This window comes from Myroides sp. LJL119 (assembly GCF_054871605.1).
On the sequence record NZ_JBTXLO010000002.1, the window covers coordinates 230,687 to 288,357 of the forward strand.

The 57,671-nt window shown below is 32.7% G+C and carries 47 protein-coding genes, 1 tRNA gene and 1 pseudogene (2 of these 49 running past the window's edge); 24 read left to right on the forward strand and 25 right to left on the reverse strand.

Going from position 1 to position 57,671, the window contains the following annotated elements:
• Window positions 1–794: the 3' portion of a sensor histidine kinase gene (locus tag ACYSNV_RS03980; protein ID WP_461761271.1), read on the forward strand. Its footprint begins 277 nt before the window's first position; only the last 794 of its 1,071 coding nucleotides appear in the window; its start codon lies off the left edge, out of view; it ends in the stop codon at window positions 792–794.
• On the forward strand, window positions 791–1,492 hold the full coding sequence (locus ACYSNV_RS03985; protein WP_461761272.1) for a LytR/AlgR family response regulator transcription factor: 702 nt from the start codon (window positions 791–793) through the stop codon (window positions 1,490–1,492). Before ACYSNV_RS03980 ends, ACYSNV_RS03985 begins: the two co-directional genes overlap by 4 nt.
• A gap of 209 nt (window positions 1,493–1,701) precedes the next feature.
• Here the strand turns inward: ACYSNV_RS03985 and trxB are convergent, their stop codons facing one another.
• Window positions 1,702–2,646 (reverse strand): thioredoxin-disulfide reductase, encoded by a 945-nt coding sequence (gene trxB / locus ACYSNV_RS03990; protein WP_461761273.1) that lies wholly within the window; start codon window positions 2,644–2,646, stop codon window positions 1,702–1,704.
• A gap of 150 nt (window positions 2,647–2,796) precedes the next feature.
• Window positions 2,797–3,213, reverse strand: a complete 417-nt coding sequence (locus tag ACYSNV_RS03995) for an EamA family transporter (protein ID WP_461761274.1) — start codon at window positions 3,211–3,213, stop codon at window positions 2,797–2,799.
• 450 nt (window positions 3,214–3,663) lie between these two features.
• Between ACYSNV_RS03995 and ACYSNV_RS04000 the strand changes: the two genes are divergently transcribed.
• From ACYSNV_RS04000 to ACYSNV_RS04015, 4 genes and pseudogenes are all read left to right on the forward strand, one after another.
• A tRNA-Pro gene (locus tag ACYSNV_RS04000) sits at window positions 3,664–3,738 on the forward strand.
• A 296-nt stretch (window positions 3,739–4,034) separates the two neighbouring features.
• A complete protein-coding gene (locus tag ACYSNV_RS04005) occupies window positions 4,035–5,285 on the forward strand; it encodes a site-specific integrase (RefSeq protein ID WP_461761275.1) in 1,251 nt (416 codons plus the stop codon).
• 112 nt (window positions 5,286–5,397) lie between these two features.
• Window positions 5,398–5,663: pseudogene (locus ACYSNV_RS04010) on the forward strand (helix-turn-helix domain-containing protein).
• Between the two features lie 134 nt (window positions 5,664–5,797).
• Complete coding sequence (locus ACYSNV_RS04015) at window positions 5,798–8,956, forward strand: SIR2 family protein (RefSeq protein ID WP_461761276.1); 3,159 nt, start codon at window positions 5,798–5,800, stop codon at window positions 8,954–8,956.
• Between the two features lie 605 nt (window positions 8,957–9,561).
• On the opposite strand, the gene ACYSNV_RS04020 is transcribed toward ACYSNV_RS04015, so the two are convergent.
• Complete coding sequence (locus tag ACYSNV_RS04020) at window positions 9,562–14,592, reverse strand: sacsin N-terminal ATP-binding-like domain-containing protein (protein ID WP_461761277.1); 5,031 nt, start codon at window positions 14,590–14,592, stop codon at window positions 9,562–9,564.
• 572 nt (window positions 14,593–15,164) lie between these two features.
• On the opposite strand from ACYSNV_RS04020, the gene ACYSNV_RS04025 reads away from it, so the two are divergent.
• Window positions 15,165–15,356 (forward strand): hypothetical protein, encoded by a 192-nt coding sequence (locus tag ACYSNV_RS04025; RefSeq protein WP_461761278.1) that lies wholly within the window; start codon window positions 15,165–15,167, stop codon window positions 15,354–15,356.
• A 72-nt stretch (window positions 15,357–15,428) separates the two neighbouring features.
• Window positions 15,429–15,518, forward strand: a complete 90-nt coding sequence (locus tag ACYSNV_RS04030; RefSeq protein WP_461761279.1) for a hypothetical protein — start codon at window positions 15,429–15,431, stop codon at window positions 15,516–15,518.
• Window positions 15,519–15,537: 19 nt separating this feature from the next.
• Here the strand turns inward: ACYSNV_RS04030 and ACYSNV_RS04035 are convergent, their stop codons facing one another.
• The 4 genes from ACYSNV_RS04035 to ACYSNV_RS04050 form a co-directional block, all read right to left on the reverse strand.
• Window positions 15,538–15,708, reverse strand: a complete 171-nt coding sequence (locus ACYSNV_RS04035) for a hypothetical protein (RefSeq protein WP_461761280.1) — start codon at window positions 15,706–15,708, stop codon at window positions 15,538–15,540.
• A gap of 67 nt (window positions 15,709–15,775) precedes the next feature.
• The gene (locus tag ACYSNV_RS04040; protein WP_461761281.1) at window positions 15,776–16,135 is read right to left on the reverse strand and encodes a PDDEXK nuclease domain-containing protein; all 360 of its coding nucleotides are present in this window, start codon (window positions 16,133–16,135) and stop codon (window positions 15,776–15,778) included.
• A 206-nt stretch (window positions 16,136–16,341) separates the two neighbouring features.
• Complete coding sequence (locus ACYSNV_RS04045; RefSeq protein ID WP_461761282.1) at window positions 16,342–16,473, reverse strand: hypothetical protein; 132 nt, start codon at window positions 16,471–16,473, stop codon at window positions 16,342–16,344.
• Between the two features lie 137 nt (window positions 16,474–16,610).
• A complete protein-coding gene (locus ACYSNV_RS04050; protein ID WP_461761463.1) occupies window positions 16,611–16,844 on the reverse strand; it encodes a DUF6088 family protein in 234 nt (77 codons plus the stop codon).
• A 323-nt stretch (window positions 16,845–17,167) separates the two neighbouring features.
• On the opposite strand from ACYSNV_RS04050, the gene ACYSNV_RS04055 reads away from it, so the two are divergent.
• Window positions 17,168–17,992 carry a hypothetical protein gene (locus ACYSNV_RS04055; protein ID WP_461761283.1) on the forward strand — a complete coding sequence of 275 codons (825 nt, stop codon included), beginning with the start codon at window positions 17,168–17,170 and terminating at the stop codon, window positions 17,990–17,992.
• Window positions 17,993–18,010: 18 nt separating this feature from the next.
• Here ACYSNV_RS04055 and ACYSNV_RS04060 read toward each other — a convergent pair whose 3' ends face one another.
• The 8 genes from ACYSNV_RS04060 to ACYSNV_RS04095 form a co-directional block, all read right to left on the reverse strand.
• The gene (locus tag ACYSNV_RS04060; protein ID WP_461761284.1) at window positions 18,011–19,039 is read right to left on the reverse strand and encodes a cytochrome-c peroxidase; all 1,029 of its coding nucleotides are present in this window, start codon (window positions 19,037–19,039) and stop codon (window positions 18,011–18,013) included.
• Between the two features lie 89 nt (window positions 19,040–19,128).
• A complete protein-coding gene (locus ACYSNV_RS04065) occupies window positions 19,129–19,998 on the reverse strand; it encodes an MbnP family protein (protein WP_461761285.1) in 870 nt (289 codons plus the stop codon).
• A 21-nt stretch (window positions 19,999–20,019) separates the two neighbouring features.
• The gene (locus ACYSNV_RS04070) at window positions 20,020–22,011 is read right to left on the reverse strand and encodes a TonB-dependent receptor plug domain-containing protein (protein ID WP_461761286.1); all 1,992 of its coding nucleotides are present in this window, start codon (window positions 22,009–22,011) and stop codon (window positions 20,020–20,022) included.
• A 7-nt stretch (window positions 22,012–22,018) separates the two neighbouring features.
• Window positions 22,019–22,936, reverse strand: a complete 918-nt coding sequence (locus tag ACYSNV_RS04075; RefSeq protein WP_461761287.1) for a hypothetical protein — start codon at window positions 22,934–22,936, stop codon at window positions 22,019–22,021.
• Window positions 22,937–23,193: 257 nt separating this feature from the next.
• Entirely contained in the window at window positions 23,194–23,556 is a 363-nt protein-coding gene (locus tag ACYSNV_RS04080; protein ID WP_461761288.1) for a hypothetical protein, read from the reverse strand.
• Window positions 23,557–23,621: 65 nt separating this feature from the next.
• Window positions 23,622–24,488 carry an AraC family transcriptional regulator gene (locus tag ACYSNV_RS04085; RefSeq protein ID WP_461761289.1) on the reverse strand — a complete coding sequence of 289 codons (867 nt, stop codon included), beginning with the start codon at window positions 24,486–24,488 and terminating at the stop codon, window positions 23,622–23,624.
• Window positions 24,489–24,559: 71 nt separating this feature from the next.
• On the reverse strand, window positions 24,560–24,958 hold the full coding sequence (locus ACYSNV_RS04090; RefSeq protein WP_461761290.1) for a hypothetical protein: 399 nt from the start codon (window positions 24,956–24,958) through the stop codon (window positions 24,560–24,562).
• 149 nt (window positions 24,959–25,107) lie between these two features.
• Entirely contained in the window at window positions 25,108–26,088 is a 981-nt protein-coding gene (locus ACYSNV_RS04095; RefSeq protein ID WP_461761291.1) for an AraC family transcriptional regulator, read from the reverse strand.
• A 301-nt stretch (window positions 26,089–26,389) separates the two neighbouring features.
• Here ACYSNV_RS04095 and ACYSNV_RS04100 point away from each other — a divergent pair, with 301 nt between their 5' ends.
• Together ACYSNV_RS04100 and ACYSNV_RS04105 are read left to right on the forward strand one after the other, a co-directional pair.
• Window positions 26,390–27,163 carry a lipopolysaccharide kinase InaA family protein gene (locus tag ACYSNV_RS04100; protein ID WP_461761292.1) on the forward strand — a complete coding sequence of 258 codons (774 nt, stop codon included), beginning with the start codon at window positions 26,390–26,392 and terminating at the stop codon, window positions 27,161–27,163.
• Between the two features lie 820 nt (window positions 27,164–27,983).
• Window positions 27,984–28,946: an ABC transporter ATP-binding protein gene (locus ACYSNV_RS04105; RefSeq protein ID WP_461761293.1), complete on the forward strand. Its 963-nt coding sequence runs from the start codon at window positions 27,984–27,986 to the stop codon at window positions 28,944–28,946.
• Between the two features lie 275 nt (window positions 28,947–29,221).
• On the opposite strand, the gene ACYSNV_RS04110 is transcribed toward ACYSNV_RS04105, so the two are convergent.
• Entirely contained in the window at window positions 29,222–31,639 is a 2,418-nt protein-coding gene (locus ACYSNV_RS04110; RefSeq protein ID WP_461761294.1) for a S9 family peptidase, read from the reverse strand.
• Window positions 31,640–31,783: 144 nt separating this feature from the next.
• Here ACYSNV_RS04110 and ACYSNV_RS04115 point away from each other — a divergent pair, with 144 nt between their 5' ends.
• From ACYSNV_RS04115 to ACYSNV_RS04130, 4 genes are all read left to right on the forward strand, one after another.
• Complete coding sequence (locus ACYSNV_RS04115) at window positions 31,784–32,788, forward strand: 3-oxoacyl-ACP synthase III family protein (protein WP_461761295.1); 1,005 nt, start codon at window positions 31,784–31,786, stop codon at window positions 32,786–32,788.
• A gap of 37 nt (window positions 32,789–32,825) precedes the next feature.
• Window positions 32,826–33,494: a sterol desaturase family protein gene (locus tag ACYSNV_RS04120; RefSeq protein WP_461761296.1), complete on the forward strand. Its 669-nt coding sequence runs from the start codon at window positions 32,826–32,828 to the stop codon at window positions 33,492–33,494.
• A gap of 697 nt (window positions 33,495–34,191) precedes the next feature.
• Window positions 34,192–34,788 carry a superoxide dismutase gene (locus ACYSNV_RS04125; RefSeq protein ID WP_461761297.1) on the forward strand — a complete coding sequence of 199 codons (597 nt, stop codon included), beginning with the start codon at window positions 34,192–34,194 and terminating at the stop codon, window positions 34,786–34,788.
• A gap of 1 nt (window position 34,789) precedes the next feature.
• The gene (locus ACYSNV_RS04130) at window positions 34,790–35,236 is read left to right on the forward strand and encodes a tetratricopeptide repeat protein (protein WP_461761298.1); all 447 of its coding nucleotides are present in this window, start codon (window positions 34,790–34,792) and stop codon (window positions 35,234–35,236) included.
• Window positions 35,237–35,298: 62 nt separating this feature from the next.
• On the opposite strand, the gene ACYSNV_RS04135 is transcribed toward ACYSNV_RS04130, so the two are convergent.
• The 6 genes from ACYSNV_RS04135 to ACYSNV_RS04160 form a co-directional block, all read right to left on the reverse strand.
• Window positions 35,299–36,309 (reverse strand): endonuclease I family protein, encoded by a 1,011-nt coding sequence (locus ACYSNV_RS04135; RefSeq protein ID WP_461761299.1) that lies wholly within the window; start codon window positions 36,307–36,309, stop codon window positions 35,299–35,301.
• A 162-nt stretch (window positions 36,310–36,471) separates the two neighbouring features.
• Window positions 36,472–37,392: an endonuclease I family protein gene (locus ACYSNV_RS04140; protein WP_461761300.1), complete on the reverse strand. Its 921-nt coding sequence runs from the start codon at window positions 37,390–37,392 to the stop codon at window positions 36,472–36,474.
• 42 nt (window positions 37,393–37,434) lie between these two features.
• Window positions 37,435–38,652 (reverse strand): RsmB/NOP family class I SAM-dependent RNA methyltransferase, encoded by a 1,218-nt coding sequence (locus ACYSNV_RS04145; protein WP_461761301.1) that lies wholly within the window; start codon window positions 38,650–38,652, stop codon window positions 37,435–37,437.
• A gap of 99 nt (window positions 38,653–38,751) precedes the next feature.
• The gene (locus tag ACYSNV_RS04150) at window positions 38,752–39,186 is read right to left on the reverse strand and encodes a hypothetical protein (RefSeq protein ID WP_461761302.1); all 435 of its coding nucleotides are present in this window, start codon (window positions 39,184–39,186) and stop codon (window positions 38,752–38,754) included.
• A complete protein-coding gene (locus ACYSNV_RS04155) occupies window positions 39,186–39,602 on the reverse strand; it encodes a hypothetical protein (protein WP_461761303.1) in 417 nt (138 codons plus the stop codon). Before ACYSNV_RS04155 ends, ACYSNV_RS04150 begins: the two co-directional genes overlap by 1 nt.
• A 45-nt stretch (window positions 39,603–39,647) precedes the next feature.
• On the reverse strand, window positions 39,648–40,190 hold the full coding sequence (locus ACYSNV_RS04160; RefSeq protein ID WP_461761304.1) for an RNA polymerase sigma factor: 543 nt from the start codon (window positions 40,188–40,190) through the stop codon (window positions 39,648–39,650).
• Between the two features lie 111 nt (window positions 40,191–40,301).
• On the opposite strand from ACYSNV_RS04160, the gene ACYSNV_RS04165 reads away from it, so the two are divergent.
• Together ACYSNV_RS04165 and ACYSNV_RS04170 are read left to right on the forward strand one after the other, a co-directional pair.
• Window positions 40,302–40,958 carry an HAD family hydrolase gene (locus ACYSNV_RS04165; RefSeq protein ID WP_461761305.1) on the forward strand — a complete coding sequence of 219 codons (657 nt, stop codon included), beginning with the start codon at window positions 40,302–40,304 and terminating at the stop codon, window positions 40,956–40,958.
• A 193-nt stretch (window positions 40,959–41,151) separates the two neighbouring features.
• Window positions 41,152–41,667 (forward strand): DUF2892 domain-containing protein, encoded by a 516-nt coding sequence (locus ACYSNV_RS04170; RefSeq protein WP_461761306.1) that lies wholly within the window; start codon window positions 41,152–41,154, stop codon window positions 41,665–41,667.
• A 456-nt stretch (window positions 41,668–42,123) separates the two neighbouring features.
• Here ACYSNV_RS04170 and ACYSNV_RS04175 read toward each other — a convergent pair whose 3' ends face one another.
• Entirely contained in the window at window positions 42,124–43,716 is a 1,593-nt protein-coding gene (locus tag ACYSNV_RS04175; RefSeq protein WP_461761307.1) for a peptide chain release factor 3, read from the reverse strand.
• A 325-nt stretch (window positions 43,717–44,041) separates the two neighbouring features.
• Between ACYSNV_RS04175 and ACYSNV_RS04180 the strand changes: the two genes are divergently transcribed.
• From ACYSNV_RS04180 to ACYSNV_RS04205, 6 genes are all read left to right on the forward strand, one after another.
• Window positions 44,042–44,911: a hypothetical protein gene (locus ACYSNV_RS04180; RefSeq protein WP_461761308.1), complete on the forward strand. Its 870-nt coding sequence runs from the start codon at window positions 44,042–44,044 to the stop codon at window positions 44,909–44,911.
• Window positions 44,898–46,277 (forward strand): peptidylprolyl isomerase, encoded by a 1,380-nt coding sequence (locus ACYSNV_RS04185; protein WP_461761309.1) that lies wholly within the window; start codon window positions 44,898–44,900, stop codon window positions 46,275–46,277. The genes ACYSNV_RS04180 and ACYSNV_RS04185 overlap by 14 nt, the downstream gene beginning before the upstream one ends.
• 607 nt (window positions 46,278–46,884) lie before the next feature.
• Window positions 46,885–49,650, forward strand: coding sequence for a bifunctional aconitate hydratase 2/2-methylisocitrate dehydratase (locus tag ACYSNV_RS04190; RefSeq protein ID WP_461761310.1), 2,766 nt, complete (start codon window positions 46,885–46,887; stop codon window positions 49,648–49,650).
• Between the two features lie 324 nt (window positions 49,651–49,974).
• Window positions 49,975–52,242, forward strand: coding sequence for an aconitate hydratase (locus tag ACYSNV_RS04195; protein ID WP_461761311.1), 2,268 nt, complete (start codon window positions 49,975–49,977; stop codon window positions 52,240–52,242).
• Between the two features lie 421 nt (window positions 52,243–52,663).
• Complete coding sequence (locus ACYSNV_RS04200; protein ID WP_461761312.1) at window positions 52,664–52,891, forward strand: Fic/DOC family N-terminal domain-containing protein; 228 nt, start codon at window positions 52,664–52,666, stop codon at window positions 52,889–52,891.
• A 142-nt stretch (window positions 52,892–53,033) separates the two neighbouring features.
• Entirely contained in the window at window positions 53,034–53,618 is a 585-nt protein-coding gene (locus ACYSNV_RS04205) for a TlpA family protein disulfide reductase (protein WP_461761313.1), read from the forward strand.
• 378 nt (window positions 53,619–53,996) lie between these two features.
• Here the strand turns inward: ACYSNV_RS04205 and ACYSNV_RS04210 are convergent, their stop codons facing one another.
• Window positions 53,997–55,445 carry a glyceraldehyde-3-phosphate dehydrogenase gene (locus ACYSNV_RS04210; RefSeq protein WP_461761314.1) on the reverse strand — a complete coding sequence of 483 codons (1,449 nt, stop codon included), beginning with the start codon at window positions 55,443–55,445 and terminating at the stop codon, window positions 53,997–53,999.
• 112 nt (window positions 55,446–55,557) lie between these two features.
• Window positions 55,558–56,961 (reverse strand): trypsin-like peptidase domain-containing protein, encoded by a 1,404-nt coding sequence (locus ACYSNV_RS04215; RefSeq protein ID WP_461761315.1) that lies wholly within the window; start codon window positions 56,959–56,961, stop codon window positions 55,558–55,560.
• A gap of 137 nt (window positions 56,962–57,098) precedes the next feature.
• Between ACYSNV_RS04215 and dapF the strand changes: the two genes are divergently transcribed.
• On the forward strand, window positions 57,099–57,671 hold the 5' portion of the coding sequence (gene dapF, locus ACYSNV_RS04220; RefSeq protein ID WP_461761316.1) for a diaminopimelate epimerase. 213 nt of this gene lie beyond the right edge of the window; only the first 573 of its 786 coding nucleotides appear in the window; it begins with the start codon at window positions 57,099–57,101; its stop codon lies beyond the right edge, outside the window.

Genomic DNA, 57,671 nt, shown 5'->3' on the forward strand with positions numbered 1-57,671 from the left:
TTTTATTGGGGATAAATGCAATAGAATGGTTTTTTGATAATTATTTTAATGAACATCGCCTTGTTGCCATAAGCTCATTAAGAAAATCAAAAGTCAATTATTCGATAATTCTTATTTGCGCTTCTTTTATTTCATTGTCAACAACCATAAAGCTTCTCCAGTATTGGATAAGAGATAAAGAGCGTATAGTGGAGTTAAAAAGCTTAACTTACTCCATGGAGCTAAATGCATTAAGAAATCAGGTGAGTCCTCATTTTTTGTTCAATATGCTTAATAATGTCAAGGCTCTTATTCGAACACAACCCGAATTGGCTACCACGGTGCTTATTAAACTTTCGGAGTTTTTAAGGTACCAGCTCTATGAAAGCAATCGCGATAGGGTTTTGCTGTCTCGTGAAATTGAGTTTATTTTAAATTTCTTAAATTTAGAAAAAATCCGAAAAGATAATTTATTAATTGACTTTAACTGTAAAATAAGTGATAATCGTATAAAATCACTTTTCATACCCTCTGGTTTATTTACCGTTTTTGTAGAGAATGCGATCAAATATAGTTTTGATATTCATGAACAGATCAGTTATATAAAAATTGATATAAGCATAAGCAATGATAAGTTAATCTTTAAGTGTGTTAATTCAAAAAGTAAGGACTTTTTATTATATAAAAATAAAAGTGGTGGACTTGGCTTATGCAATATAAAAAGGCGTTTAGAGTTATTATATTCTGGCAAACAGGACTTGGAGATAATAAGTAAAGAAAATCAGTTTATTGTAAATTTGACAATCCCATTATGAATTGTATTGTTGTAGATGACGAGCCTTTGGCCAGAAAAGAGATGGAGGCTTTAATTAATGAGGTCTGTGATCTTGAAATTCTAGGAAGTTTTTCCAATGCCTTTACAGCAAAAGAATTTTTGGAACAAAACCAAGTGGATTTGGTTTTCTTAGACATTGAAATGCCTTTTTTTACAGGATTGGAATTCGCTGCTGTTATTCCAAGAACTACCCTTGTGATTTTTACAACAGCCTATGTACATTATGCCTATGAGAGCTATGATGTAGATGCAGTGGATTATTTATTAAAACCAGTTAATAAATCTCGTTTAATTAAAGCCATTAATAAAGCTACTTCCATTGCACAGTTACAACAACAACCAACTAGGGATAGTTTTTCACAAGACGATCAAGACTTTATTTGGATTAAATCCCAACGTCGAAATTTTAAAGTGAATTTAAATCAAATTCTTTTCATTGAAGGGTTAAAGGATTATGTTGTTATACATACTTTGGAATCAAAATTAATTACGGCTTTAAATTTAAAAACCATCCATAAAAAATTAAATAAAGCGTTATTTTTACGAGTTAGTAAATCTTATATTGTAAATACCAACCATATTGATTCTTTTAATAACCACAGTTTGTTTATAAACAAAGTGGAGATTCCCTTGGGTGAGGTTTATAAAAAAGATTTCTTTCTTGCTTATTATAAGTAGTTATACTCCCAAGCACAGCTTTTTATATGGGTAGCCCATAGATTAGACTCTATGGATTTTATAGAATGAAAATCATAAAAAAGGCAAATTATTAATTCAAAACAATTTAGGTAAATTTCTAAGGTGTAGAAAAACTTAAGTAACACAAAAAAATCCCAGTTAAAACAACTGGGATTTTTATATTTAAAATTGTTATTTGTAAAACAACCTTATGATTTACTGGCTAAATAGCGCTCTGCATCTAAAGCAGCTGTACAACCACTACCAGCGGCTGTAATGGCTTGACGGTATTCAGAGTCTTGTACGTCTCCACAGGCAAATACTCCAGGAAGACTTGTTTTACTTGTTTTTCCACTAGTAATTAAATATCCTGTTTCATCCATCTGTAATTGTCCTTGGAAGATATCTGTGTTTGGTTTATGACCAATGGCTACAAAGAATCCTGTTGCTGGAATAACTTTTTCACTTTGTGTGGTTTTATCAAATACTTTTACACCAGTTACAACTTGACCATCTCCTAGTACATCAACTGTTTCTGTGTTCATTAGGATTTCAATATTTGGAGTGTTTCTAACTCTGTCTTCCATAATTTTAGAAGATCTAAATTTCTCGCTACGAACAAGCATAGTAACTTTTTTACAAAGTTGAGATAAGTAATGTGCTTCTTCACAAGCTGAATCACCAGCACCAACAATAACAACTTCTTGTTGTCTGTAAAAGAATCCATCACAAACCGCACAGGCTGAAACTCCACCGCCTAAATTTAAATAATGTTGCTCGGACTCTAATCCTAAATATTTAGCAGTAGCTCCTGTTGAGATAATTACAGTATCTGCATGAATCTCAAGGCTATCGTTAACCCATATTTTTTTCACATCTGCTTGTAACTCAGCCTTACTAACCCAACCATCGCGTATATCGGCGCCAAAGCGTTTGGCCTGTTCTTGAAATTGCATCATCATCTCCGGACCAGTGATTCCTTGAGGATATCCAGGGAAGTTCTCCACATCATTGGTAGTGGTTAATTGCCCACCGGGTTGCATTCCTTGGTATAAAACTGGATTCATATTTGCTCTAGCAGCATAAATAGCAGCTGTATATCCTGCAGGTCCTGAACCAATAATCAGACACTTTACTCTTTCTATATCAGACATAATTGTTTCTTTAATTGTTAACTGACACAAAAATAGTTTTTTTTAATCCTAAACAAAATAAGATGCTAAAGAAAAATTCAATAGTGAAATAATTAAAAAATATAAGTCTTAAAAAAAGGCGTGTATCTCACTTGACTATTCACATGAATTTTACTTAATAATCAACACCAGGGTACCACATAGAATTAAGCCTGCGCCAATTGCTGTTTTTAAAGACAGTGATTCCCCTAGAAAGGTAACAGCTAAGATAATGGTTAAAGCCACACTTAATTTATCAATAGCTGCAACTTGTGATACATTTCCTAATTGTATCGCTTTGAAATAAAAAATCCAAGAAAGGCCCGTTGCAATTCCTGATATAACTAAAAAGATTATATTTTGCTTGGACAGGGTGCTAATTCCCTTTGCTTCTCCTTTTGCCAGTACAATACACCAAATCATAATAAGCACAATAATTGTACGGATAGCCGTTGCCAAATTAGAATTAATATTAGATACACCTAGCTTGGCAAAAATTGCCGTTAGTGAGGCAAACAAAGCAGATAATAGGGCGTAGATAATCCACATAAAAAGTAATTTTAGTTTAATATTATTTTAAGCTAATTTAAAATCTCACTTGTTATTCAAGTTTGATTTTCCTTAAGCGAAAGTAAAATTATTTTACGGGTATTTAATCCTATAAAGGGAATAAAATATTTAGTAGAGTTTATGTTATAACTGATTTTATAAAAAGGTTTATTAGCCAGATTAGAATCAAATAGATTGTTTTTTTTGGCTTATTAAACAGCGAAATACAAATAAAACTAGTGTATCAAAGAAAAATTAAACAGCTGAGGTAGTGATAGGCTAAAATCTGTTGGATTTAATTGAGAAATGTTATTTATTGATTTACAGGTTTTTAAATGCTATTGATAAAAATAAAATAAAAATATATTCAAAAAACATCTATTTTTTATTGTTTTATTAAAAAGCTGTTGTATATTTGCACTCTCAAAACAACAAAATAGACCGATTAAACGGGGTGTAGCGTAGCCCGGTCATCGCGCCTGGTTTGGGACCAGGAGGTCGCAGGTTCGAATCCTGCCACCCCGACTTTTTCGACATAAAAATGTCTATAAATCCGTAAGTGTCAATTACTTACGGATTTTTTTATGTTTAAATATATCATAATAATCCATTGTAAATCAATCTAAATGTGAGCTATTAGGTGAGCTATTTTTAAAAGGTAAATTAGCTCACCGAATCGAGTTTAACTAATTGTTTTTCAATAAATTAAATTCATTATTTTAGTTTAATTCAGTGCTTTTTGGTCTTGTTTTAGTACTATTCAGGTGAGTTGTTTTTAAAACCATATCAAAACAGTTCGGTTAACATTAAAATAGATTGATATGAAAACAAAAAACACATTTGGAATACACTTCATTATACGTGTTTCTAATTCAAACAAAACAGTTCCATCCCTTATATACGCAAGGATAACGGTAAATGGACAACGAACAGAAATTTCTTTAAAACTAAAAATATCCCCTACTTCTTGGGATAACATTAAAGGAAAAAGTGAGGACACGGTTCGAATCAATGCACATATTGAGCGAGTACGTTCTCTCATTATAGATGCCTATCATCAATTAGTCCAACAAAAAAGAGTTGTCTCAATTGGAGCTGTTAAAAACATTTTTCTTGGACATGATGATACTGAATCATCACTTTTAAAGCTTATAGACTATCACAGAGAGATTGCTACAAGCAAATTAGCTTATGGTACACTAAGGAATTACTTCTCTACGGAAAAGTACCTTAAAAGCTATTTGCGTAAAGTACACAATCGAACTGACATCTATTTAAGCGAGATTAACTACAAATTTATCTTCGATTTTGAAAACTTCCTAAGAAACTGCAAACCTATTTACAAGCATCAACCATTAAATAACAATGGTATTATGAAACACATTGAAAGGTTTAAAAAGTTAATCAACTTAGCTATCACCATGGAATGGATGGAAAAAGATTCCTTTACCAAATATAAACTTCAATTTGAGAAGACAGAAAGAGGACACCTAACTAAATCTCAACTTGAAATCCTTGTAAACAAGAATTTTGCTATTGAAAGATTACAAGCTGTTCTTGATATGTTTTTGTTTAGTTGTTATACTGGCTTAGCTTATATAGACATCTTTTACTCAGTACCTCAAAATATAGCTAAAGGAAGTGATGGAAAAGATTGGATTATATCAAGTAGAGAGAAAACTAAAATACCTGTTAGAGTTCCACTATTACCTGAAGCTCTAGAGCTAATTGAAAAATACAAAGACCATCCAGTGGCTTTTGCCAAAGGCAAACTGTTTCCAGTTATTAGTAACCAACGAATGAATGGTTACTTAAAAGAGATTGCTATTATCTGTGAAATAGATAAGAACTTATCTTTCCACTTAGCCAGACATACCTTTGCTACAACCATTACACTAAAGAATGGCGTACCTATTGAGTCAGTGAGTAAGATGCTTGGGCATACGGCTATTAAAACAACTCAAATCTATGCGAAGGTATTAGAACATAAACTGGGCGAAGATATGAACAACTTAATAGAAAGAAGACTTCTTCAAGAAAATCACAAGTACAACTTTGAAGAGTCAAACTAAACCTCCCAAAGACAACAGAACTAAACCAGTGCATACAGATTGTTATTTAGGGTTAGAACTAAGCTTGTAGTAGCTTAATACAAATCAAAACTAACCCTAAATACTATTAATTATGAAAGTAGAATTTATTACAAAAGAAGGCCTTGAGATTTTAAACAAGAGATTATTACGGAGATAAGAAGGTATAGTCCTTTTAATAGAAAGAAAGATCAAGAAATAAAACAATGGATCAAAAGCTATGAGGTAAGAAAGTTTCTGGGTATTTCTCCTGGTACCTTACAAAATATGAGAATAAATAGTACTATACCATTTAAAAAGATTGGTGGTTTAATGTTTTATAGGTACGAAGATATTTTAAAGATGATGGAGAGTGAATGAAATAAAACACCCCAACTTAGCGATAGTTGGGGGGTATTCTATTTTGAAAAAGAAGGACTTACTTTTCACCTCTTTTCTAAATAGATAAATAAATTGTATTTTTATATTTTAACCTTACAATTACTAAAAATCTAATGATAGAAAATTTTGAACTTGACTATGACGCTTTTTTAAGATCTATTAAAAGAAATGGGGATGTACCACATTCATTTCTATTGGGCGCTGGTGCTTCAATAAGCTCAGGTATTCAATCTGCTTATGATTGTATATGGGAATGGAAAAAAGATATCTATATTTCTAAAAATATTAATGCAGGGGAATTTTATAAAGATCACAAAAATGGAGCTGTAAGAAAAAGTATACAAACATGGTTGGATGCCCAAGGAATATTTCCTAAACTAGATTCTATAGAAGAATATTCTTTTTATGCAGAAAAAGCATATCCAATAGCTGGTGATAGAAGAAAATATTTCTTTGATTTAATAGAAAACAAAGAACCTTATATCGGTTACAAGTTATTATGTCTATTATCTGAGTTTGGCATTGTTAAATCAGTCTGGACTACTAATTTTGATGGATTAATAGTTAGGGCTAGTTATCAAAATAATCTTACACCAATAGAAATAACCCTTGATAATTCAGATAGAATTTTCAGAAACCAAAGTACTAGAGAATTATTATGTATTGCTCTACATGGAGACTACAAATACTCAACTTTAAAGAATACAAATACTGAATTAGATAGTCAAAATGATTTATTTAAAGAACAGTTAGCTAACTATCATATAGATAAAAATCTTATCGTTAGTGGATACAGCGGTCGAGATATTTCATTAATGACAGCCTTAGAAACTGCTTTTAGTCAGCCTGGTAGTGGCAGGTTATATTGGTGTGGATACGGAAGTGTTATAAATGATGATGTAAAAAAATTAATTACTTCAATTAGACAAAATGGTAGAGAAGCGTATTATATTTCAACTGATGGTTTTGACAAGACATTAATTCATCTAGTTAAAACTATCTCTGATGGAAATAAGAATCTATCAACTAAGTTACAGAAAACTTTAGAAAACACGTCTGCTACAGATAACATCAAAACAATATTTAGTTTAGGTTTTACAAAAACAGATAAATTTATTAAAAGTAATTTACATCCTATTGTTTTCCCGAAAGAAGTTTTTCAATTTGAGATTGATTACAAAAATGAAACACCATGGAAATTCTTACGAGAATTAACAGAAAATACTAATATTGTTGCAGTTCCTTTTAAAAAGAAAGTATTTGCATTAGGAACACTAAGCGAGATAAACTCTACTTTTCGAACTTTTATTAAATCAGATATAAAGAGAGTTCCAATATCTCGTTTTGATATTGAGAATGTTAGTGCATTCAAATCATTAATGTTAAAAGCAGTAACCAGATTTTTTTGTGATACGAAAAGTGTTAATTCTAATTTTAAAGACAAAATTTGGATGAGTAGTCCATCTTCTAATTATGGGGATATCAGAGTACATAAGGCTATCTATATTTCCTTCTTTTTTGATAAGAATTCAAAATTTGGTTATTTATCTTTTACACCTACATTATACCTAGATTCAGATTTTGAAATATCTAAAATTCAAAAGCAGAATATTGGTAAAAGGATGTTGGAGAAATTATACAATAATAAATACGATGAAGAGTTAGAATACTGGAACAATGTCCTTTTTAATAATCAAAATATTAAATTTGAATATCCTGTTAACTCAGGAACAGGTTTCGTTTTCCAAATTTCATCAAATACAGCATTTGGTGAAATTAATGTTCTTGACAATAATCACAAATCTTTTATACCTAAAAATTACAATAAACAACAAACACAATTTAAAGGAGTACAATTTTTAGAACCTCAGTTAATATTCAAAAATATAGGCTCAGATTTAGATTTCAAAGATTATCATCCTATGCGAGGGTTAGTTAATAATCGTCCTTATGATGTAAATTTAAATGGTAAGATTCTATCAAATGAAATAAATCTATCTGTAATCTGTAGTAGTAACTACGCCTCTAATTTAAGTGATTTTTTATCAGATTTACAACTAAAGCATAGTACTCAAAACACTAATCCTGATTATTTAATTGACTATCCTGGCTTCTATAACATATTTAACATTCCTTTAAATATTCCTTCTAAAAATGACAAAAACAATTGGCTTGATATAAATTTTATTCCTGACCTCAATAAAGAAACACACCAAAATGCCTTGAACTTAGCAAGATTAATTACTAATAAAATAGAAAAAATTAGTGCGACACAAGGATCTAGCACAATAGTTATCTTTATTCCATTAGAATGGAAACAATTTGAAAATTATATCAATGATGAAGAAAGTTTTGATCTACATGACTATATCAAAGCTTTTTCAGCTTCAAAAGGTATATCAACTCAATTAATCAGAGAAAATACCTTGTTTGATAAATTAAAATGTCAAATATATTGGTGGTTATCGTTATCCTTTTATGTAAAATCATTACGTACTCCATGGATTTTAAATAATCAAGAAAGAAAAACAGCATATGCTGGTATAGGGTATAGTATATCAAAAATACATAACAAGTCAGAAATTGTTATAGGATGTAGTCATATATATGACTCTAATGGTCAAGGATTGAAATATAGATTAGCTAAAATAGATGATTATTATTTAGACAAACAAAATAATCCATACCTATCATATAAAGATGCATTTCAATTTGGTGTTTCTATTAGAGAGCTCTTTTATCAATCTATGGACACATTGCCTGAAAGAGTTGTCATACATAAAAGAACAAAATTTACAGAAGATGAAATCAATGGAATTAAAGATAGTTTAAGTATAGCAGGAATAAATAAAATTGATTTAGTAGAAATTAATTTTGAAACTGATACACGCTTTTTAGCAATGAATGTATTCAACAATAATATTCAGATAGATAAATTTCCAATATCAAGAGGAACATGTATTGTAACTAATAAGTTCTCTGCACTTCTATGGACACATGGAATAGTACCTTCAGTAAGGAATACAAATTATAGATTTTATTTAGGAGGAAGAAGTATTCCAGCCCCCATCAAAATAACAAAACACTATGGTGAATCAAATATCGATCTTCTTGCTACAGAAATATTAGGTCTAACTAAAATGAATTGGAACTCGTTAGATTTATATTCCAAACTTCCTTCAACGATTGATTCTTCTAATCAGATTGCAAGAATCGGAAAACTTTTAGCTCGATTTGAAGGTAATACTTATGATTATAGACTATTTATATAAAACAAACATCCCTTTTAAAATAAATAACTATCTAAGTCAAATAGAAAAAAGCCTGCAGTCCAGAATTACCTGTCCACTTTCACCGGAATACATATTTTGCCTAGCAAGCCCATTTATACTATCTTTTCTTTGTAAAATTATAGTTACTAAACGCAACTTAAATTTATAATCATATTTCTGTTTTCTACTCATAAAAAATGCCCCAAAAAGTGTCTAACTTTTTGGGGCATGTCTAAATTAATCAATCTGCAGGTTTTTGTCTTGTTTTGAAACCTTTATAAGGTAATAATGCTATTTATGTTGTGGAGAAAGAGGGTTTACCTCTTTTATCTTGTATACTTTATAAATAGGGAGCTTCACTCTTTTGATTTGTTGAGAACATCTAATTACGAAAGCTTTAAACTATGAACTATGATTGGAATCGTTTTTGATTCTGAAATAAATATACTACTTAATGATTACTTTAATAACAAATTTTTAAAAAATAAATCATTGAAATTCATGTTAATATAAATAAAAGATAAATGTTATCTAACAAGAAATATTAGAGCATGCAAAAATAATTTACAGGCTTTTTGTTAAATGTATTATTTAAACATTAAATATTACTTGATATCTGACGTTGTAATAACATTTTCAAAGCTTGAATCAAATATTGTTTTTGGATTTTGATGTTTTCCCAGTTCATTCATTGTATATTCGGCTACATTGATTGAAAGATAGTCGCTGAGTAATCTATCCGTTATATATTTATTAGCTTTAATTACTTTAGGGATATTACCACTTATGCCTTCTACGAGATGATATGTCCATATACCATTCTTTAAATTGTCACTTGAATATGAACTTTGCCCTGATTGACACGATAAAAATGTAGCATAATGTGGGAAATCATTAGAAAGTAATACTAGCTCTTCATCGTTGATATTAGAAACTTGGTTTCTCTCATTTTCATCTTGAAAACTTTGAGCGCAGGCATCTATAAAAATAAGTGCATTTTTGCATTTAGATTTTTGTAGTGGATCTAATAAAATTGTTCTTAATGAAACTGCCGTTCCAGGTATGTTACTTTTATGCATATCGTAAGTTGATAAATAATTAGTTATACCATTATGAAAGCCATGTCCTACATAATAAAAAATTAATCGATCAGTTTCGGTTAAGTAATGAAAGAGTTGTTTTAACTCATACTCTATTGAATTTTTCAGAGCCTCTTCATTTATAAACGTGTAGATTTCATCTTCTTTTACGTCTAAATTGTTTATTAGTATATCCTTAAACTTTTGGCAGTCAGAATTTGCATACTTAACAGGTGATATATTGTTTTTTGGAAAATAGTCTTCAATCCCAATTATAATTGCAATTGTTTTATTAAAGCTTGGAACATGTAATGTTATTCCAGATTCGGCTGATGTTTCTTCTACAAATGATTTAGATTGCTTTCTTATGTATTTTTTGTTGTCAAGTAAAATATCAGTTTCTGATTTAGTAGTCTTGATCATAAAAATAGATTTATCTGCTATCTGTACCCAGTCATATTCTATATGTGGAATAGGTTGAAGTAATGAAATCGCTTTTTTAGTGATTTCATCAATTCTGAAATCATTACTTAGACCTACCATCTCATTGTTATTCGGATTTATCTCCTTAATTCCAAAAATCAATGATCCCCCATTAGTATTTGCAAATGATGAAATAATTTGAGCTATCTTTTGCGGAACAAATGGAACTGCATTAAATTCTAATTCTTCATTCTTGGGAGTAGTTAGTAGTGCATCAAGTTCTGAGTGAGAAACATGAATATTCTTCACTGGAATTTTATTAATACCCGTTTTCTTTAGTAACTGACCCAATGTTACTTGTTTAGGTTCGTGTAAGCCGTCTTCACACCATAATTCAGCATCGACATATTCAAGAACATCAAACTCCGATGTATAGTATAACAAGATGAAATTATCATCGGATGGTCTTGCTACAACTGTTATTTCATTTCCATTTTTTTTAATGCCTCCGATTACACTTTCTGCAATTATATAATATTCATTACAATCATATTCTGAAAGGGTTTGAAGATATTTAATAACATTCTTTACAGCTCTATTTATAATACTTTTGGCATAATTTAATGAGTCAAAATCGGACTTTGATAAATGATAGAAATCGGAAGGTATAATAGATTTATCAATTGTTCCTTTTACTTGATGAAAGTCATCGTGATTGTTTTCAATATTAGGTGTAGTATCTGTACTACTAACTTTTTCAGGGATATCAATATTTTCTTGAGTAAAATGTTGCTGTATTTCACCCTTGCTTGATCTTAGCAAAAAGTCCAATTTCTTTTCGTGACCCAACAGATAAAAATATCGGCATAGGGTTTCAGGTAATTTCAGTAAAACACTATTGCTATTCCACGGATTTGTGACAAAAAGGTTTAAGTTATTAAAATGAACATTTACATTCTTTATAAAATCAACATCGGCATGTTTAATTTTGAGCTCATCAGCTTGAAAAACATTAAGTTCATTAATTTTTCGCTCAAGATTTTCTAGTGAATCTCTGGTATCATAATCGGTTGACTGATTTTTAATCCACTCTATGAAGTAAGGAACAATTGAATTCAACTTATCAATCAGATCCGAACAAATTTCTTTTTGAGAATATATCAATTTAAAATCACTTTCTTTCAGCATTTTTATTTTAAAACAATTTAAAAATGACTCGAGTGCTGGCGATTGACTGTTTTCCGCGTTAACAGATAAAAAAGGTAATTGATCTTGAAAAATTGATTCATTACCATCTATGAAAAAATTAAGTGAATGACATTCAAAAAAGAAGCCTTTCGTGCCAAGTAGATAACCATCTGTAGCCCATTTATCAACTTTTAAAATATCTTCCGAACTCCAATTAATACATTGATCAAGTAGGGCTTTGTATATTAATTGGATACGTGTGATGTTCTCCTTCTTTACTTTGCCCTCCCTGTTTAGATCAGAAGCTATCTTCTTTAATATTTCTAAATGATCTTCTAAAGATAATTTTGTTTTGAAATTAAAAAAGGCTTTCCAATCTTGAGTTAAATCATCATTAAAAAATACTGGTAAATAGTGTCCCGCTACAGTTGAAATGTCTTCAGTGTTTAAATATACTTCGCTTGTATTTTTACATGTATCCATCAAAGTAGGAAGGCAATCATTATTTTGAATATACCACTCTAAATAATTTTGAACTGGATCACCATCGTTTCTTCCCGGAAATCCAGATCTACCCCAATAAGCAATTGCTGGAGTATTAAAATCTTCAACACTTATATTTTTAATAACATCTGACCAGAATATTTTTAAAAATTTGATATTATTGGATTTGGCAAGAAAAAGTAAAGTTATTAATCCTGAATATTCATTGGCTTGAAATGTTGATAGAAAAGGTGTAAAATATTTATCTTCTTTTTCGAAATAATCATTTAAAAATTGATATTGTCGAGTTAACTCTAACTTACTCGTTTTAGGATATGGTATAGCTGTTATACCATCTTTTACACCCATCATTTTAAAAAAGCGTTTCCACTCATCTTTTTCAGCATTATCAGACAAATAGCTTTCACTAATAAAAATATCATCCTGGAACTCCGTCTGTAATTTAAGCCTTGGATTATAGGTGTCGGAAAAATAACAGAGTCTTGCTGATAATAGACTGCCTTTACTGGTTAATAGTTTTAGTTCAGAAAGTTTTTCTAGCTCATCTTTGCCAATTTCATTTTTAGTATAGAGACTAAAAATGGTCGCTATTGTACCCAATGTATTTTCGAGAGTACTATACACAGATGCATTAGCAATGATAGTTTTTCTGAGATAAGAAAGATCTGTTTTTTCAGTTACACCTATCTTTTCTAACCAATTTCTTGTTTCAGGATTTTGGAGTAAAAATTTTTGAACATCTGCATGCAAAAACGAAATTTCACTGTCGGGGTCATCCCAATTTTCATCGTCAGGTGTTGGAAAATAAATGTTTGATGGAGAAAGAATATTCCTTTTATGATCGAGAATAAAAGACCAACCCTTTATTCTATTTTCATTAATATTTTTTGGATTCTCTATTTCGCATTGTTGTTTAAAAAACTGAATTAGCTGAATATTATCATTACTTGAATGCCTTTTTTGAAAAGCACTAGATTCTAACAATTTTGGCACATCTTCCCAATCAAAAACAGAAACACCACTATTTTTCAAAATTTGTACATATCCTGTGTAAGGTAGAAAAGGATTTGTATGAATTGTTTGGATGTTATTTTTACCAATGACAAATTCTCTTGTAGCTCCTTCGGTGATAAAAGTTCTTTTTGACATTGAAGTAATATCGATTATTGCCTGATTAGCTCTAATTAATTCATTTTTATTCGAAATAATAAAAGGAATTGAATTGAGTGCTCTTGATAAACCATTTTGATAAGATGAAGTTAAAAGATTGCTGATAGATGGTTTTATTGGTATCAATTCATAAGCGCTCTGTCCAAATTTTTCTCTTACCAATTCTGATATCCATTTTAATAATTCAGCAGGAATATTTTCAAAGAGCCAATTATTCCATTTAGAGTCTTCATGTAATGTTTCCCTGTTTGCACCCATCACAAAGCTACCATTGACTAAGACAGGAAAAGCATATTTTCTTTCTTCTGTAGGAAGATATGAATAAAGTAATCTCTCATCAATGCTTAACTTTTGAATAGTATCTTGATCTATTTTTGCTGCAAATGTTAACTCTGTTTCAGTAGCATTCAAAAGTTTATCTGGGATATTCTTTTCTTCTTTTAATTTTATGCTTATTTCTGTTGGAACTTGTATTTTAACCGATCTAATTATCCATGAAAATTTAGTATTTCCATTGTGTTTAATTTCAACATATGTAGAATCTTGCTCTCTATTTAGCGTAATAATATTTGGAGTCGCTATGTTAAAGTCTAATTCTTGTATGTTTTTAAGAAATAAAAACATATTGACATTTGATGATAATTCTTCAACTGCTTTTTTTACATCATCTTTGCCTTTTGACAATAAAATAATTGTTGCTACAGTAAATCCACCATCACTTATAAAGGCGTTGATTCTTTCATCAATCTCTTCGGGTTCGGTATATATTGGTATAATCTGCCAAGGATAATAAAACAGTCTATCATTATCTATTTCCCATTTTCGTTGATTATCTCCCCATTTAGTATTCCACCCGAAAGTATAATTTGAATCAAACCTAAAATAATCTCCATTTGAATAAATAACTACTTTATCTGATTGTCCAAATACAGCTTTAAAACCTATACCTTTATAACCTGTTTTTTCAAATGACTTTTTTTTAGTTCCGTCGCTAACACCGCAGATGCCTCGCAAATCTCTTTTGTCAAACGGTTTACCAGTATGCGCTACGACTAAAAAATCATCGAAAAGTCTTATTCCCACCTCTACAGACACTCCTGGTATTACTGAGTCATCAGCATTTTGTAGTAATTCATAAACAAACCTTTTTGAATCAGTGTAAAGATCAACGGATAAAGATTTTAATGATTCAGACTGATTTATTGCATGTTCAGGTTCAGCATAACCAGTGTTTTTTTTAAAAAGTACATGAATATCTTCTTTAATGCTCATTTTATTATTGTGAATTTGAATTTATTTGTGTTTAAAAAAAAACAAAGAAATCTAAATTAAACATTTCTAATTTAAAAAGGAATTAAAATTTAATAAACCCCTTAATATTTTGAGTCTATCAACAATTTAAACACAAAACTAGCGACTTCGGAGTAGTTTTCCAGCCCTCTGCAAGAGCAAGTCGTTTTGATGGCACAAATGTAATTTCGAGTGCCTCAAAACATAACTTGCTGTTACCTTTTCGGTAACTTTTTCAACATATTTCCAATATGTTTTTTATAATATGAATACTGTTTATTCACCTATTAGTAAACGCCAAATAAACTCATAAAAAACCTGTTTTTAAATAGTGAATCTATATATCTAGTTATTTGTCTAAGCAATGTTTTGGTTGGACAAACACAATATCGTAGCTATGACTTTACATAGCTCCCAACGAATAAACACACAAATAGACTGTTGATAAAATCTTTACACGGTTTGATGTCTGGCAAACTAAAAGGACAACATAAGATTTAACTAACAGCATAGATAAAAAGACAGAATTATAAACAGATAAAAAACGAGAAGTTATGAACGAAGAATTTAAAAAGAAACGTGCTATTGATGAGGACGCCATGATGGCACTAATGGTGGATGGACTAAAACCTAATGGATTTACAGAGGCTGAACTCAATGCTACTGGTATAAGAGATGAAGAGGAAGATACTGTGGATGGACCAAAGAAACAAAATCGGGTAAAAAAAAGAACAGGACTCTACTAAAGAATGCGATTCAACGAATTATGAAGAACTCTTTTTAAAGATGTCAAAAGCACAGCACGTCATGGGAAATCGGTGTATATAGATCCTGAGCATCATAAGATACTTTCTCGTATTGTTCAGGTCATCGCAGAAGATAAACTTACTATCTATGCTTATTTATGACACTGTACCGTAAACTTTGTCATAAAATTAATTTTATCCTATAAGAAATGTAAATTAGTGTATTGCTTTTAAAACTTTCCAATTCCTTTTTTACTTGCTCCAACAACTGCTTTTGCGTTGGTAGGTACAATTTGTATTGACTTGCAATGATTTGCTTTTGTTGCTCGGGTAATGTGAATTTTGCAAACATATCATTTTTATTGGCGCAAAGTAAAATACCAATTGTCGGCTTTTTTTAAGGTAGTTTTTCCATTGTGTTATAATAGTTCACATACATTTATAACTGCCCCAATGTGCTGTTGTTGTAGTTTGATCGTTTTGATTTCAATGATGACAAAGTATTGTAGTAATGGGTTGAAAAACACCAAGTTTACAAAGAATTCATCGCCGTTAAGATTTGTTTTTTTCTGCCTTATTACGAAAAAAAATCCTTTGCCCAACTCCAATAAAAACTCTTGTAAATATTTGATAATAGCATATTCCCAATCTCTTTGGTAGTACAAACCTTCTGTTTTCAATGCTAAAAACTTCACATACATTGGGTCTTTAATAATCTCTTTGATATCAGAGGGTTGTTTTTCTTTTTTTAAAAACAATCCATACACTTTCTTTATCATTGCTAACAAAAGACGTTTGTATAGACTGCTGTAAATCTGTCTTTCTATATTGACATACCGTCCAGTTATTCTTTAGGATTTCGGCAATACAAAAGTCAATTTTATCTTGGCTTTCAAGCCTTATGAGTAATTTATATTGGCTCCAGCTCAATTGTGCATACAGTGCATGCACAGTGTAAAATCTACGGTATAATTGACAAAATAACTCAATTTTCTTCTTTTAAGTATCCGTTATCATATTCGGGTTTTAATTCTTTGGCAATATACTCTGTAAGATATTTTCCGAAATCCACCCCTGTCTTTGCCTTGCTGCTGTTCTTGAAAAATACGTTTGCCAATATCCCAATACATTAGGATCCGCTGGTGGTCAAAAGCACCTATAGCCCTTTATTTAGATTGGGCTATAATAGTTTTTATGTCTGTTATAATAGATTGGTTTTTCAAGCCTACTTTAATACAATAACTACAGTCCAATTTATTGACAAACAGGTAAATTAAAAATATAGGGAACTGGCTTTATAAAAATCTTGCCAATTATATTTTGCAGATATGATTCATTTGTATGAAGATAAATACCATGGGCTAATCGTTCAGGAAGTTTTTCTTTTTCTAAACCAGATAGTACTTGTCGAATATTGTGAGCTGTGTCATATTTTATATAATCAGTAGCGACAAAAAAAATCTCCTCTCTTAGATTTGAAAATCTTATCTACTGTCTGATTAACAGTAGATTGATTCATGAAAAGAGATTTCTATATGTCACGATTTTAGGCATTATTTGTGATAAAGGCCCTTTTGAGTTAATTAAAAAAGTGTTTATATTATTTTTTTAAAATTTTAAAAATAAGTAGAATATTTTTAAGTAGTTTTAATTGTATAGAACCACTCCTAAACTTTTTTATTTTTTTTTAGTTTTGTAAAATCAAAGAGCCTTAGATTTTATAAGAACTTTAGTCTTGGCTTATTGAAAAGATTAATTTTAAATCTTCTTTTGTTTAAAATAACTACCCATTAACCCATTAACCAATAATTATGAAAACTATATTGTATTTAACCGACTTGTATTACAAGGCCAATGGCCGTGAATATTATAAAGAAGACTTATATATTACCGGTAAATTAAAAGATCACTTTAATATTCTTATTGCCCATCCCCAACAGGCCATTTCTTACTTAGATCTTGCTGATTTGATTGTATTTAGAAATACTGGTTCGGTGTTAAACTACCAGAGTTATTTTGATTTATTTGTCGAGCGGGTCAAACAACACAATATCTTAACTTCTAATTCTTTTGATGGTAAAGCTGATATAAAGGGCAAGCAGTATTTACTAGATTTAACTCTTTTGGGGTATCAGGTGATTCCAACCATAGAAAGTATAAAGGAAATAGAGCGTATTGGCGATTTTCAAAAATACGTAGTAAAATTAAAAAATGGTGCGGATTCCATTGGATTAGAGTTTTTAACTAAAGAAGAACTATTTGAATTAAATCCAGTGGATAAGCTTATTCAACCATATATAGATTTCCAGTACGAAGTATCGTTTTATTTTTTAAACAACGCGTTTGCCTATGCTTTATATGCACCAGATAAACAAAAGCGTTGGGAGCTTAAACAATACACTCCCAGTGAAAGTGATTTGAGTTTTGCCTTAGAGTTTATAAAATGGAACAATATCAAAGCGGGAATTACTCGTGTTGATGCTTGTCGCACAAAACAAGGTGAGCTTTTATTAGTAGAACTAGAGGATTTGAATCCTTTTCTCTCGATTGATTTATTATCTGAACAAACAAGAGATCGATTTATTAGTGATTTTATTGACCTACTTACAGATCAGATTTCTAGCAAAGATAGTTAGTAGTGATGTTATAGATTTTTAATGGGTTTGGTTTATAAAATCTAGGTCTGTTAATGTGGACATGAATTCAATTAGAGCCTGTTTTTCTTGTTCACTCAAAGCAATGCGATTGCCATTTTGTTTTAATATAGGGTCCAAGTTTTCCATGGGTAATACCCCGTTACTTAAGTAGTCTAATAGTTGTTCTAGGGTTTCAAATTGGCCAAAGCTTCCATAGGGTGCTGTCAAAACAATGTTTCTAAGAGTGGGTACTTTAAAGCTCATATAATCCTTTAACTCTCCGGTTACTCGGGCTCTTCCAGCCTCATTGGTGTTTGGGTTAATAGGAAAGCCAATATTCCTAAAGCTTTGATCTGTAAATAGTCCTGGGGTATGACACATACTGCATTTGTGTGTGAAGACTTCTTGTCCTTTAGCCTGTAAAGGGGTGAATTCGGCTTGTTTGTTAATAACCTTATCATAAAGGCTATTTGCGGATATTAAGCTATATTGATATTGAGCCAAACTCTTATAAATGTTCTGGGGAGTTATTTGAGCATCTTTAAAGGCTTTTTTAAAGAGATTTTGATAACTAGGGTCATTTTTAATCTTATCGATTACCTGTAAAATGCTAGAATCCATTTCCTCTGGTGTTATAATAGGTACGATGGCTTGGGTGATCAAAGATTGTTTACTTCCATCCCAATTGTAATGGGTGGAAAATAGTAAGTTTTGTATACTGGGGGTATTTCGAAGTCCAATACGCCCCTTAACACCTTTTGCTTGGGGTAGATTATCGCTATAGGCAAACTTTTGTTGATGACAACTGGCACATGAAACCGTATTGTCTTTACTTAATCTAGTGTCAAAAAAAAGTTTTTTACCAAGTTCTACTCCATACTTTGTAGGCATGTTTTGACTAGCTGCGCTATTTATTGGGGGGAAATCTATTGGAATATCCAAATCTATTAATGGATTTTGATAAACAATAGGCTCATAACTTGGACTTGTACACGAGTTTAAAACCAGTAGAACAACAAAAAACTTTAGAAAATGGAATTTGGACATGGGAAAAAAAATTATAAAAACAAAAAGCTTTGGTTTTAAGCTCTACAACCATTATAAAAATAATGGTCGTAGAACATATATAAAAAAGCCTACTTAAGCTCAATTACACTAAACATACCTGGGTTATCAAGACTTTGATCACCTGCAATATTATCAACGAATTTCATCATTTGAACCGCAGAATGTACATTAGGTGTAGCATTGTCCTGTGGACCGTTTCCTGATTTAAGTTCTATTGAATGTGTTTTACCACTAAGTAATTTATCTAAATCTGCTTGGATTTTTATTTTAGATAACTGGTTTTGACCAAGGTTTTTTACAGGTAAATTCAAAATTACATCGCGGTAGGCATCAACTCCTTGAATTAATTGTTCATCTTGATCCTTATCCAGAGTGCTTCCCGTGTGAATAGAAAGCTCACTGTTTTGTTCTTGGTAATAACCTTCTATTTTTGTAAATCTATAACCGGTTCCCCATTCCCACATCATTTGGGTATCATTGGCTCCTGCTTTTTTATAAAATTCAGGGAACCTTAACTCATCTAAGGTATTTAATTCATGTTTTACTCCTAAGCCAAATTTTATTTGGATGTAGGTATTAACGGGGATGTTTTGCAGTATGTTTTTCAAACTAGCCTCTTGGCTTTGGTCAATTACAAAGGCTCCCTTGTCTAGATTGTTTGTATAATACGCAAATTCCTGGCCTTTATCATCTACTAATCGGATATTACTAATAACGTATTTTAATTCTTTAAAATGGTGTGATTGTCCTTTTTCAGAAATGTTAATAGTTCCTGGTGAGTTTGCACTTTGAGATAAAACAAGAGGTTGTTGTTTAAATGTGTTTTCAAACTCCAGTACAATATCATTTGGCATAACGCTTTGATTATCGTCACTTGAACAAGAAGCCATTGCTAATAAAATAGCAGTTAATCCAAAATACTTTTTAAAGTTTTTCATAGGTATAAATATTAATTGATTTTATAAAACAAATTTTAAAGAGGTAAATACATTTCTCCCCATTCTTGGTATATTGCCCCAATCGGCATATGTTGTGTAGTATTTATTAAACAGATTCTCTACACCTACCTCTAAGGTTAATTTGTAATTCGATAGATAAAAACCATAATCCATAGAGGCATCAAACAAAACGTATCCACTTGCTTGATTCTCGCCATAGGTTGGACTAAAGTCCTTTTGTCTTGCATCGGAGTTTACGCCGGCTTTTACCACCAAGGTTTTGTAGTGATATTGTAAAGCTGAATTAAAGTGTAATGGTCTTATAAAAGGTAGATTAACCCCTTTGTTATCTTTTGCTCTTGCGTAGAGTAGAGTTGTGCGCCAGTTTAAATTTGCGAGAATCTTATAATCTGCTGTAAAGGAGATATTAAAGATCGTGGCGTACTTTAAAGAAGTATACCCTTTAACCCCGACACTTTGATAGTTCATCGGACTACCTAAAGAAAGTATTTCTCCCACGATGTAATTTTGGATATGAAAGTAATTAACCTTGGTTTGTAACATTGCTTTCGAACTCTTATAGGTTACACCAAAATTAAGCTCATAGGATATTTCATTTTTCAAATCCGGATTTCCTATATAATCATATCTATCATAACTATTATAGATATAATATCCATATCCTTCGGATACCGATGGTGCCCGATGGGCATAACCTGTGCCTAATTCTAAAGAAAAGTCCTTGAAATTTTGGGTATAGCTTGTTTGTATACTAGGTAGGAATCTTGTTTTTTGATTAGAGGATTCAGGGTAGAATATTTTATTAAACTCCGAATACTTAGAGTAATTATAATGTACACCCAAGCTTGCCCCTAGATTAAGTTGGCTATGGGTAGTTAGTTCTAAGGTGTTGTTAAGGGATACTCCGGCGTATTTTGTAGTTACATAAGGCCAGCTATAGGCAAACATTGTTGGTTTTGAACTATCAAGAGGATACATATGCATCTCGGCAATGGATAAATTCTGGTAGGCATTTAGTTGTAAATCTAAGTAGTAGTTGTTTTTATTGAACTTAGCCGCGGATAACAACCCATAGGTTGTGCTCCAACCTGGCATGTCCATATGCACTAAATTCTCAGGCCTTTTGGTATCATCCATATAATGCTCCACAGCATTAAAATACAGTTTGTTTTGCCAGGTGTCAATAAATCTATTTTCAAATTCTACATCATAATTCAGAGCGTTTATCATCGCTCTTGAAAGCCACAGATCCATGGGTAGGGCAGCAAAACCTACATCTTTGGCCTGATCAAAGATAGTTTCAAATTGCAATTTAGATCCCGGGGAAGTTTTATAGGCAACTTTTAAAGAAGCGTTGAGTTTTTTGTATTGTGAATGCTGTAATTCTTTATTATTTCCGTCTGTGTAATTATCGGCTTTTCGATAAGAAAAACTCCCTGAAATAGCAAATCTTTTCGAGCCGAAACTAATTTGGGCTAGGTTATAGTATTGCTTGTTGTTGAATTCAAAGCCAGTTTGATAAGTTGCATTCCATGTATTTAAATCATAGAAGGTTAAACTACTTGTTTTAAAGTCTATATTTCCGGCTAAAGTAGGTCCATTACTATTGCCTTTTTGTCCAGAGTTTATTTCAATAGAAGATATATTATTGGTTTCCAAATACGAGCTCACCGGATCCATTTTATCCACACAAGCTCCAAAGATGTGCATACCATCAATGGTTATACTTGAGCGTTCGCTACTCATATTATTTAATAGGGGTTCAAAAGCATAGGCACCTTTTTTTATAAAGCTAATTTGGGGTGAATCGGCCAGTATTTCATCTATTGTAGCATTTTTCTTATATGAGCCTTGTAGTTCTTTTTGCTTTTTAACCACTAGGTTAATCTGTTGTAATTGCGTTGAGGTGGTGTCGTTTAACAAAACAGAGTGCTGAGCAAAAACACCAATAAAAGACAAAAAAGACAATAAAAGGAATAGAATTTTTTTCATTATAATTTTAAAATAAAATATCAATATGTAAATCACTTTTCACCCCGGGTACCCCTGGGGTAAAATCACTAGGTACAATGGTGCCTTTAAGGGTTTGATTGGTAGGAGATTTTAAAATAAAATTCAACGTCCAATTGCCGCTCATGGTATAATTAACAATCCCGTGGTAGTACCCATCGCTTTGTTGGCTTAAGTCTATATTGTTAGGGGAGGAGTGATTCCCCATAGATGCCTCAGGCATGCGTGGATCCAATAATAATTTATGATCATCGAGTCTTTGATAGCTTTTAGATAAATCAAAAATAGCATCGATGTGTTTTAAAACACTTTTATCTTTTTTATACAAAACTGCCTTTAGTGGGTTTTTTGAAATCGTAGGCTTTCTTGGACTAACCAAAGCCAGAAGATAATCTTGGTTATCAACCCCGGTGAAACTGGTCATATTTAAATTAAGGTTGCTTTGTTTGTAAACCTGTATAGCAACTTGGTGCATAAAAGATTTATCTTGGTGTGTTAAGCCAAAGAGTAATTGCCAATTTGTTGTCTCACTTGTATGGGTAAAGACACTAAATCCATTGTAAACACCTGGAGTTTGATCGGGGGTTAATTCAAACTGATTCGGGCATGAATCTAAATCTTGGCTTTGAGTTTGATAAAAAGGAAGTAAGGTTACTTTGTCTAACCTTACGGGTTGTTTGGTGTTTTGGTCTGTAATTTTCACCACTATAGGGTTGTAGCCTTTGTGAAAAGTAGCATTGATTGTTTGAATATCAATTGTGTATGGACCGGTATTAAAACGGTAAGCAGTTTTAAAAACCTCTTGTGTTGGGTCTTGTATATTTGTATCAGAATCATAATTGGCTTTATCCAATGTGCAGGCTGTAAACAAAAGTAAAGCAGCTAGCAAATAAGGTATTATTCTCATGGTTTAAATCAAAAGTAGAATTGAAAATCAGTACGTGTAAAATTGTTGTATAGAATCCTCTACCACCAATGCTTTACGCAGACTTTTGGCCTAAAAAAATAAATCAAAAGCAGCTCTTGGTTGTATACAGGTGGTTTAGGTAAGTAAAAACTAGAGGCACTAAAAACCTCTTGGTTGTGTTTTTACAAACCAAGTAAGTAAACCTTGTTAAGGTTACAAAGAAATAGGATACTTATAAAAAGGAAAAATAAACAACTCTAGACAGGTGGTCTAAACAAAGAGTTATATATATAAAGGAAGTAGTTGTTTTTTGGATAAATAAAGACTTTAAATCCATATGGTGTAACAGGGGTAAAAATGCTGTAATCACAAATTTTTTCAACAAAAGATAGGCCTATTAAAGACCAAGATAAACCAGATTTTTTGTCGGTTTGTTCTGTATCAAAAGCTTTTGTTAGTTGTTTACTTAAATAGCATTTCCCATTACATTGTAAATCTTCTTGTTGTTTATTCACACAGAGTTCCTGGGTGATATAATCATATAAAACCACATATTCAACAACCACAATCATGGGTTTGAATAGCATAAAAAGCGATAAGAATATGGTAGTTAATTTCATGTAAATAAGCTTATTAATAGCATTTTTAATAAAAAAATGACAATAAGGTAATTTATAATTATTTTTTATCGATGTAATTGGTCTTTTCGATATGCCTCAGGGGTTTGCTTGGTTGCTTTTTTAAACAAGGTTACAAAATAAGAGGTATGCTCATAGCCTAGTTGATCTGCAATTTCATTAATGGAATAACTAGTGTAACTAAGTAAACGTTGGGCCTGTAAAACAACGTGATTTTGTATTAAACTCCCGGAGGTTTGGCCAACGATTGTTTTGCATATTTTATTTAAGTAGTTTGTACTTATATGAAGCAAGTCTGCATAGTCTGAAGGTTTTTTTAGGGTTTTAAAATGTATTTCTATTAGTTTTTGATACTGCTGTACTTTTTCTTTAGTAGGGCTTACCAATATAGGTGCTTTACAAGGAGTAGCGTTTCTATCTAAATGAATTAAAACAATATTCAAATAAGAGCGCAGCATTTTTACATAGCTTTTTTGCTTGTTGGTTAACTCTTGCTTGATTTGATTACATACCGGTAGCAGTACATCAAAATCTTGTTTTAATAACTTAATTTGAATTGGCGTATTTTGATTTAAAAATGAAAATTGTCCAAGTACATTGGTGTTATATCTTAGAGAGAAAAACTCTTTGGTAAAGCATATTATTTGGCCCTTTGAAATTGGGTCAAGCTGTATTTTATGGATGCAATCAGGTTTTAAAATAATTGCTTGGCTGCAAGTTACATCTACTTTTTTATGGTCAATAGTTACCTCACCGGTAGCTTTCTCTACCAGTAATATGCTGTAAAAAGTATGTATATGGGCCGATTCTAAGACCGGGTATCTACTTTTAATATCTTGTAGATCACCTATCCAAAAATCTTTCGAATTATCAAACAAACCTATATGGCATACCGATAAAGTATTTGTTTGCATACTATAGAGTGGTTTTACCTTTTTGTTTGAATAAATTATCCATTGTTATAAAGGCTTAGGCCTTGATAGAACTAGGAAATTAAACGCAGTGGAGTAACAAGATTCTCGGGTGGTTCAAAAACCCCGAAAATCAAATTATCTTTAAAAAAGGCATCTAAATACTTAGGATATATCACCTTAAAGTAGCTGGGGAGATTATCACTTGTAAGTGAGGTTATATTTTGGTAAAACAAAGGTTGGGTTTGTTTTATAGTCAAGTTTGGTAAGTCGGGTTTTTTGTCTGATTCGGCGGTTAATTCGCTTTTCAAATAACAACTTCCCTTACAGGTAGAATCCGCTTGAAAACGGTTGACACAAACATTTTGAGCAATATAATCTCGATCTATATAAAACCAAGTTATTATCCAAAAGCTAGATGTGTTTTGGTATAAAAACGATAGTAATAATATAAGTAAGATACTCTTTCTCAAAGTCTATGTTTTTTTTATTTATTTAAAAGACTGTGCTTTATTAAGTTAATTGGCCTTATTGGTAAATTAATTTGGTGCGAAGTTAATAAACAAATTGCATATGTAATTAAAATAAAACGGCAATCTGTTATAGTATTTACTTATTGTGGTTAGTCTTTTGGTTTTTGAGGTTTTAACTTGTGTGTGTTTTGTGTAAATTCACAATCGTTTCCAAAAGCGGATTCACAGTTTATATCTGCATTGTTTCTAAATTCTAAGGGAGTTACTCCTACACGCTTTTTAAAATAGGTTCCAAAAAACGAAGGATTTGGAAAACTAAGCTCCTCGGAGATTTCCATCATAGACAACGAGGTGTTTTTTAACATTGCTTTAGCCCCCATAATAACCATTTGCTCTATCCATTGTAGGGCTGAAATACCTTCTATTTTTTTAATCATTTTAGAAAAATACTTAGGAGAAAGATGAAGCTTTTCAGCATAGAAATTAATGGATCGCTGGGTTTTATAGTGTTTAAATAAAAGGGATAGAAACTGGGTGTAAATTTGTTGTTCTCGTGATTCGGGTTGATTAATATTCTTTGTGATTTTTATGGAGTAATGCTGTAAAAGCTTATATACAATGGCATATAATAGGGTTTTAATAATACAAACCTTGTACTGATCGGCGTGTTTGAATTGTAAAAGAATTAAATCATGAATACTGCAAAGTTCTTGAAATTCCTCTGGTTGAAGTTCTAAAACAGCTTGTTGTTGAATAGCTCTGGGAATTTCACTGAGTTGCGCGTGAAGTTTCATATCGGCAATAAAATCAAAATCAAAAAAAATAAAATCAGCTTGTAAATCTTCACTTTTATCCTCGGCTTGTAATATGAAATTTCGCGGGGCAAGTAAAACCATATTTGGTTTAACTTGGTATTGTTTTAAATTCACTTTAATACTACCACTACCTTTTTTATAAAAAATCAGCATGAATCCCTCCAAAATAAAAGGGTGTTTTGAATCTAGGTTTTGTTTTGTGTCAATAATATTGCTTGTGGAGATCACAAATCCAGGGATCTCTTGAATGGTGTTTTTGTAAAATTTATTTGTAAAATTCTGTAGCGTGATTCTTTTAAGGGCAGATGATTGCATTTTTAAATCTTTTAGATAGCAAAGATAAATTAAAAAAGCGACATTTTGAACATAATTGAGCCTAGAAAGGAAATTGCTCTTTGACTAAAAATGTCGAAATTTGCTAGGTGAAAAAAATCTCTAAGATTTTTTTAAAGGTGTTTATTTATTTTGAATTGCGTCTTTGTAGATGATAGATTTAGCCTTTACAAGGCCCTGTTTACTTGGTTTGGCTCTTGCCCTACAAGGGGTGTTTAAATAAATAAGTGATTATTAATTATAGTAGTGGTACACCCATTAAGTGTATTAAAAGATTGATAGTATGAAAAGAAGAATTAAAATACATAAAGATTATGTACATCTGCGGGAGTTTATAATAGAAACTATACAGAATTTTGACAAAAACGGTATTGTAGTTCAAGACAATAGGAATAGGGTGAAGATTTTTTCAGAACCTAAATCATCGGATAAATATGTTGTCAAGTCTTTTGAAAAAGTAACTTTGGCAAATAAATTTATTTACCGATTTTTTAGAAAATCAAAAGCACAACGTTCCTATGAAAATGCTTTAGAGCTATTGAGTTTGTCTATTAATTCTCCCTTTCCGGTTGCCTATATAGAGGAGTATGACACTTTTAGCTTACAGCGTTCGTATTTCATTAGTGCCTACCAAGAACACCAAGAGGTTAATACTTGTTTACAACAAGATAATAACACGGAGTTTTTAAAAGCAATGGGGGAGTTTATTTTTAAGCTTCATCAAAACAGGGTGTTTCATTATGATCTTCATGTTTCCAATATGTTAGTAACTAAAGGCTTGGATAATAAATATGTGTTTCATTTAATTGATATTAATCGCCTTAAGTTTAAAAGGCCAACTAAGAAAAGAATGGTTAAGAATTTAAATCGTATTTTCTTGCCTTTTAATCAGTACTCTATCATGATACAAGCCTATGCAGATCAACAAGGAGTAGATGCCTTTACCTTGGCTCACAAGGAAATGAATTTCAGGGTGAATCACCAATTGCATGTTCAAAGTAAAAGAGCATTTAAAAATTTCTATAAAAAATTGTGGACCCGCGTATCTACTTGTTAAAAAAACGCTTTATAAATAAAAAATAAAATAGTAGCCTATAGTAAAAATTTACTTTTATAAAAACACATCATTAGCTTTTGCTAATTAGATTATATATTAAAATTCAGCTAAATAAAGTTATAGTTAAAAATTCAACATGACTTTATTTAGCTTTTTTTTTACTCTAAACTTAAAGGGTAGTGTATTTTAAAGTAGAGACTTTCATCTAGGGGGTACACAGAACTAATTAAATAAAAATTCTGTTAATTTCACAAGATCTCTTATAGGGTGTTTGTGTGACAAATTGAACATAAACTTTAGGTGTTTGCTGTTTGTTTACAATTAACTTAGTTGGGATAGGGAGTTTTTAATAGTTTGCTTGATGTCTTTGTAATTGGGAGTTAAAAGGGATACTTTTTTTGTTAAAATTAATATTCTATTTTCATAGGTTAAAATATCCTGTAAAGTAGGCTAAGGGAATTTTACCTTTTTGTTTTGTTAATCAACTAGATAAAAAACAGACTTTTTTTATGGCTAAAGGGTGGATGTTTTTTTAGATTTAAAGTAATTATAATGGTTTTTAAAACCAGTGGGTTTAACTAGTATAATGCTATTTTTTGTCTTTGAAAAATGGTAGTAAATAAAGATAAAAAATATCGATAATGGCGTTTTTACAGCAGCTTTAGTTGAATGGTAAATAAAAAAAAAGTATGTTTTTGTTTTGTAATTCGTTGTTTTGTAACTCTTTGTAAACAGACTAGGGTTTTGTTGGTATATAAAAAAGTAGTTTTTTCTAAGCATGTGTTATTATTGTTATATTTGTAACTCATAAAAATTAATAATGTTAGTACTTAAGAATATATCGTTTAGTTATACACCGGGAAAGACTATTATAGAAGATTTAGAGTTAGTTTTAGATAAAGGCCAACATGTTGCTTTAATAGGAGAGAGTGGATGTGGTAAAAGTACCTTGCTTAAGCTAATTTATGGTCTACATGATTTGGATAAAGGAGAAATTTATTGGAATAATAAACAAATCCTTGGGCCGGCCTATAATTTAATTCCTGGGGTTGATAGTATGCATTATCTGGCGCAAGATTTCGATTTAATGCCGCATACAACGGTATGGGAAAACGTAGGAAAACATCTGTCAAATTTTTATATGGATAAAAAAGCCGAGCGTATTGCCGAGCTTTTAAAAATTGTTGATCTAGAGAATTTTGCCCAAGAGAAGGTGAAAAATTTAAGTGGTGGCCAACAACAACGTGTTGCCATTGCTAGAGTATTGGCAAGTGATCCAGAGTTATTGTTATTAGATGAGCCTTTTGCTCATATTGATTATTCCAAGCGCAGTTCTTTACGTCGTGGATTATTTGCTTATTTAAAGCAACAAGGTATAAGTTGTATTGTAGCTACTCATGATAGTTTAGATGCTTTGGGGTTTGCCGATCAAACTGTGGTTTTAAAAGACGGAGAGATTGTTGATTTTGGCCCTACCAACGAGGTGTATCAATATCCTATTAGTAAATATGTAGCTTCTTTGTTTGGAGAGGTCAATGAGCTTTATTTCTCAGACTTTGTAGAAAACCCAGAAAAGGATGAGTTAATGCTAGTTTACCCACATCAATTAATGCGTAGTAATGTAAAGGGCAAGTTGGATGTTGTTGTAAAAGAAAATTACTTTAAAGGAGACGGTTATTTAATTAAATGTGAATTAGAGCCTAATCGTTTTATTTGTTTTGATAGTCCACTTTTTATTGAACCAGAAACACCTATAAAACTGGCTTTAAAAAAATACCAATAGATTTTAAAAACCACCTTAAAAGCTTATAGATATAGGACCCTGTGTAACAAATTGTTATACGGGGTTTTTTTATGGGTATGTTTTTTGTTGGTGTTATTTTTTGTTTTTAACGCATAAAAATGTGTTAGCTAATTTTTGTGATTCAGGTTAAACCTGTAATTAATTTTCTTTGCTATCTATATTCTTAAAAGCTCTAATGTAACCAGGTCCCATAAAAAAGCGAACTCTACTAAATAAAGTAGAGTTCGCCTTTTTTTTAAAGTCTTAGAATTTAATTATTCTTTATTCTTTAAATATTTTTCTAAGAATTGATCTGTTTCCCAAAGGGTGTGCATGATATTCTCTTTAGCAACATAACCATGGCTTTCTTTAGGTAGGATTACCATTCTAACTGGCGCACCTAAACCTTTTAAAGCTTGGAAATAACGCTCAGTTTGTAGGGTAAAAGTACCTGAGTTGTTATCAGCCTCTCCGTGTATTAATAACATTGGAGTAGTCATTTGTTTGGCATTCATAAAAGGAGACATTGTGTTGTACACCTCTGGTACCTCCCAGTAATTTCTTTGCTCAGATTGGAATCCAAAAGGAGTAAGTGTTCTATTGTAAGCTCCACTACGAGCAATTCCCACTGCAAATAAATCAGAATGAGTAAGTAAGTTAGCTGTCATAAAAGCGCCATAAGAGTGACCACCTACACCAACTCTACTTCTATCAATATATCCTAAAGCATCCACTGCATCAATAGCAGCTTTTCCATTTGCTACTAATTGCTCCACAAAGGTATCATTAGGCTCTTGGGTACCCTCTCCAACAATTGGGAAAGAAGCATCATCTAACACTGCATATCCTTTATTCACCCAGTAGATAAATGATCCATAGCTAGGGAAGGTAAATGCATTGGAGTTGTTAGTTACTTGAGAAGCACTGTTTCTATCTTTAAATTCTCTTGGGTAAGCCCAGATTAAAAGAGGAAGTTTTTCTGTTTTATTTTCTTTATCGTATCCCTTAGGTAGGTATAAAGTACCTGATAAAGGAAGACCATCTTCTCTTAAATAAGTAATGATTTCTTTATGAACTCCATCTAATGCTTTAAAAGGATTTTGGAAATCTGTAATAGCCGTTAAGCTATTTTTCTTATTAATATTTAAGAAATAGTAATTCGGGTATTGGGTTGGGGATTGAAGAGAAACTAGTACAAGTCCTTTTTTAATATCTTCAATTCCTAAAATAGTTTCCTTTTTATCGGTATAAGTAGATTGGTAAAGACGTTTTGTCTTTAGTGTTTTTGTATTGAATTGATCAATAAAAGGGAATTGTCCTTGTTTTGTAAATCCATCACCTACTAAATACAGATTGTCTTTATTAATAAGTAAGCTATATTTTCCGTATTTATTACGAGTAAGCTCAAAACTACCTGGATTGCTATAAGCGTCTTGTGAGTTTCTATCTTGAATTAAAACTGTCGAATCTTCTTTTGTTGGATCAAAAAGGAAAGCTTTGATATTTCTGGTGTCATACCACTGTTCGTAGGCAACTGCTAAATGTTCATCTCCCCAGATTACTCTTGAGAAACGTTGCTTTAACTTAATAAGTGGGGTTGGCTGATTGTTAAAAGGAGCATCCCATGAAGATAGTTGATCTCTAAAAGGAACTTCATTAGCCGGATCTCCACCATCTAGAGCCTCCACAAAGTATAAAGAAGCAGGTTTGTCTGATCTCCAAGCCATGATTCTTTTACCTTCTCTTGTTGCCATGAATCCTTTAGGAGTCACTTCGTTTAACGGTAATTCGTTAACCACTTTAACTAAGTTTCCTTGTAAATCAAAAACGCTGGTTTTCATTGGGAACCTATTAAGAGGTACCAAGTAAGAGAAAGGTTTTTGCAGTGTAGTGATTAGTAAATATTGTCCATCAGGAGAGAAGTTTTGCGATACAAATAAATCTTTCTTTTTAAACAATGTACTGTTTCCTTGCATATCAACAGTATGTAACTCAGAGGATACTAATGTTTCAAAGTTAGCCTCATCGGTTTTGTTTTTCAATAGATCCTGATAGGTTCTATTTGAAGAAACCACCCCTTCACTCACCGATACAATTGGTCCGGCTGGGATGTTTCTACTTGTATCAATTAATTTTGCTCTATTGCTAGGGATAACGTTAACTAAAATTCTTTGGTTATCGCTATACCAAGAGATTGGGTTTCCAAGGTTAGCATTTAAATTAGCATCGGTTAATTTAGTTGCCACAGCAGTTTTTACATCGATTACCCATAATTCGGTTCCATTAGCCAAGGTATTGGTAAATGCAATTTTACTTTGGTCTGGGGACCAGGTAACGTTTGTAATTCGAGGGTTTGCTGGTAAGTTTTTAACTTGGATTTCTTCTGAGCCGTTTACTTTTTTAATTTTTAAATTATTAGTAAAAGTAACTGTACTTGAAATATTACCATCCACATTGATACGTAACCCAGCTAGTTTAATGTCATTTAAATTAAGGTCTTCTAGGGTTTTGTAAGTATCGCGGTAAGACAATAGCATATACTCCATCTTACTATCCATTGATACCGTTGGGGCTCTTTGAAACTCAGCTAATTCTAAGATTTCGGCGGAAGGTTTTTGATAAGTAATGTTTTCTTGTGCGTACATGGCGCTGATAAAAAATAATGATAAAATAGTACTTTTAATTATTTTCATATAAAAATTGGTTTGGTTAGTCGCACGAATATAATCGAAATTATTGAAATCTACTGTTTTAATAGATATTTTTAATTTTTCACCCTGTTTTTTTTGTTGTTTAATTGTTACTTTTGCAGAATAATTAAAAATCAGGTCAAGAATATGTACAGATCGAAAATTACAGGTTTAGGTTATTATGTTCCAGATAATATTGTAACAAATGATGACCTTTCTAAGATCATGGATACCAATGATCAGTGGATTGTAGAGCGTACCGGTATTAAGGAGCGTAGACATGTTACTTTAAAAGAGGATAGCACCTCTGGAATGGGAGTAAAGGCAGCTCGTATAGCCATGGAAAGAGCAAATGTTACTGCAAAAGATATTGATTTTGTGGTTTTTGCTACTTTAAGTCCAGATTATTATTTTCCAGGTCCTGGCGTAACTCTACAAAAAGAATTAGGATTACAAACGGTAGCGGCTTTGGATATTCGCGCTCAATGTTCTGGTTTTGTTTACGCCTTATCTGTAGCGGATCAGTATATAAAAACAGGTATGTATAAAAATGTGCTTGTGGTTGGTTCTGAGGTGCAATCAAAAGGTTTGGATATGACCACTAGAGGTCGAGGAGTGTCTGTTATTTTTGGAGATGGTGCTGGTGCGGCGATTTTAACAAGATCGGATGATGAAAGTGGAATTTTATCCACTCATATACACTCCGAGGGTGAGTATGCCCAGGAATTAGCATTAATTGCTCCAGGAATGGGTGGAAGATGGGTAACAGATATCTTAGAAGATCAAGATAAAGATGATGTGAGTTATTATCCATATATGAACGGACAGTTTGTTTTTAAAAATGCAGTAGTTCGTTTTAGTGAAGTAATTCAAGAAGGCTTAGATAAAAATGGTTTAAAGATTGATGATATCGACCTTTTAATCCCGCATCAAGCCAACTTGCGAATTTCCCAATATATTCAACAAAAGTTTGCCTTAACCGACAAGCAAGTATTTAATAATATCCAGTATTTTGGCAATACCACCGCCGCCTCTATTCCTATTGCATTAACCCAGGCATGGGAGCAAGATAGAATAAAACAAGGCGATATTGTTGTTTTAGCTGCCTTTGGTAGTGGTTTTACGTGGGGCAGTGTTGTTTTAAAATGGTAAAATTTATATATTAGCTTAAAGTTAAGTTAATATAGTTATGAAATTTGAGAAAATTAACAATAAAGGACAGGCAAGAATTTTCCAGAATCCTTATTTAGAAATGTTAACTAAAGGACATCCTGCAGTGATATGGTCCATGTATATACCTTTGTTATCTTATATTTTATACCTAGGGTATTCTAAGTATTTTTTAAGTGGATTAACCATGGTTGTGTTGTTTTTTAGTGGTGTTATTTTCTGGACATTTTTTGAGTATTTAGCTCATCGTTATTTATTTCACATGGTCAGTAAATACAAACCCTTACAGCGAGTAGCTTACATTTTTCATGGCAATCACCATCATTACCCAAGAGATAGACAACGTCTTTTTATGCCACCGGTACCAAGTATTTTACTAGCTGCTATTATTTTTGGTGTAGAGTATTTAATCTTAGGTGTTTATGTTTACGCCTTTTTTCCAGGATTTATGATTGGATACTTACTTTACGCCTCAATGCATTATGCGATGCACGCTTTTGCACCGCCGTTTAAGTTTATGAAGCCTCTTTGGAGGAATCATCACCTTCATCACTACAAAGATGAGGAACTTGGATTTGGTGTAAGTAATACTTTTTGGGATCGTGTTTTTGGTACTATGTTTGATTTAAACAAGGAAAAGGAAGATAAAGAAAAAGTAAAGGAATTAATGTTTGAAAAACGTAAATAATTTTTACTGTTTTAAATAAAAGAAAATGCTTAAAAGTACAAATGCTTTTAAGCATTTTTTTTTGATATACTTTAAATTAACTAGTTGACAGGTAAAGAAATAACAAAGGGGGGGCTTTTCGGTACTTTACCCTTATAAAAGCGTTTTTTTGATTTATACAAAAACGGAGGGAGGCCTTTATTTTTTAATTAAAACTAATCTAACTTATTAGATACTAGTGGATTGTTTTATTTGATAACCAAAGGGCTTAACTACCCATTTATTTAAAACAAACCAAGGCTAGTGAACAAAGTATAGATAAGAAAGCAGTTTTTAATAAACAGTGAATGTTTTTAGAGGATCCCGTTGAATTTATAGATAACGATTCAAATAAAGCGACAATAAGATTAAAAAAACCATTGTATCACCTCTTAAAAGGCAAGCGATTCATTTAATTAGAGCGTTTTGAGACTCGTAGGGTAAAAGTAAAAAATATTTTATGGCAAAACTTCCCCTACATAGGTGCAAATTAAACCTTTTATTGGGAGATTTAAATAAAAAAAGTTAGTTGGAAAAATCATCTTTTTAAAATTATATTTATTAGATTTGGCTAATATAATATTTAGACAAGGCTAAATGTGTGTTTAAACTATAAAAAGTAGTTTATCTTTTTTAGTTCTTGCTTGTTTTTTTTTAATTAACTATAAAGTTTAACATCATGAAAATTACCCATGAATTGGCTCCACTTCCCTATGCAAGTGATGCCTTTATTCCCATTATTACTCCAGAGTGTTTTGCTTATCATTATGGTAAACACCATAGTTTGTATGTTTCTAATTTGGCCAAATTAATTAGACAAAGTGCTTATAAGGCTATGCAGGTAGATCAAATTATTATAGAATCTTATAAGAATAAAGATTTTGCGGTGTTTAACAATGCGGCACAACATTGGAATCACAGTTTTTTTTGGCATTGTTTAACTACCGATTCAAAGGGGTTTCCTACTGGGAAAATTAAAGAATTAATCAATCGGGACTTTAAAGACTTTGCGAGCTTTAAGCAACTATTTACCCAAAAGGCAATTTCTTTTTTTGGTTCGGGTTGGCTTTGGCTTGTTGTAGATCACAGTGGATCTTTACAGATAATGGAATTAAAGGATGCGCAGAATCCTTTGATTTATAATAAAAAACCACTACTAGCTTTGGATCTTTGGGAACATGCCTATTATATTGATTACCGAAATGCTAGAGATAAGTTTATAGAAGGATTTTGGAGTATTGTTAATTGGGAATTTGCCAATGAAAATTTAAGATAGTATGAGTGATAAATGCCTATGCCATATTCATAATTACTGGCAAGAAATAACCAAAATAAGTAATGCTAGTTTTTTTAAAGAAGATTATAACCAAGCCATTGTTGGATACCAACAAGCTTTATACCGAGCTCAGGTTCTTAAAAATTACCCCACTAGGTGCAAAGAATTAAATATCCCTTTGTTACAGATATATGTGGTCTCATATAATAATTTAGCTTTTTGCTATAAGGAGTTAAACCAGGTAGAAAAGGCTCAGAATTATTTAACATATGTGGTTTGTTACTTACTGTACCTAAGGAGTAAGTGTTTGTTGGATGCAAAAAGTTTTTCTTATGAGTTACAAAAAGCTGTTTTAACCTATTTAGAATTTTTGCAAGACAATAAAAGCCGCTTATCTAATCCAATAGATATACTAGAGATTATTAATACATATTTGAAAGGTAGGTAAAAAAAAATCCCTTAACTAGACTATTGTAGGTTAAGGGATTTTTTTATTTTAAAAAAGTAGGATTACTGTATTACCTCCCATAAGGATTCTGCATTTAATTCTTTGTCGGTTTGTTCTCCCCAAATTAAATTTGCCAAATGTGGATTATCGATAAAAGGATTTCTATTTCCTTGGGCATAACGGTTATTTTTATCACCATGGTAAGAATTTCTTTTTCTTTCTATGTCTGAAACCGGATCTTCGGCATTCCATTTCATCAGAACCCTAACCATGTCTCTGTCTCCGGTTTCTGGATTAACCAATAAGGGTAGGCTAGCTACATTTACCGGTAGACATTGTTGTTGATACCTCACATACATATACATCATCATTCGGGCCACATCTCCTTTCCATTCATCGCCAGGATACCAATATCCGGCATTAAGAATTTGGGAGTTACCCTTGGCATCTGCAAACTTCTTATTGAGTCTATCTTGGTTCATTGCTCCGTTAACCGGACGAAGGTTATGTGCATCGTTTCCTGCAATATAGGCTATATCTAGTTGTTCGTTTGGAACAACGGTAAACTTTGTTTCCAATTTGGGGATAGCTAAACTCTTTGCATAAACATGTTCTCTTTCCCACTTATTATTGCGATTAGCATTTCCTCCTTGGTTATTTGTTTCACTCTTAGGCATGGAACGTACTTTTTTTGGTTCCTTAGATGCTCCATTTGGCCAACCATAGATAACCAGTACATTATCTGGATTATCTGGATCTTGATCGGTAATTTTACTGGCCTCCCAAATATCAGGTGTGTAAGACAAGGTGGTTTGGGTATCTGTTAATAAGCGGTGTAATTGGTTTTGTAACTCTTTTCCCCTTAAGGTAAAGTCAATGTCTTTATAATAAGCGATTTGATCGGCTTGTATGGGTTTGTAGTTATTTGTGTTAGGTTTTGTAGGAGGGTCAACCGGTGGTAAAGGTGGTTTTTCTACCGGTGGAGGGGTTACAATAACTGTATCATCTGATTTACTACAGCTTATTTGACTAAGAAGTAGAATACTAAATAAGATATAGAGTACTTTTTTCATGTGCTTAAAAAACTTAAATTTAAATATAAGATAAAATAATGACTCTTAAAGGGTTTGTTGGTTATTTTACACGGTATTTAATTTTAGGGTAAGTTAAATAGGGAAAAAAAAAGGCCTTTTTAAAAAAGGCCTTTATGTATTGTGATTCAAAAATTTCCGTTTTTACTGCCAAAGATTTTGTGCCTTTTTACCACCCCATATTTGTGTAGCTAAATCCGGGTTGTCAATAAAAGGATTTCTGTTTCCTTGTGCATATGGATTCTGGGTATCACCATGATAAGTATTTCTTTTTACTTCAATTGGTGAAACCGGATCTTCGGCATTCCAATCAAGTAATAAATCAATCATATTAGAATCTAATTCATTAATTTCTCCGATAGCAATTTTAGTGGGTAAACACTGATTGTCATATCTTAAATACATATACATCATCATTCTGGCAACATCACCTTTCCATTCATCACCTGGATACCAACCATTTTCAACTTTTCCAGAAAAGCCTTGTCCTTGAATAAAAGGTAGATTTCCTCTTTTTTGATTCCAAGTCACATCCGCTGGTCTTAAGTTATGTGCATCTGTTCCAGCACCTGGGGAATTGGTTGTCAACTTTGGGTTTGCCAAAGATTTAGCAAACACGTGTTCTCTGTTCCAGTTGTTTTGGTTACCTCCATGTTGGTTTTTTCCTCTTGTGTAGGCTTTCTCACCCTGGGTAACACCTTTGTGGCCATAAAGTAAGTATACCTCGTTACCCTCTTGGGTGATATCGGTTTCTTTAAAGTGTTCCCATTGATACTTCTGAGCATTGGTATGGGTTATCTTAATTAACGAGGCTAATTCTTGTTTAAGCTCCGAACCAGTTTTTGTAAAATCCACATCCTTGTAGTATGCAATTTGATCAGCAGGAATAGTGTACTTCCCATCTTTTGGATCCTCAGGTTCCTGGGGCTCTTCAGGTTGTTCAGGCTCCTGGGGCTCCTGGGGCTGTTCGGGTAGTTGAACCTCCGGGTTTGATTCATCCGAAGAACAAGAATAAGCTGACCAACCAATGGTTAATAGTAATAATAAAAAAGAAATTTTCTTCATTTTAAGTCTGTGTAATTATCTTAAATAAATAGAGTTACTAATTTACTTAGCTTTACGCTGTAACAAGGCCATGTAAAAACCATCAAATCCAGATTGATGAGCAAGGATTTTATGATCTTCAATTAAAGAAAATTCTTTTCCTGCTTCACTTTGTAAAAACTTGGCTATTTGTTGTTCATTCTCAGAAGGTAATATCGAGCAAGTTGCATATACTAATTTACCACCAGGTTTAAGGATTTTGGAATAATCCTGTAAAACTTGTTGTTGTACTTGTTTGATTTCCTTTATAAACTCTGGTTTAAGTTTCCATTTACTATCTGGATTTCGTTTTAAAACACCAAGTCCACTACATGGTGCGTCTATTAATACGCGATCTGCTTTATCGTGTAGTTTTTTAATTGTTTTTGTACCTTCAATAATGCGGTATTCAATATTAAATGCTTCGTTTCGTTTAGCGCGAATCTTAAGTTGCTTTTGTTTACTGTGGTAAATATCCATAGCAATAATTTGCCCTTTGTTTTGCATTAACGAGGCAATATGAAGGGTTTTTCCTCCTGCTCCGGCGCAAGTATCCACCACACGCATTCCTGGCTCTGGAGCAAGTAATGGTGCAACTAATTGAGAGGATGCATCTTGTACCTCAAATAACCCTTGTTTAAAAGCATCGGTTAAAAAAACATTTGCTCTTTGCTTTAAAATAAGTGCATCTGGGTATTGTTCAGGCAATATGGTTTCGATATCTAAATCCATCAAAATAGCATGTAGCTTCTCCCTGGTAGTCTTTAAGGTATTTACCCTTAAGATCACCTCTGCTGGTTTATTTTGTGCAGCAATTTCTTTCGACCATAACTCTTCTCCAAGTTCTTCAACTCCAAGTTGATCAATCCAATCAGGAATAGATTCTTTGAATTTTCTTATTTTCGTTAATTCGTCAAACTTACCTTTGATTCTTCTAACCGGTGTGTTTTCAAAATACTTCCAATCCGGTAGTGTAATTCCTCTTAAAACGGCCCATACGGCAAATATACGCCATAGATCATCTCTGTTATAAGGCTCTTTTACCTCTGCAATTTCAGCATAGAGTCTTTTCCATCTAACAATTTCGTAGATAGTCTCGGCAACGAATTTTCTATCGCTACTTCCCCAACGTTTATCCTTTTTCAAGGCTCTAGCAACTACTTTGTCTGCATATTCCCCTTCATTGAAGATTGCCGTTAAAGAGTCGATTACTGTAAATACAAGGTTTCTGTGTAGTCTCATTATTATAATGTATTATAAAAATAGCCTACAAAGATAGGTTTTTGTAGGCTATTTATTATTAATTTTCGCGTTATTTTATTTTTTAAAAAAGTACTTGAATTATTTCTTTTCTCTATACTTTTTTAAAAGTTTTCTATTAAAGTCATCTTCTGCCTTTTTAAGTATTAAGATCTTCTTGTTAGAAAGAATCTTTTGGGCATCTTTTATAAAGTTTTTTCGCAGTGTAAAATAAGACTCATCAAAATCTATTAATTCCTGCACCTTAACACTGGCCTGTGCCTCGCTTAGGGCTTCTAATTCAGAAAGATCAGAATGTTTAATATAACGTACAATATCATTGTGTCTTAACTCATGAATTTTTTGATCATAAGTATTGTAAATGGGCCAAAACTTCTCCGCCTCGGTAGTAGATAAGTTAAGCACAGAACTTAAATGGGCTATTTTTAAAGAGCGTATTTGATCTGATTTGTTTTGTGCAAATACAGATAAAGAGCATAAAAAAACAGCAAGAAAAATAGTAATTTTGTTCATCATTAATCGTTTAAATAGTACTCAAGTTCTATGTTGGTTAATACATAGTTGTTTAATTCATTTTGATTTATTTGAATACTTTTTTCTAACTCAATTAAATCTTCTTGATCAAAGGAGTTAATAAACTCGGTGGATAAGCTCAAAGAAGTATCATATTGAATATATTCTTGTAAATCTTCATTACTAAGAGAGCTTTGGTGATTTATACCAAAAATTAGTCCTAGTGCTAATAACAGTGTCAAACTTGCAGCCACGCCATAATAATAGTAATTTCTTTTATTTTTAAGTTTTACTATTGTGGGTGTTTCCTTGTTTTGCGGGCTATTTATTTTTACCATCAACCTTTTTTGAAAATCTTCAAAATAATCCTCGGGTGGAATATTAAATGGGTTTTTAGAGTTAAAAGGATTTTGTTGCATATTAATAACCTTATATGTGGTTAGACGATTTTTAGTTACAAAGGTTTAATTGTCTTTTAAAAATTGTTCAATTTTTTTGGCTGCATGATGATATGAAGCCTTTAAACTTCCTACGCTAATTTGTAGTATTTCTGAGATGCTTTGGTAATCCAAGTCTTCAAAATACCTCATTTTAAAAACAAGTTGTTGTTTTTGGGGAAGCTCTCCTATTGCTTTTTGAAGCAAAATCTGTGCCTGGTCATAATCAAAGTATGGCGAATCGGCGAGTTGTTGGATTAAATAGTCATTTAGCTGCTGGTCAGATAATTGTTGTTTATTCTTTTTACTTTTTAAAAAGTCTAGGGCCTGATTGGTAGCAATTCGATACATCCATGAGAATAATTGACTTTCTCCTTTAAAATTATCTATGTTTTGATAAATTTTAATAAACGTGTCTTGTAGTACATCATCTGTGTCTTGGTGATTTAATACAAGTGTTCTTATATGGATGTACAATCTTTTTTGGTAAAGATTTACTAGCTCGGTAAAAGCCTGTGCTTTGCTACTGGGGTTTTGTAGTTTGGTTAGTAAAACTTTTTCTTTTTCCAAGATTAATCGATTGTAGGTAAATTAATTATTTGCTAGTCAAAGTGTAAAAATATACAATGTGATGGATATTTACCTATAGTATGCGTACTTTTGTGAAAAAAACAACAACACATGATTAATACTGTTATTTTTGATATGGATGGGGTGATAGTAGACACCGAGCCTGTACATCACTATGCTTATCATAAACATTTTCAGGAGCTTAATATAGATATAACCCCCTTAATGTACACTTCTTTTACAGGGGGATCTACTAAAAACACCTACCAAAGCATCTGTCAACACTTCAATATAGAAATACCTGTAAATGATTTGGTTCTTCGAAAAAGAGAAATTTTCAATGATGCTTTTGATACCAAAGAAGATTTATTTTTAATAAAAGGGGTAGAGGATTTAATTAAAGAATTACATTACAATAAATTGGAATTAATCTTAGCTTCATCGGCCTCTAAGAGTACTATATCACGTGTTTTTAACCGTTTTAATCTTCATGATTATTTTACTCATATTGTAAGTGGAGAGGATTTTGTACGAAGTAAACCCGATCCGGCTATTTTTCTTCATGCGGCGAGTTTGGCAAAACAAAGTTCTCTTGGAAACTGTATTGTAATAGAGGATTCCACCAATGGAATTAAAGCTGCGAATGCTGCTGGTATTAAAGTAATAGGTTATCAGAGTGTTAACTCTAAAAATCAAGATTATTCAACGGCCGATTACCACTTAAAATGTTTTACCGATATATCGGCTAAACACATAAAGGGACTTTAAAGTAATCTAAGGTAAGGTAATGAAATTTGCCACCGCTGTTTTTTAATTTTTTAGGGATTGTTGTTTTAAAAACAAACCCAATAAGCAAAGGGCTTTATAGATTAGGGATTTCAAAGAGTTTTTATTTTTAATCTAATGGCTTTTTTTATTAACTTTGCATTTTTATAATAATAGTTAAACGTAATATACATAGATGTTTCACAGATATATTAAATTAGGTATCGCTGGGGTTTTATTTGCTTTAGCAATTTGGCAATTTGTAGAGAGTAATGTGGGTAACGGAATATTCTTGTTATTCTTAATGGCTTTAGTGATATTGCTATATTTCAAAAACGAATTTATTTTACTGGCTTTTTTGAAATTAAGAAAGCAAGACTTTGATGGAGCTCAAAGATGGTTAAGTAAAATTAAAAATCCAGAAACAGCATTGGTACAAAAACAAAATGGTTACTATAACTATTTGATGGGGATTATGACATCTCAAACTAACTTAAACGCTTCGGAGAAGTATATGAAAAAAGCAGTTGAGTTAGGTTTAAATATGAACCAAGATTTGGCTATGGCAAAATTACAATTAGCTGGTATTGCCATGACTAAACGTAGAAAAATAGAGGCTACCAAACTTTTATCAGAAGCTCAAAAGCTGGATAAACAAGGAATGCTAAAAGATCAAGTAAAGATGATGAAAGAACAAATGAAACGAATTTAGTTTCTGAGTGTCACATATCTTATAATGCGATTTGAGAGAATTTAGAATTTGTAAAAATTCTTTTGAAAAAGTAGCAAGAAGGTGCTTTAAAGAGTTAGATACTTTTTAAAGCACTTTTTTTATGTCTAAAAACAGTATTACAGCTTTTATAATGCGCCTTGCAGTAATTAGTGTCTGTTAAAAACTGGTTTGTTTTAAAAAAAACCAAAAAGTGGTATTAAATAGCTATAGTAAAATTATTTAAGGGCTAGTTTTTTGTTAACAGCTATTGTTTTAAGGCGGGAGGGAGTAAAAGGCCTTTTAAAATGTTTTGCTCTACCAATAAACCAAGGCCATAGCACAAGGATGTAAGCTAAGTCATAGAAATTAATTTAAATAAAAAAGCCCGATGTAAACCGGGCTGATTTGTTTTAGGTAGGCTTTCTATGGGTTTTAGTTACGTTTTACCAGCAAACCTTATTTTATTTCTTCCGAGGTAAAACGAAGTTTTACACTTGGGAATTTACTTTGTGTCATTTGTATAGAGAATTCACTATCGGCTAAAAACACCAATTGGCCTGATTTATCTTTTGCTAAGAATTTTTGCTTGATACGTTTGAATTCTTTAAACTCTTCATTTTTAGGATCCTGTGGACTTACCCAACAAGCCTTGTAAGCTGGAAAGTTTTCGTAAGTACATTTTGCGCCATATTCATGTTCTAAACGATATTGAATAACTTCGTATTGAAGAGCACCTACAGTACCGATAACTTTACGACCATTCATTTCTAAAACAAATAATTGTGCAACACCTTCGTCCATTAATTGATCGATTCCCTTTTCAAGCTGTTTGCTTTTCATCGGATCAGCGTTGTTAATATAGCGGAAGTGCTCAGGAGAGAAATTAGGTATACCTTTAAAGCTCATTAATTCTCCTTCTGTTAAGGTATCTCCAATTTTGAAGTTTCCTGTATCATGTAATCCTACTATATCCCCAGCATAAGAAATATCAATGATTTCTTTTTTCTCGGCAAAGAATGCATTGGGCGAGGAGAATTTTAATTTTTTTCCTTGTCTCACGTGAAGATAAGGTTTGTTTCTTTCAAAAGTTCCCGAAACAATTTTCACAAAAGCCAATCGGTCTCTGTGTTTTGGATCCATATTAGCGTGAATTTTAAACACAAATCCAGCAAAAGTATCCTCACTAGGAACTACCTCTCGGGTGTCTGATTCTTTGCTTCTTGGTGAAGGGGCAATATCAATAAAACAATCAAGTAATTCTCGAACTCCAAAGTTATTTAACGCTGAGCCAAAAAACACAGGTTGTTGTTCTCCTTTTTTGTATGCTTGTGGATCAAATTCAGGATAGATTCCCTCTACAATCTCTAAGTCCTCACGAAGGGTTGCAGCAGATTTATCACCAATGATTTTATTTAATTCCGGTGAATTAAGGTCGCTTATTTGTATAACATCATCGATGTTTTTACGACTATCCTCACTAAAAAGGTTTACGTTTTTTTCCCAAATATTATAGATACCCTTAAAATCAACTCCCATTCCAATTGGAAAACTAAGTGGAGTCACAGATAGTTGAAGTTTTTGTTCCACTTCATCCATTAAATCAAAGGCATCTCTACCTTCTCTGTCTAATTTGTTGATAAAAACAATCATTGGTATGTTACGCATACGACATACCTCTACTAATTTTTCGGTTTGTTCCTCCACCCCTTTAGCCACGTCAATAACCACAATACAACTATCTACAGCTGTTAGGGTTCTAAAGGTATCTTCAGCGAAGTCCTTGTGACCTGGGGTATCTAAAATGTTAATTTTTTTATCTTTATAATTAAACGCTAAAACCGAAGTAGCTACTGAGATTCCTCTTTGACGTTCAATTTCCATAAAGTCAGAAGTAGCGCCTTTTTTGATTTTATTGTTTTTAACCGCACCAGCCTCTTGAATAGCTCCTCCAAAAAGTAGTAACTTTTCTGTCAAAGTTGTCTTACCAGCATCCGGGTGAGCAATTACACCAAATGTTCTTCTGCGTTCAATTTCCTTTAAAAAACTCATTATTAAAAATTTTAGGCTACAAAAGTACTTATATTTTTTGTGAAACGAATGGTTTTTGTTCTGCCTTTAACTGGTTTTAGTGCCCTTTGTATACAACAAAGGGGTCTTTTTAAAGTTTAGTATCCTAGTGGATTGGTTTTAAAGGGTAGGATTATGGACTGGAAAACTAAATTTTATATTAAATTGTTAGGTTTTGATTCTGTAATCTTGTTATTTTGAAAGCTAGAGCAAAAAATAGATTAAAACAACAAGGAATTTGTTTTTGTTGTAAGTTTAGCTGCTAATTGAAAATTAATGCAAGGTTAACCAAGGGTAATGAGTTAAAATGAATACTACAAAAATTTTATGGGGTTTTACAGTTTTACTAGCAAGCTTGTTGGTATTGCAATCTTGTGATAAACAAACAACTGGTTTAGATAAACAAACGGCAATTGCTAGGGTTAATGATATTTATTTGCCCAATGGTGCCTTAGATGTTTTTGGAGAAAGTTTACAGGGCTCCAAAGATAGTGCAGCTATTGTTCATCGATTTATCGAAAAGTGGGCAACAAAGGAATTACTTACAAATGTGGCAGAGTTTAACTTATCTGCAAGTAAACAAGCCGAGATAAACACCCTTGTTAATAATTTTGCCCAGGATTTAAAAATTAAGGCCTATTTAGAGAATATGGTCCAAAGTAAGATTGATACAGTGATTGGTCTTAAGGATTTGCAGAATTATTACGATTTACATAAACAGAGTTTTTTAACCGAGGATTTGCTTTTGCAGTTAAGTTATGTGAATGTATTGAATGATAATGCAAATTTTAAAAAAATTCAAAAAAAGTTTAACTCTAGTAATCCTCAAGAAAAAGAAAGTTTAAATGAGTTAACTTTGCAAATGATCTCCTATAGTTTAAATGACTCTTTGTGGGTGGATGTAAATTATTTATATCAAAAATTACCATTTTTAGATGTTAGCAACCGAGACTCTTATTTGAAAAACAGTAATAAGTTTGAGGTAGTTGATCAAAATAGTACTTATTTTGTAGAAATTAAACAAGTCAAAAACAAAGGCGAGATTATTCCTTTTGGTTATATGAAGAACGCTTTGCGTGCTATGATTATAAATGATCGTAAGGTCAAATTAATAAAACAATTACAAGAAGATATATTAAACGATGCGAAAAACAATAAAAAGTATGAAGTTTTTTAATGCGAAGCCATGGATAGGTGCTCTAATGGCTCTGTCTTTTATAGGCCTGTCACAAGCACAGGAAGTCCCAGGGAAAAAAAGAAAAATTGACGGGGTAGTAGGAGTTGTTGGTAAATATGTGATTTTAGATTCTGAAATAGATAAAACACTAATTGAGTTAAAGGCTCAAAATGCACCGGTGGACTATTTATCTCGTTGTGAGATATTTGAGCGTTTGTTGGAGGATAAATTATTTGCTCACCAAGCAGTTCAAGATAGTTTAGATGTACCCGATAGCGAAGTGAATTCGTTTATGAGTGACCAAATCAACCGTATGGTAGAAGGGGTTGGATCAATGGATAAAATATTACAGTTTTATAATAAAAATAATGAGGAGGAATTCCGTTCTTACTTTTTTGATATTGTAAAGCAAAACAAGTTAACCGAAAATATGCAACAGCATATTGTAGAAAAGGTAACAATTACTCCCGAGGAGGTTCGCCAATTTTTCTTATCTATACCTGAGGATAAAGTACCCATGGTAGGGGATGAGGTAGAGATAGCGCAGATTGTTGTTAAACCAGAGATATCCAAAGAGCAAAAGCAAAAAGTGATTGATCGTTTAAATGATATGCGTGATGATGTGATTAACAATGGAGCTAGTTTTTTCTCTAAAGCTGTTTTATTTAGTGAAGACCCAGGTTCTTCAAGTAATGGAGGTTTTTACTCTATTACAAAAAAAGATCCTTTTGCTAAAGAATTCAAAGAAGTTGCCTTTAGTATGGCAGAGGGAGAAATTTCTCAACCATTTGAAACTGAATTTGGGTATCATATGATTTACCTAGAGAAAATCAGAGGTCAGCATTTGGATTTACGTCATATCTTATTAATGCCAGTTGCTACCGAACAAGCCTTAGAAGAGGCCAAACAAAAACTAGCAGGTATTCGCGAGAAAATAGTCAACAAAGAGATTACTTTTGAAGAGGCAGCTCTATCTTCATCGGATGATAAAGATACGCGTTTAAACGGCGGTATTATGAAAGATCCAATGACAATGGAAACTCGTTTTGAGCTAAATAATATGGAGGACCGTGAATTGTATCAATTAGTTTCTTTGTTAAACGAAAAAGAAATTTCACCTGTGGCTATGACTTTTGATCCTAGAAAGAATGAAAAATCATACCGCATAGTTATGATAAATAAAAAATTCGATGAGCATAAAGTTGACTTTTCACAGGATTATACCAAGGTTAGAACCATGGCATTGAATAAAAAGCAAGCAGAGGAAGTTCAAAAATGGGTAGCTAAGACTTTAAAGGACGCCTATATTAACATTCAAGGGGAATTTCGTGAGTGTGAATTTCGTAATAATTGGCTAAAAAAATAAGAATATAATATTCTGATAAAGGTAAAACGGCATTTTGATAATGGTTCAAAATGCCGTTTTTTTATTATTTAAAGACTAAAAATTGCAATCTGATATATTAATACTTAAAAATTAAATAATTTATAATAAATGTGATTAATATATTAAAACTATTAAATTAAAATCATCATAATAGAATGTTTATAAATAATAATTCTCTGATTTATAGGATTACTTAAAAACTTTTGAATATGAATTAGTTTGATTAAATTTGCGCGACAAATAAGCCAGGAGTAGAGATAAGTCTCAAATTTAAATTATTGCCTGTATGGACATAGCCTTGAAAAAAACTACCTAAAAATAAATTAGTGTTGGTTATTTGACAATTATTTATTCAAGTAAGTGGTTTTTAAAAAAGGTCTTTTTTTACTTAGCTTTTAAAACGTGTTTAGTCTTAAAAGCAAAGTAATAAACTAAGCAGTATTTCAAAGGACAATAATTCAATTTTAGAAGATTTATTATTCCCAACACAATAGAACGAGTTATAATTTTTACCAGCTGATTTTTATTTAATTAGAATCATTACTTTTTTTATAGGTCAGCTTTTAATATTCAAAAGGAAATTATTATGAGCCTTTATAAGGATTACATTAACGAAATCGAAGAAAGAAAAGGTCAAGGGCTTAATCCAAAGCCTATTGATGGTGCTGAATTATTAAGTGAAATAATTGCACAAATAAAAGATTTAAACCACCCAGCGCGTCAGGAGTCTTTAAACTTGTTTATCTACAATGTTTTACCTGGTACCACAAGTGCTGCATCGGTAAAAGCGGAGTTTTTAAAAGAAATCATTTTAGGACAAGTTGTAGTTAGTGAAATTACACCTGAGTATGGTTTTGAATTACTTTCTCATATGAAAGGAGGTCCGTCTATTAAAGTACTTTTGGACCTTGCTTTATCGCAAGATTTGCAAATAGCACAAGGAGCGGCCGATGTTTTAAAAACGCAAGTTTTCTTATACGATGCGGATACCCAAAGATTGCAAGATGCCTATTTACAAGGAAATCCGATTGCTAAAGAAATTTTACAAAGCTACGCCAATGCAGAGTTCTTTACTAAATTACCAGAGGTAGCTCAGGAGATTAAAGTAGTTACTTTTATTGCTGGTGAAGGAGATATCTCTACCGATTTACTTTCTCCAGGTAATCAAGCACACTCGCGCTCTGACCGTGAATTACATGGCCAGTGTATGATTAACCCTGAGGCTCAAAAGCAAATCAAAGAACTTCAAGCTCAGCACCCAGATGCAAGCGTGATGTTAATTGCGGAAAAAGGTACAATGGGAGTTGGATCCTCTAGAATGTCTGGAGTAAACAACGTAGCCCTTTGGACAGGTAAGCAAGCAAGCCCTTATGTTCCTTTTGTGAATATTGCTCCTATTGTTGGAGGAACAAACGGAATCTCTCCAATATTTTTAACTACAGTAGATGTTACTGGAGGAATTGGATTAGATCTTAAAAACTGGGTTAAAAAGACAGATCAAAACGGTGAGGTTGTTTTAAATGATAAAAATGAGCCAGTTTTAGAACAAGCCTATTCGGTAGAAACAGGAACTATTCTTACTATTAACACCAAAACAAAAAAATTATACAACGGGGATAAAGAGTTAATTGATATTTCAAAAGCTCTAACACCTCAAAAAATGGAGTTTATTAAAGCCGGAGGATCCTATGCTATTGTGTTTGGAAAAAAACTTCAAACATTTGCAGCTCAGGTATTAGGAATTACTGCTCCTACGGTTTATGCGCCATCTAAAGAAATCTCAATTGAAGGACAAGGACTTACAGCGGTTGAGAAAATTTTCAATAAAAATGCAGTAGGAGTAACTCCTGGAAAAACTCTACATGCTGGTTCTGATGTTCGTGTTCAGGTTAATATTGTGGGATCGCAAGATACAACAGGATTAATGACTGCTCAAGAGTTAGAGGCTATGGCCGCTACGGTTATCTCACCAGTTGTAGATGGGGCTTACCAATCGGGATGTCACACTGCTTCGGTTTGGGATAAAAAAGCACAGGCTAATATTCCAAAGTTAATGAAATTCATGAATGACTTTGGATTAATTACCGCTCGTGACCCTAAGGGAGTTTATCATTCAATGACCGATGTGATTCACAAGGTATTAAATGATATTACTATCGATGAGTGGGCTATTATTATAGGTGGAGACTCACACACTAGAATGTCTAAAGGAGTTGCCTTTGGAGCTGACTCGGGAACAGTTGCTTTAGCATTGGCAACAGGAGAGGCATCTATGCCAATTCCTGAATCTGTAAAAGTTACCTTTAAAGGTAATATGAAGGCTCATATGGATTTCCGTGATGTTGTTCATGCTACGCAAAGTCAAATGTTACAACAATTCTCTGGAGAGAATGTTTTCCAAGGAAGAATCATTGAAGTGCATATTGGAACTTTATTGGCCGATCAAGCCTTTACTTTTACAGACTGGACAGCCGAGATGAAAGCTAAGGCTTCTATTTGTATCTCTCAAGACGATACCCTAATAGAATCTTTAAATATTGCTAAAGGTCGTATCCAGATCATGATTGATAAAGGAATGGATAATGAAAAGCAAGTACTACAAGGTTTAATTGATAAAGCAAATAAACGTATCGCTGAGATACAATCAGGAGAAAAACCTGCGTTGACTCCAGATCAAAATGCTAAGTATTATGCAGAGGTTGTAATTGATTTAGATATTATTGATCAACCAATGATTGCCGATCCGGATGTAAATAATCAAGATGTTTCTAAACGTTACACGCACGATACAATTAGAGAGCTTTCTTATTACCAAGGAGAAAAGAAAGTTGATTTAGGTTTTGTTGGATCTTGTATGGTTCACAAAGATGACTTAAAGATTGTTTCTCAAATGCTTAAGAATTTAGAGAAACAAAACGGTACGGTTAGTTTCAATGCACCTTTAGTTGTTGCTGCGCCAACTTACAATATCATTGATGAGTTAAAAGCAGAAGGTGATTGGGAATTCTTACAAAAATACTCTGGATTTGAGTTTAACGACTTATTACCAAAAACCACTACTCGTACGGAATATGAAAATGTAATGTATTTGGAGCGTCCTGGTTGTAACCTTTGTATGGGTAACCAAGAAAAGGCAGCAAAAGGAGATACGGTTTTAGCTACATCTACTCGTTTATTCCAAGGACGTGTTGTGGAGGATTCTGAGCGTAAAAAAGGAGAGTCTTTATTGGCCTCTACACCAGTGGTTGTTTTATCGGCAATCTTAGGAAGAATGCCAACAATCCAAGAGTATAAAGATGCTGTTCAAGGAATTAACTTGACAAAATTCACTCCTATCTCGACAACTAAGTAATTTTTGAGTAAAACAAAAAACTACTTTTAAATAAATTATAAAAGGCCACCTGTAAACAAAGGTGGCCTTTTGTTTTTTTAACAAGGGTGGTCTTAGAGTGTATTTTTGAATATTAGTTATTTTTCGAGGTGCTTTTTTTATAAAAAAACAGCAAAGCTATATGGGTTTTAAATTAGTTGCAATAAGGGCTAAAAACTTTTTATTTACAGTTAATTAAACTAATTCTAAATAGGTTTATTTAGGCCATTTTTCTATGGTTCATGGGGGATGTGGGCGAAATATTTAGTAACTTGTAGTCATTCTAAAACATTAAAAATTAAGACTATGGCTTTTGATATTGAAATGATTAAAGAAGTGTATGCTAAGATGCCAGAGCGTGTGAAAAAAGCGCGTGAGCTAGTTGGTCGTCCACTGACTTTATCAGAAAAGATTTTGTATACTCACCTTTGGGAAGGAGATCCGGTTACTGCTTATAAAAGAGGAGTAGATTATGTGGATTTTGCTCCAGATCGCGTAGCTTGTCAAGATGCGACAGCCCAAATGGCATTGCTTCAGTTTATGCATGCTGGTAAGGATAAAGTAGCTGTGCCTACCACGGTGCACTGTGACCACCTTATTCAAGCTAAAGTTGGGGCGGCAACTGATTTAAAAGTAGCACAAACTCAATCCTCGGAAGTATTTAACTTCTTATCTTCGGTTTCTAATAAGTATGGAATTGGTTTTTGGAAGCCTGGAGCTGGTATTATTCACCAAATTGTTTTAGAAAACTATGCGTTCCCAGGTGGTCTTATGATCGGTACGGATTCTCATACGGTTAATGCTGGAGGTTTAGGGATGCTTGCCATTGGAGTTGGTGGAGCCGATGCGGTGGATGTAATGTCAGGTATGGCCTGGGAATTGAAATTCCCCAAATTAATTGGAGTTAAATTAACCGGTAAGTTAAACGGTTGGACTGCTCCTAAGGATGTTATTTTACGTGTAGCCGATATTTTAACAGTTAAGGGGGGAACCGGTGCAATTGTTGAATATTTCGGAGAGGGGGCTTTGTCGATGAGTTGTACAGGTAAAGGTACTATTTGTAATATGGGAGCCGAGATTGGAGCTACAACCTCTACCTTTGGTTATGATGACTCAATGAGACGCTACCTTAGCGCTACAGGACGTCAAGATGTTGTGGATGCTGCAGATCAAGTTGCAGAACACTTAACAGGAGATCCACAAGTGTATGCAGAGCCAGAGAAATATTTTGACCAATTAATAGAAATTAATTTATCCGAGTTAGAACCTTATATAAATGGACCATTTACCCCAGATAGAGGTACACCGGTTTCTAAAATGAAACAAGAGGCTGTGGCCAATGGTTGGCCATTAAAAGTTGAATGGGGATTAATTGGATCTTGTACCAACTCTTCTTATGAGGATATGAGTCGAGCTGCTTCAATTGTAGAACAAGCCGTTAAACACGGAATTACTCCTAAAGCAGAGTTTGGAATTAACCCGGGTTCCGAGCAAATTCGATATACTATTGAAAGAGATGGTATTATTGAGACTTTTGAAAAGATGGGAACCAAGGTGTTCACCAACGCTTGTGGTCCATGTATTGGTCAGTGGGATCGTGCAGGAGCGGATAAGGAGCAAAAAAACACCATTGTTCACTCATTTAACCGTAACTTCTCTAAACGTGCCGATGGTAATCCAAATACCCATGCTTTTGTAACCTCTCCAGAGATGGTAGCAGCTTTGGCAATTGCTGGTGATTTGAGCTTTAATCCAATTACAGATACTTTATTAAATGATAAAGGAGAGCAAATTAAATTACAGGCTCCTAAAGGTGATGAATTACCAACTAAAGGATTCGATGTGGAGGATCCAGGTTATCAGGCTCCGGCTATCGATGGGGCTAATGTAGTGGTGGAGGTAGCACAAGACTCTTCTCGTTTACAACTACTAGAACCGTTTGCTGCGTGGGATGGCCAAAACATTCAAGGTGCAAAATTATTAATCAAAGCCTTTGGTAAGTGTACAACGGACCATATCTCCATGGCAGGTCCATGGTTGCGTTACCGTGGGCATTTAGATAATATTTCTGATAATATGTTAATTGGAGCTGAGAATGCTTTTAACCACAAGACTAACTTTGTGAAAAACCAATTAACAGGACAATATGGTAGTGTGCCAGCAACCCAAAGAGAATATAAAGCAGCAGGTATACCTACTATTGTTGTAGGAGACCAAAACTATGGGGAGGGATCCTCTCGCGAGCATGCTGCTATGGAGCCTCGTCATTTGGGAGTAAGGGCTGTACTTGTAAAGTCATTTGCTCGTATTCACGAGACCAACCTTAAAAAGCAAGGTATGCTCGCTTTGACTTTTGCCAATGAAGCAGATTATGATAAAATTCAAGAGGACGATACAATTAACTTCTTGGATTTAACTGATTTCGCTGCTGGTAAACCATTGACTTTAGAGTTTATCCACAAGGATGGTTCAAAGGACATTATTGTTGCTAACCATTCTTATAACGAAAGTCAAATACAGTGGTTTAAAGCAGGTTCAGCATTAAACTTGATTGCCTCTAGTAACAAGAAGTAATTAAAAAAGAGAACAGATATACGTTAAATTAAGTATCGGGTGATTGAGTAAGATTTATTTTTACCATGTTTTGAAATAACGATACATCATTAATAGTATAAAATAATACCAAAAATAGTAGTAGACCTTAGTTTACTACTATTTTTTTATAACCTATAATTTTTTTGAGTTTTGTATTGGATATTTACCAAAGCGGGAAGATCTAATTACAAACATAGAAATGGTGGTTATTATAAATAGCTACTCCTTGTTTTATGTAATCAAAGTGTTTTGTTTTCAGTTTTTACTTGTTTTATGTAATCAAATATAGGTTATTGTGTTTTTGGCTTAGATTTGTGTATAAATATGAGTTTATGGATTAGAACTTAGATAAAACAGTAGATTACCACTATGGTAGTTTTCTACCAGAAAGTAGGGATTATTGTTTTTTATACAAGAGTTAGTACAAGCTATTGGTGCGTTGGTAGGTTTTTATCAAAGGCTTAAAAATTTACATAACACTGAAATTTTATTAGCTCTTTTACCAATTCAAGAAGCTGTAATATCTGCAAGAATGGAAGCTACAATAAGTACTATGGATGAAACATTTGAGTATGAAACAGACCATGAAACAAAACAGGTAACTACTGCAAAGCCTGATGTTATTTAAACTATTATGTATTGCAAAATGGACAGAGTGCTTTAGAAAGTCTTTTTTTTGTTTTTTTTTAAACAACTATCACCTTTTATTGTTAAATAGCCCCAGAACTAAGGGTTTAATCACTATATTTAGCCAGATAAGAAGTTTGAAAATGAAAAACAAGAAAAAAACCAAATCCCTAATAACTAATCTACTATTTTTAGTTGGATTTTTACTTATTGCATTCACGCCACTAGGTACATCTATTAAGGTATGGGTTAATACACTTGTTGCAATGAGTCCTTCTTTGGAGGATAAAGAAGATCAAGAGAAAGTGCAGTATAATAATTGGATTTTAATCGATGAAAATGGGCAGCAGCTTGATTTCTCAACGTTAAATTCTAAAGTTGTTATTATTAATTTTTGGGCCACTTGGTGCCCACCATGTTTGGCTGAAAAGCCTAGTTTCCAAGAACTTTATAACGATTACGCAGATAAAGTAGAATTTTTATTTGTAACGGATCAAAGTCCTGAGGAAGTTCAGAAATTTAAGCAGAAAAACAATTACTCGTTACCAATTTACTACGCGCAGAATCCTGCACCGGCCGTGTTATATTCCAAGACTATTCCAGCCTCTTATGTAATTGATAAAAAGGGTAATATTGTGGTTAAGAAATTTAGAGCTGCAGATTGGAATAGCGCAAAATTCCGTGTGATTTTAGATGATCTTTTACAAGGACCGATAAACAGCCGATAATTCTTTAGGATTTTACACCATTACAGTGTGTACTATTGGCTTTAAGTGAATTAGATATTTTGTATTTATTTACTTATTTAACAACAATATAAAACAACCAAAGCAAAGGACTCGCAAGTCAAGGTTTATAGCCTTTATTATATCTATGAGTTTTGGTAACTGGAAAACCACCTAAGTACCTATAACAAAGAAAATGTTCATTTAAAATCATAGAGCCTTACAATCTTAGTTAAGCCCATAGCCTTGTAGTATTTGGCCTTGATTAAAAGTCTACAAAAAGTAAAGTAGACTTAACGCAATACCGTAGCACGCAATATTACAACATAAAAAAAGCCTTGGAGGATATCCAAGGCTTTTCTGTTTATATATTTTTGTCTACTAATAGTAAGTAAAACGTCTAACTTGAGAGATGTATTTAGCCAGACGGATAACTTGGTGGCTATAACCATACTCATTATCATACCAAACGTATAGAACAACGCTTTTTCCATCTGCAGAAACAATAGTAGCTTTACTATCAAAAATCGATGGTGCAGAAGTACCTACGATATCCGAAGAAACAAGTTCATTGTTGATAGAGAATTTAATTTGTTCTACTAACTCTCCTTGTAATGCAGCTTTTCTCATTACCTCATTTAACTGCTCAATAGAAGTTTGTTCTTTGATATCTAAGTTTAATACCACTAAAGATCCATTTGGAACTGGTACACGAATAGCATTAGAAGTTAATTTCCCAGCTAATTCAGGTAATGCTTTAGCCACTGCGCTTCCAGCACCTGTTTCTGTGATAACCATGTTTAATGCTGCAGCTCTACCACGACGGTATTTCTTATGCATATTATCTACTAAGTTTTGGTCATTAGTATAAGCATGGATTGTTTCTAAGTGTCCTTTAACTACACCAAAATTATCTTCCATTACTTTTAAAATAGGTGTAATTGCGTTTGTAGTACATGAAGCAGCTGACCAAATATTTACATTTTCTGGATCATATTGGTTGTGGTTAACTCCGTGAACAATATTTGGAACTCCTTTACCTGGAGCTGTAAGAAGTACCTTAGCAGCACCTTTTGAACTTAGGTGACGAGCTAAATCTTCTTCTGTTTTGAAAACTCCTGTATTATCAATAACTAAAGCGTTTTCAATATCATATTGTGTATAATCGATATCCTCTGGTTGATTAGCAGAAATCATATGAACGGTATGTCCGTTGATGATTAAAGCTTTATTTTCAGGATCAGCAATAACTGAACCTTCAAAGTCACCGTGTACCGAATCGTATTTTAATAAAGAAGCGCGTTTCTCTAGTAAAGTAGCGTCACCTTTATCACGAGTTACAATTGCACGTAAGCGCATTTGCTGCCCTTTTCCGATTTTGTTCATTAACTCACGAGCCAATAAACGTCCGATACGTCCAAAACCGTATAATACTACATCTTTTGGTACAATTTCCTCAGTGTTCTTTGCATCTTTTAATTTACTTACAACAAAAGCTAAAGCACTATCGTGTTTGTTGTCCTCTAATTGATATTCGTAAGTTAATTTACCGATATCAATTCTTGAAGGTGGTAAGTCTGCTTGTTGAATAGCTTTAGCAATTTCAACTGAATCAAAGATGTTAATTGGTTTAGCTACGAATTTAGCGGCATACTCATGAAGGTTGATAATATCACTAACACTACGGTCAATTAATTGATTACGGAACATTAGTAATTCGATAGATTTATCATACCACAAATCACTAGCGATTTTGATAAATTCTACACATGCCTTTCTACGGTCTGCTTGAAAAGCTAATTCCTTTTCGTATAAACTTGAATTTTTCATGGATTAGATTGTGTTGTATAAATTATTGCAAAAGTCCATATTTTAAATGAATAAATCAAGACTAAAAAACATTTTACTTTTTTTTAAAGAACTCATTTTATTTTGTGCTTATTTATAGTAATAAGCTAATATATTGACCATTAGGGGTCATTATCTTTAATTTAATCTTTTCAAGGTCGGTTATTTGATTAAACAATTTTGTTGCTTTTTCTATCGAATCTATCTGCTTGTCGTTTATCGAGATTAAGATGCCACCTAATAAATCTTGTTTATAAGCCAAATATTTACTGTTTTGCACTTGGGTAATTATCAGTCCGTTTGGTATGTTTAGTTGTTGTTTTTGCTGGTCAGTTAAAGTTGCAAATTCAAAACCATGGAAGTTTACCCTTTGATTTAATTCTCCGATTAACTCTAAAGAAACTTGTTTTTGCGTGTCGCCACTTGTGATGGTTAACTCCACTAAATCACCCGGATTTTTTTGATTTAAAATTGTTTTTAGATCAATAAAAGTGGCGATTTTTTTTCCATTAATTTTTGTAATTATATCTCCAGGTTTTAGGCCCGCTTTGTGTGCGTTTGATTCCGGGTAAATACTAGAGATGTAAAAACCTTGGGAGATAGATAAGTTTAATTCCTTGGCCAGATGCTGGTTTAATTCACCCCCATTTACCCCAATGGCAGCTTTTTTCACATTCCCGAATTGCATTAAATCTTGTATGATTTTCTTTGTCAAATTCGAAGGAACAGCAAATCCGTATCCTACATAGGATCCTGTGTTAGAGGAAATCATGGTGTTTATCCCTATAAGCTCTCCTTTGTTGTTTACCAATGCACCTCCGCTGTTTCCAGGATTAATTACCGCATCGGTTTGTATAAAAGATTGGATTCCTGTTTTTGATAAATTACGTGCCTTAGCCGAGATAATTCCAGCTGTTACTGTAGAGGTTAAATTAAAAGGGTTACCAACGGCTAAAACCCACTGGGCAAGCTCTATTTTATCCGAGTCACCAAATATTAAATAAGGAAGGTTTTGTGTGGCATTTATTTTTAAAAGAGCTATATCACTTTGTGGATCGGTGCCTATAACCGTGGCAGAGTAAACCTGGTTGTCGTTTAAAGTAACCTCTAACTCAGAGGCTTTAGCAATCACATGATTATTAGTCACAATGTATCCATCGGGAGATATGATAACCCCTGATCCCATACCAATTTGCGCTTGTGGTTTGGAATAATTTTGTCCATAGAAAAACTCAAGTAATGCATTGGATCTATTTTGAAGGTAACTAACGTTTTTAACATGCACCACCGCATCTACGGTACTTTGTGCTATGGTTGTAAAGTCACTTGCGGTTTGTATATCACCCACACGGGCATCGATGGTCTGGAAATTGCCAGGGTCTAAGGTTTTTTCTTGTGGGGTATTTAAAATCGAATCTTCTATAAAATATTTATAACCTACAAGAGTAATTGCTCCACTTAATAAGGATACCAATAATAATGAGAAAAATCTATTCATAAAAAAAATAATTAGAATTGCCTTTTTAAGTAAAATTATCAAAGTATTTAATATAGTTATAATCTTTAACTAGCTTTAACATTGCGGATTTGTGCTGCAATATTTGTAAATTTGTTGGAAAATAAGCTAAAAATTACATGTTAGAGTTTTATAAGTATCAAGCCACAGGCAATGACTTTGTGATGATTGATAATACCAATGGTGAATTTGATAAACAAAATTCTTCTTTTATTGAGCAACTATGTGACCGCCGCTTTGGAATAGGAGCCGATGGTTTAATATGTCTTGAAAAGGATTTAGATCACAATAGTGATTTTAAGATGGTTTATTTTAACGCCGATGGAAAGCAAAGCAGTATGTGTGGAAATGGAGCAAGAGCAACTGTTGCCTTTGCTAAAGATCTAGGAATTATTAAAGATTCTTGCGTTTTTTGGGCCTATGATGGAAAGCATTCGGCTTATATTGATCAGCAAGGAATTCATTTAAAAATGGGAGATGTAGATTTTATTGATATCCAGAAAAAAAGCTGTTTTCTAGACACGGGTTCTCCTCATCATGTTGAAATGGTTAGGGACCTGTCTCATTATAATGTATATTCAAAAGGGCAAAGTATTCGAAATAACGCAATATATAAACCAAAAGGGGGAACCAATGTTAACTTTGTAGAACAAGAGGGACCAAACCTTTTTTATATCCGTACTTATGAAAGA

Bases quoted from the DNA above. Each gene is read 5' to 3' on its own strand.
- ACYSNV_RS03985 (WP_461761272.1), top strand. From the start codon at position 791: ATGAATTGTATTGTTGTAGATGACGAGCCTTTGGCCAGAAAAGAGATG.
- trxB (WP_461761273.1), bottom strand. From the start codon at position 2,646: ATGTCTGATATAGAAAGAGTAAAGTGTCTGATTATTGGTTCAGGACCT.
- ACYSNV_RS03995 (WP_461761274.1), bottom strand. From the start codon at position 3,213: ATGTGGATTATCTACGCCCTATTATCTGCTTTGTTTGCCTCACTAACG.
- ACYSNV_RS04005 (WP_461761275.1), top strand. From the start codon at position 4,035: ATGAAAACAAAAAACACATTTGGAATACACTTCATTATACGTGTTTCT.
- ACYSNV_RS04015 (WP_461761276.1), top strand. From the start codon at position 5,798: ATGATAGAAAATTTTGAACTTGACTATGACGCTTTTTTAAGATCTATT.
- ACYSNV_RS04020 (WP_461761277.1), bottom strand. From the start codon at position 14,592: ATGAGCATTAAAGAAGATATTCATGTACTTTTTAAAAAAAACACTGGT.
- ACYSNV_RS04025 (WP_461761278.1), top strand. From the start codon at position 15,165: ATGAACGAAGAATTTAAAAAGAAACGTGCTATTGATGAGGACGCCATG.
- ACYSNV_RS04035 (WP_461761280.1), bottom strand. From the start codon at position 15,708: ATGTTTGCAAAATTCACATTACCCGAGCAACAAAAGCAAATCATTGCA.
- ACYSNV_RS04040 (WP_461761281.1), bottom strand. From the start codon at position 16,135: ATGATAAAGAAAGTGTATGGATTGTTTTTAAAAAAAGAAAAACAACCC.
- ACYSNV_RS04055 (WP_461761283.1), top strand. From the start codon at position 17,168: ATGAAAACTATATTGTATTTAACCGACTTGTATTACAAGGCCAATGGC.
- ACYSNV_RS04060 (WP_461761284.1), bottom strand. From the start codon at position 19,039: ATGTCCAAATTCCATTTTCTAAAGTTTTTTGTTGTTCTACTGGTTTTA.
- ACYSNV_RS04065 (WP_461761285.1), bottom strand. From the start codon at position 19,998: ATGAAAAACTTTAAAAAGTATTTTGGATTAACTGCTATTTTATTAGCA.
- ACYSNV_RS04070 (WP_461761286.1), bottom strand. From the start codon at position 22,011: ATGAAAAAAATTCTATTCCTTTTATTGTCTTTTTTGTCTTTTATTGGT.
- ACYSNV_RS04075 (WP_461761287.1), bottom strand. From the start codon at position 22,936: ATGAGAATAATACCTTATTTGCTAGCTGCTTTACTTTTGTTTACAGCC.
- ACYSNV_RS04080 (WP_461761288.1), bottom strand. From the start codon at position 23,556: ATGAAATTAACTACCATATTCTTATCGCTTTTTATGCTATTCAAACCC.
- ACYSNV_RS04085 (WP_461761289.1), bottom strand. From the start codon at position 24,488: ATGCAAACAAATACTTTATCGGTATGCCATATAGGTTTGTTTGATAAT.
- ACYSNV_RS04095 (WP_461761291.1), bottom strand. From the start codon at position 26,088: ATGCAATCATCTGCCCTTAAAAGAATCACGCTACAGAATTTTACAAAT.
- ACYSNV_RS04100 (WP_461761292.1), top strand. From the start codon at position 26,390: ATGAAAAGAAGAATTAAAATACATAAAGATTATGTACATCTGCGGGAG.
- ACYSNV_RS04105 (WP_461761293.1), top strand. From the start codon at position 27,984: ATGTTAGTACTTAAGAATATATCGTTTAGTTATACACCGGGAAAGACT.
- ACYSNV_RS04110 (WP_461761294.1), bottom strand. From the start codon at position 31,639: ATGAAAATAATTAAAAGTACTATTTTATCATTATTTTTTATCAGCGCC.
- ACYSNV_RS04115 (WP_461761295.1), top strand. From the start codon at position 31,784: ATGTACAGATCGAAAATTACAGGTTTAGGTTATTATGTTCCAGATAAT.
- ACYSNV_RS04120 (WP_461761296.1), top strand. From the start codon at position 32,826: ATGAAATTTGAGAAAATTAACAATAAAGGACAGGCAAGAATTTTCCAG.
- ACYSNV_RS04125 (WP_461761297.1), top strand. From the start codon at position 34,192: ATGAAAATTACCCATGAATTGGCTCCACTTCCCTATGCAAGTGATGCC.
- ACYSNV_RS04130 (WP_461761298.1), top strand. From the start codon at position 34,790: ATGAGTGATAAATGCCTATGCCATATTCATAATTACTGGCAAGAAATA.
- ACYSNV_RS04135 (WP_461761299.1), bottom strand. From the start codon at position 36,309: ATGAAAAAAGTACTCTATATCTTATTTAGTATTCTACTTCTTAGTCAA.
- ACYSNV_RS04140 (WP_461761300.1), bottom strand. From the start codon at position 37,392: ATGAAGAAAATTTCTTTTTTATTATTACTATTAACCATTGGTTGGTCA.
- ACYSNV_RS04145 (WP_461761301.1), bottom strand. From the start codon at position 38,652: ATGAGACTACACAGAAACCTTGTATTTACAGTAATCGACTCTTTAACG.
- ACYSNV_RS04150 (WP_461761302.1), bottom strand. From the start codon at position 39,186: ATGATGAACAAAATTACTATTTTTCTTGCTGTTTTTTTATGCTCTTTA.
- ACYSNV_RS04155 (WP_461761303.1), bottom strand. From the start codon at position 39,602: ATGCAACAAAATCCTTTTAACTCTAAAAACCCATTTAATATTCCACCC.
- ACYSNV_RS04165 (WP_461761305.1), top strand. From the start codon at position 40,302: ATGATTAATACTGTTATTTTTGATATGGATGGGGTGATAGTAGACACC.
- ACYSNV_RS04170 (WP_461761306.1), top strand. From the start codon at position 41,152: ATGTTTCACAGATATATTAAATTAGGTATCGCTGGGGTTTTATTTGCT.
- ACYSNV_RS04175 (WP_461761307.1), bottom strand. From the start codon at position 43,716: ATGAGTTTTTTAAAGGAAATTGAACGCAGAAGAACATTTGGTGTAATT.
- ACYSNV_RS04180 (WP_461761308.1), top strand. From the start codon at position 44,042: ATGAATACTACAAAAATTTTATGGGGTTTTACAGTTTTACTAGCAAGC.
- ACYSNV_RS04185 (WP_461761309.1), top strand. From the start codon at position 44,898: ATGAAGTTTTTTAATGCGAAGCCATGGATAGGTGCTCTAATGGCTCTG.
- ACYSNV_RS04190 (WP_461761310.1), top strand. From the start codon at position 46,885: ATGAGCCTTTATAAGGATTACATTAACGAAATCGAAGAAAGAAAAGGT.
- ACYSNV_RS04195 (WP_461761311.1), top strand. From the start codon at position 49,975: ATGGCTTTTGATATTGAAATGATTAAAGAAGTGTATGCTAAGATGCCA.
- ACYSNV_RS04205 (WP_461761313.1), top strand. From the start codon at position 53,034: ATGAAAAACAAGAAAAAAACCAAATCCCTAATAACTAATCTACTATTT.
- ACYSNV_RS04210 (WP_461761314.1), bottom strand. From the start codon at position 55,445: ATGAAAAATTCAAGTTTATACGAAAAGGAATTAGCTTTTCAAGCAGAC.
- ACYSNV_RS04215 (WP_461761315.1), bottom strand. From the start codon at position 56,961: ATGAATAGATTTTTCTCATTATTATTGGTATCCTTATTAAGTGGAGCA.